This window comes from Nocardioides sp. InS609-2 (assembly GCF_023208195.1).
Classification (GTDB): Bacteria; Actinomycetota; Actinomycetes; order Propionibacteriales; family Nocardioidaceae; genus Nocardioides.
Genome location: NZ_CP060034.1, coordinates 340,011 through 394,662, shown reverse-complemented (window position 1 = coordinate 394,662; position 54,652 = coordinate 340,011). Strand labels below are relative to the sequence as shown.

Here is a 54,652-nt window from a genome sequence, read left to right as displayed (position 1 = left end):
GTCTCGAGCTGGAGCCTGCACTTGGCACCTAACGCCCAGCTCGGCCCTCGTCGCTTCCGCGCACGAGCCAGTTCTCGCCGGGCGCGCCCGGCTCACGGCCATGGGGTCCCGGCACGGGACACCCGGCGTTCGGTGATGAGTGGCCCCCGCCCTTGATGCCCGATCGGACGGGGCGATCTTGTGAACTGCTGGTTCGGCCGCCCATCTACTCTTGGCCGACCTGATCCACCTCAAGGTCGGACTTGACCTGGACGGCGAAGACCTGATCAACCAGGCTTTCGGGGGCAAGACCCCGAAAGTCCGCCTCAGTTCTGACACCAGGACCGGAATCAACCTGCACCACGGCTACACCGACTTGATGCGCGGCCTCGCGCGCATGCGCAACGCCCAGTCCCACCGCGGCCGTCCCGCGGTCACCGACCTTCATGTCGCAGCAACGATCATGGCCCTGGGGGAGTGCTTCGACTTTGTGTCCAAAAGCAATTACTGGACACGCTGCGTATCAAGTCCGGACGTATTCCCGCCCCGACCACCCGCGAGAGAAGGCGCACGACCCCAGAACGCTGGGGGATGATGTCGTCGTGCTTGTGGAGCAGATTCGGCAATGGGGTGAAGCGTCGTTCAGCCCTCCAGCGACCGCCGACGACGTTCGGATGTGCGAAGCACGCCTGGGCCACGACCTCCCGGATGAGCTCAGGCGGCTGTTGGCTGAGACCAATGGCATCCAGGGGGAGTACGGCCTCTGCCTCTTGTGGAGCGCTCACCGCATCGCGGAAGACAATGCGCGTTTCAGAGAGAGTGGTGACTTCCAACAGCTCTACATGCCGTTTCAGGGGCTTGTCTTCTTCGCTGACGCCGGCAACGGCGACCAGTTCGCGGTGGCCCTGAGCGGCAACCGCGAGGTGTTCGTGTGGGACCACGAAGACGACAGCCGAAGGTGGGTCGCACCTACCGTGTTGCGGTTCCTCGAAGACTGGATGACCGGGGCGTTGTCGATCTGAGGCTCGGGCCGGTCGGCTGGACTACAGGCCAGCAGCCGGCGGCGACGGCCGTAGATGAAGAGGCCGATCCTTCTCGGGCCGTCGGCGCGTCCTGGTGAGTGGCCGCACCCGTCCCTCGAAGTAGCTGATCGCAGCGAACGCGCACACGTGGTTGTGCGTGATCCGCTGGCCCGTCAGTGGCAGTGGGTAGTCCGGCTCCTCATAGCTGGCAGCAATCGCCTGGATGTCGGCGAGCTCGCCTGGAGACATGACCAGAGCCCGTTCAGCGACCCTGTCTTCGCCATAGTCCCAGAGACTTGCTGCGACCTGGCTTTCGCTGAAGCGCACGTGGAAGTTCGGCCGCCCCTTCAATAGGCGGGCGAGCTCAGCCTTCGCCTTTCGGTCCGCCCACAGGTTCACGAACGCGACGGTACCGGGCTTTGCCGGGCGCTAGTGGTCCGGATTTGAAGTCTTCATCCGGTTGGCTTTGGTGAGGATCTCGTCGGCGGTCTTGGTCCAGACGAAGGGGTGGGAGCGTTCGTTCCAGCAGTCGATGTAGGTGCGGATCTTGGTGTTGAGGTCCTTGACCGAGGTGAACACGCCGCGGCGGATGGCTTGGCGTTCGATGAGGGAGAACCAGACCTCGACGAGGTTCATCCAGGAGGCGTGGGTCGGGGTGAAGTGGATCTTGAAGCGCGGGTTCTCGATGAGCCAGTTCTTCACGTTGGTGTGTTTGTGGGCGGCGTAGTTGTCCATCACCAGGTGCAGATCGACGGGCTGGCCGGTCTCGTCGACGACGTCGCGGTAGGCGCGTTCGACCTGCTTGAGGAACGCGAGGAACTCTTGGTTGCGGTGCCGCGGCTTGAGAGCGGCGGTGACCTTCCCGGTGGCGATCTCCAGCGCGGCGAACAAGGTGGTGGTGCCGTGGCGGACGTAGTCGTGAGAGCGGCGTTCGACGAGCCCGGGTTGCATCGGAAGGACCGGCATGGTGCGGTCCAGTGCCTGGATCTGGGACTTCTCGTCCACGCACAGCACGATCGCGTTCTCTGGCGGGTTCAGGTACAGCCCGACGATGTCGATGACCTTGGCCTCGAGTTCGGGATCGGTGGAGAACCGGAACGACTCCGAGCGCCACGGCTTGACCCCGTAGGAACGCCAAGCCTCCGCGACGGTGTAGGCGCTGACCTTCAACCGAGCCGCCAACAGCCGCGTGGACCAGTGCGTCACGCCGAGCTTCTTCGGCGGGGGCTTCAGTGTCTCGGCCACGATTTTGCGATGGTCGATCGTGCGCGGACGGCCCGGACGCTGCCGGTCGAGGAGCCCGGCCATGCCCTTGCCCTGGTAGCGGCCCCGCCACTGCAGCACCTTCTGACGGCCGCACCCGACGAGCTCGCAGATCTGGTCGTTCGGCACCCCGTCGGCTGCCAGCAACACGATCCGAGCCCGTTGAGCCGCACCAGCCGAGACCGTCGAGGAGCGAGTCAGTCGCTCGAGCTTGTCCCGGTCACCATCACGCAGCACCAGGGCCGGAGCAGGTCGATTCGCCATGCGCCCATGATTTCACTTCATCAACCCGATGACTATTTCCCACGCGGACCACTAGTCTCCGTGCGTGGCGAGAGAGGTCGACATCCGGGGTGATCGTTCCGTCGACTTCCCGAGACTCGACGATCCGCTGACGATCACGCACGCGCGCATGTTCGCCTGCCGGTACGAGCGCTGGGATGCAATCGGAGCACTGACCAACCTCGTGTCTCTCGAGGTGTTCGATTGGCTCGCACCCACCTTCGACGCGCTACGGCCGCTTCAGCGGCTTGAGCAACTCCGGGTCCAGCACTTGCCGCACGTGACCAGCCTCGATGCCCTGGGGAGCCTGAGCTCCCTGCGCCGCCTGATCCTTGAGACGCGCCCGAGCTGGGACGGCAGCAAGGTCACGCAGGTCGACACCCTTGAACCGCTTCGGGGCCTGCCACTTGAGGAGGTGAACATGTTCGGCGTCCGACCCGCATCAAAGTCAGTTGATGATCTACTGGCTATTCCGACGCTCAAGAAGGCACGGCTGCCGAAGTTCGCCGCCAAAGAGATCAGGCGCATCAACCCAGTGATCCCGAACGAGTTCGTCGAGTGGCAGGAGCCATCGTGGGGCTCGGCGGCGGAGGTCGAGAAGACCAAGGAAGCATTGCCGACTGGTGTCAGCTTCCGAACGCCCTGACCGATCAAGGCGCCGTGATTGACCGCCCGGCGTACCGCGCCCAGGGCTCGGCCGGACGAGCCGGCCTGGCAGGTCCCTGGAAGACGCCGTTCTGCAGAAGCGTTTCCGCAGGTCAGCAGCACGGTCGTCGCTGCCGCCGGGGTAGTGGGACTCGGCCCGCGTGGTTGATTCATCTGATGCAATACGCAGACTACAGACTTACATAATGTCAGTTATCGGCGTTCATGTAGGACGAGTCGCACAAATGAGAACTCGTCGTGACCCACGATTCTGTTTCTGCTGATCAACGGGCCCTTTCGGGCCGACCGACCGAGGCAGACGTACCGGGTCGACCATGTGACGAAAGTTCCTCGGGAGGTTTCTTCCGTAGCCTCACACGGGGGCTCCTCAACGTTCGTCCTGAGTCTCAGCGCGATCACCGCTCTTCAAGCGAAGCGGCGGCGAGCGCCAGTGCCCCAGCTCACCTCCGACGACCACGAGATCGGGGGCAAGGACGTTGCACACGTCGGCAAAGATCGGTGTCAACGGTCCTGAGCGCCTATTTGGCGACGCCGCGGACCCGCCCGTCCCAGCCCCCATCGCTCGTCATCTCACGTGAGATTGGCGGACAACTCTCGACGAGAGTGCCAGTTCGCAGACCCGCTCGAAGGCGAAGCGCTCGTCCTCAGGAACAGCACCATCAAGCCGCCTCCGGCGAATCACCCAGCAAAGCGCTCGCACCTGACATGGCTCTGCGACGGGCGGAAGATGGCCGAGCACATGGGCATCTCCCGCCGCCACGAGTTCTTGTCAGAGTGACTCCCCCAGGGCTCAGTGCCAGTTGCTGATCTTGACGTCATGCGGCTCGGGGGCGCCCGTTCCGGTCTCGACGAGGGTCTTCAGGCTCATCAGGAAGGTCGCCCACTTCGTGCTGCAGTGGTACATGAACTCGACCGGCTCCCGCCATCCTTCGTGCTTGAAGAGAACGATCGTGAAGTCGTCCTCCTGCTTGAGGTCCCAGCTGACCCTGGTGCCGATCCACTCCTCGGGCCCGTCGACCACCTCCCACAGCACGTGCTTGGCGGGATGGAGTTCCAGGATCTTCATGTCGAAGCCGCCGGGCAGGAATCGGAACTGGAGCACTCCGCCTACCTCGGTCTCGCCTCGCATGTCGGTCGCCCACCAGCCGGAGAGCCCTTCGACGGTGGTCAGTGCGTCGTAGACGTCGTCCAAGGACGCCGACTTGACTCCGATTCTGTGAAGAATGTCTGCCATCTTGTGTTCCTCTTTCTCAGATTGATTGGATCACTGCTCTTTGGTGCGCTGAATCGCTTCCGCGATCTGCTTGATGCGCCCCAGTCGGGCGTCCCAGGTGGCCCCGACGAGAGCGAGCTGCGCCACCGCACGGGCGAATTGGGCGTCGTCGACCCGGTAGCGCATCTCCCGCCCGATCGGCGTCACCTGGACCAAGCCGACCCGGTGAAGCACCCCCAGATGTTTCGCGACGGCCTGACGCGTCACCGGCAGCTGCTCACTGAGACTGGTTGCCGTTCCGTCGCCGTCCGCGAGGAGCAGGTCGAACATTCGACGCCGCGTCGGGTCCCCGATCGCCGACCACAAGTCGTCGTCGACGACGACGCTCACGGCGTGGACACCAGCCGCGCGACGTACTCGCCGATGCTCGGAACGAAACGGTCCCAGCCTTCGACGTGCTCCTGGTACTGCTCCTCCAGAACCGCTGCCTCCCAGCCCTTCTCGCGGAACCCGGACTCGGTCAGCCGAAGAACGGTCCCCTTGCCCAACGGGACCAGCTCGAAGTTCACCAGCAACGAGTTGCCGGGTCCCGCGACCTCACCCTCGTCATGCACCCAGCGGAAGGAGAACAACCGGGGCGGATCTGCGACCAGGACAGTGATCGGTACGACGTGCACCCGGGCGCCGGTCTCGTCACGCCAGGCAAGCTCCCCAACCGATTCGGCGGCCGCATCGAGGTCGGCCTCCGCGCCACCCCACCACTGCTTGATGTGCCCGGGACTGCTGATGACCTCGTAGACCACCTCCGGCGAGGCGTCGATGCGGAGTTCGCGCTCGATGGTTTCGAATTCCATGGGTCTCCAACTTCCTGCAACATTTGGTTGCGCATAACGGTACGGCACGAAACCCGGCGTACGCAACCATTGGTTGCTCTTGATGTTGTAGCCACTCGCCTGCGTAAGGTTGCCCGTCACCAACGAGGGAGCCCGACGTGCGATCGATGCTGTCCCGTTCGAGCAGGCGTTGATGTCGGCCGAGGCCAGCCGAAGCGATATGCGGGGCTCCGTACGGGGAGCGGTCCTCGGAGCGGACCAACTCCCACAATGGCTACCGGACCCGGGCCCGTAAGGTGAGTCGCGATGAAACTCGGACTCACCAAGCTGATAGACCCGCGCCTATTGCCTCTCATTGACGAGTCCCGCGCCTTCTATGCGAGACGCTTAGCGGGCAGGGGCCCAAGTAGCTGGGAGGAGCTTCGCGCTGTCCGAGCCCAAAGCGCCGCACCCGCCCCGTCGAATCCGCCACCTGTCGAAGTGCTTGTCGACGCCGGCGGCCACCTGGTTCCGCTGCGGATTCACGCTCCTGTGGGCACGTCGGCGAGTGGCGTGGTCATGGATATCCACGGCGGCGGCTTCTACATGGGGTCGGCCGCCGCCAGCGACGTCCGCAACCGCCAACTTTCTGACGCTCTCGGTGTTCTGGATCCATGACCCACCGCCTGCGCTTGGCTATCGTTCGCTGGCTGTAGGCGCCGGGCGTTTGGCACGGGCAGATGGTAGGTCAGCGCAGTGCCGTCGAGCTCGGCTGCAGTCCCGGTGCGTGTGCCCTCACCATCGCGGTAACTACCCGGTTGTCGGCGGCGGTGGTGACCTGGATCCATTCCGCCCGCATCGCGACCGCCTCGTCGCGTAGTGCGTACAGGAGCGCTGAGCCGATTCCGCGTCCTCGCTGGTCGTCTCGCACCAGCAGCGCGATCTCTACGGCCGGCCGCCCTTGCCACGACTTCGCGTGGGCACACATGCCGTGGCCCACCACAGCCTCGCCGGCCAGTGCGAGCACCGATCGTGATGACGCGTCACGGGCGAGCAGGCGGTCGACCAGGGCGGTTAGTGGCGGTCCACCGAAGCCGACGAGAAAGCGCTGGTGGAGGGCGTCCGCGGACGATCCAGCCAGCAGCTGTACTACTCCCTCACGGTCTTCGGGCCCCGCCGGCCGGACGGACAGCGCACTCAGGAGCCGGGCCGCCGGCCATAACTGAGCGGCCGCCTCGGCGACGCTAGTCATCTGCGCGGCCCTCCCGGCCGATGAAGTTGACCACCGCCTGGACCACCGACGGGGAGTCGAGGATGCGGCTGTGCCCTAGCCCCGCCGTCTCGACGTACGTCGCCCGCCGGCCGTAGGTCCGGGTGATCACCCTCGCCTGTGCGGGGCTCACCACCGCGTCGTCGGAGTCGTGGACCACTAACAGGTCGCAGTCGGCGGGGCTGTCCACGGAGAAACGGCGCCAGATCTCGGCGTCACCGTCGAAGAGTGAGCGTTCGATCGAGCGTCGCAGCCCAGTGGCCACCACGCGGCTCAACCTCAAGCCGTCGCAGAATGCGTCGACGAGGTAGCCGAACTCGCCCATTCCGCTGACCGCCACCACCCGGGCTGGCGACAGGCCCCCTTGGCGCACGGCATAGAGGGTGAACAACGCCCCGAGTGAGTGTCCGACCACCGCATCGAAAGGACCGTGACGCTCGGCCAGCCCGCGCATGATCGCCTCGTGGTCGAGGATCGTCACCGCGCGACCCGCGGAGCCACCGTGGCCAGGCGCGTCGTAGGAGACCGGGCTGTAGCCGGCCTCCACTAGTGCGGTGACAAGGAGCGCATAGCGCGAGGCCCGAGCTCGCCAGCCGTGCACCAGCAGGACGGGGCGTCGGCCGTCGCCCCACGTGTAGGTCACCACAGTCCGGCCACGGTGTACCAGCTCACCCACGTCGGCCGACTCGTGAACAAGCCGCTCCGCGGGACGCACCGGCCCGCGGGCCAGCGGCCGGCGCCACAGTTCGAACGTCATCCGTCCGGCGAGGCTTGGCGAGACCCGCGCTGTGGTGTTGATGGCGTGGCGGACCGTGCGGCTGGTCATGCTCGTGGGCCCGGCCGGGATCGGAGGGACTGGAGCAGTCTCGAGTTGAGTCATAAGAGAACGAACGATCGTACTGTTAGTTAGAGATGTCAAGTCTTCTTCTTGCTAGTGTCGAGTCCATGGACGAGACCGCGCTCGACGAGACGGACGGCCGCCTGCGGCGGGGCAGTGAAACCCGGCGCGCGGTGCTGGCCCGGGCTGTGCAGGTTGCCTCGTTGCACGGCCTGGACGGCATCTCAATCGGACAGCTGGCCACCGACCTGTCGATCAGCAAGAGCGGCCTGTTTGCTCGCTTCGGCGCCAAGGAGGAACTCCAGCTCGCCACCATCAGGGCCGCTCGGGCGATCTACGCCGACGCTGTTGTGGCGCCAGCCATGCGGGTGCCTCCAGGGCTGGCACGCGTGTGGGCCCTCAGTGAGTCGTGGATCGCCTACTCCCAGGCACGCATATTCCGCGGCGGCTGCTTCTTTGCGCGGGCGAGCCTGGAGTTCGGCGGGCGACCAGGAGCCGTCCGCGATGCGCTCGTGGCGGCCCATCGCGAGTGGATGTCCCTGCTTGGGCAGACCCTCGACGACGCAAGGTTGCTCGGCGAACTGCTTCCCGCCCTCGACGTTCAACAACTCGCCTTCGAGCTCCAGGCCGTCCTGGACGCGGCGAACGTCGGATCCCTGCTCGACGACGAGCAGTGCTACGCGCACGCCCGCGCTGCTGCCCAGCAACGACTCCAGCAGGCGGTAGCGCCCGACATCGCCCTGCCCTGGGACGCCGGCTGACCCTTGTCGGCAGCCGGTGGTGGAGGCTTGACCCCTCGACCTGTTGCGCCGAGGCTCACCGCTCCCCTGGCGCACCCACCGCACCTTCGAGCCGAGAGTCAACTATTACGGCACGCCAGTGATTCTCATCAGCACACTGAACGAAGACGGGACGCCCAATCTGGCGCCGATGTCTTCGGCGTGGTGGCTCGGCAAAAGCTGCATGCTCGGACTGGACACCACCTCGCGGACCACCCTCAATCTTCACACACCGGAACCCCGGTCGTTCAGCCTCACAAGGCCGCCAAGGGATATGTGTTCGCGAGAGACAAGTTCGACGTGGCCGGCCTCACCGCAATCGAGTCACATGTTGTGAGCCCGCCGCGCGATCGCGAGTTCCAGATTCATCTAGAGGGACGAGTTGAGGCAATCCACGACGTCGGTGACGCCGACTCCGGCGTGGCAGCTGTTGAGATCGGCATCCTGCGCTCCCACATCGACCCTGACTTACTGATCCCCGGATCCGATCGATACATCATGCCGACCAAGGAGTCTTCGTCAATCGAGTCGCCCCGTACGTCGTCAGGCGGCCGGAACTCGCCGCCGGGCCGGGCAGCTTTGTGCTCCTCCCCTTCGGCCCGCCGCGCACCTTCCTCGTTGGCCCCGAGGAGCCGTTGCACATCCTGCAGATTACGACGCCGTCGGGCTTCGAGGAGTTCTCTACGGCCGCCGGGAACTAGCGTCCAACCACGGACAATAGGGGTGTCGTGGTCCCCCGAGTCGCATTCGCGGCATCTACGCTCCGGGCATGGAACAAGGGACGATCGATGAGGCGATTCAGGCCTACTACGGCAGCCAGTTCGACGAATCCGCACGACTCACAAGTCGCTCCGCCCAGGGAGCACTCGAGTTCATCGCGCGCAGGAAATCATCACTGACCGCATCGCCCCGCATTCGAGGATTCTCGACATCGGTGGTGCCACTGGTGTCCACGCCGCGGCTCTTGCGGATGCGGGGCATCACGTCACTCTGATCGACCCGGTGGGGACGCAGGTCATCAGGGCCGAACGGCACGGCACATTTACCGCTCAGGTCGGCGACGCTCGCCAGTTGGAGTTCGAAGCTGACACCTTCGATGCGGCACTGCTCTTCGGGCCGCTCTACCACCTGCACTCACAGGAGGAACGCCGCGCTTGCTTGCGGGAGGCTGTGCGCGTCGTCAACCCTGACGGGCTGATCTTCGCTGCCGTGATCCCCCGATTCATCCGCCACGCAGTCGTGACCCTGGCCGAGGGCATCCCCCATCCCTACCCCAAGGAATGGATCGCGCTTCTCGAGCACGGCACACCCACACCGGGAGGACGCTTCCCCGCAGGTCACTTTCATACCGCCGAGGAGCTTGAAGCCGACCTTCTTGATGTCGGCTTGGAAGACGTCGAGCTCTGTGCCATCGAAGGCGTCGCCGGGCTCGCCTTGGAGCACATCCACGGCGAGGACCCGGAGCTTCTGAGCGCCGCCCTGACCCTGGCTCGAAAGACCGGGCATCTTCCGGGGATTCGGGACATGAGCAACCACCTCATGGCAATCGGACGTGTTCCCTAGATCCCGTCATCTCCGCGCGGCAGCGCGTGATTGATCCGCGCCGCTTGTCGGGTGAGGTGGTCACGTTCGGCGAGATTGTGGGCGGACCGCGCGGCGTCGGCGTACAACCGCGCCGCAGTCGGCAGGTCACCAGCCTTCTCGTGCAGGTACGCCGCGGCGGCGGTGTGCCGCGGTAGGTCGGGGTTCACGGTGGCCAGGGCTGCGAGGCCCGCCCGGGCGCCATCGGCCTGACCGATCGCGACGGCCCGGTTGAGCTGCACGACGGGGCTGCCGGTGAGCCGGAGCAGCTCGTCGTACCAGCCGACGATCTGCACCCAGTCGGTCTCCTCGGCGCGCGGCGCGTCGGCATGCAAGGCGGCGATGGCGGCCTGGGCCTGGAACTCACCGAGTCGGTCACGACCCAGCGCTGTCTGCAGGACGTCGACACCCTCGGCGATGAGCCCCGTGTCCCAGCGGGATCGGTCCTGCTCCCCCAGGGTGACCAGGCTCCCGTCGGGCCGCGTCCGCGCCGGTCGTCGAGCGTGGTGGAGCAGCATCAACGCCAGCAGCCCCGCGCCCTCCGCGTCATAGGTCATCGACGCCAACTGCCGGGTGAGCTGGATCGCCTCGGCCGCCAGGTCTACGTCACCGGTGTAGCCCTCGTTGAAGACCAGGTAGAGCACCCGCAGCACCGTCGCCAGGTCGCCGGGCTCCTCGAACCGCACTCCCCCGACCGTGCGTTTGGCCCGGCTGATCCGCTGCGCCATCGTCGCCTCCGGCACGAGGTAGGCCTGAGCGATCTGTCGGGTCGTCAAGCCACCGACGGCGCGCAGTGTGAGGGCCACCGCGGAGGCAGGGGTCAGCGACGGATGGGCGCACAGGAAGAAGAGCTGCAACGTGTCATCCGCGGACTCGGTCGGTCCGGGCGGCGGCTCGACCTCGACCCTCTGCTCCCGGTCGCGACGGGAGGCCTCGGCGCGATGGGCGTCCAGGAACTTGCGCCAGGCAACCGTGATCAGCCAGCCCTTCGGGTCGGTCGGCGGCCGGTCCTGCCAGGTCAGGGCGGCCTGGATGAGTGCTTCCTGCGCGGCGTCCTCGGCCGTCGCGAAGTCGACTCCGCGACGCACGAGGACGCCGATCACCGAGGGAGTCAGCTCCCGCAGCAGCAGTTCGTCGATCACCGGGTCCGTCCTATCCGTGATCTGCCGGTCAGGTCACTCGGTGATCGTCGGCGGTGCGGTCAGGAACGGGCGCACCTCGAGCCACTCGTGGATCGGCTTGCCGCCGGCTCCGGGGGCGGCCGACAGCTCGCCGGCGAGCGCGAGCGCGCGGTCGTACGTGTCGACGTCGATCACCATCCAACCGGCGATCAGGTCCTTGGTCTCCGCGAAAGGCCCGTCGGTGACTGGCGGTCGGCCCTCCCCGTCGTACCGGACGAACGTGCCCTCGGGCGAGAGCGCCTGGCCGTCGACGTACTCACCGGTGCCCTCGAGCCGGGTGGCGAAGTCGTTCATGTACTGGATGTGGTCCTCGACCTCCCCCGGTGTCCACCTGTCCATCGGGACGTCGTTGACGCCCTCGGGGGCGCCGCGGTAGTGCTTGAGAAGCAGGTACTTCGTCATGCTGGTCTCCTTGGTGTGGTGCGGCCATGGTTGCCGCGTCTGCCCCTGGGACGGAGCCGCCAGGCCGGTCTCGACATCGTCGGCCACATCCTCTTCGAGGACTTTCCCCAGCCCGGTCAGGAGATGTCGTCCGTGCGCAGCGCGAATGCGTTGATGATCGCCGCCGTGAGTTCGCGTTCCTGGCGCTCGAAGAGGAATCCGATGTGGCGTCCCAGCGCAGCCTTGTCGATCGTGATGACGTTGTCGCAGCTCACGACGGACGGCTGGTCCAGCCCGTTGGCGGCTCCGACCGGCACCTCAGTGCTCAGGCCCTTCACGGTCGAGGTGATCGGAGCGACGGTCACGCGGCGCATTGCGGGTCGCACCGGATCGCGCGTCAGCACCAGGACTGGGCGAGGCTTGTCCAGGTGCGCAATGTGTATGTCGCGCATCAGTCGTCGATCGACGAGTGGCCAACCAGTTCGTCGAAGTCGTGGTAGTCGCCCGACTCCTCAAGGATCCGCGCATCCCGTTCGCCTCGCAGCTGCTGCTGGTAGAGATTCAGCGCCCGCGCCACGACAGCGGCACGCGACCCGGCTCCGTCACGCACCAGACTGTCGACGTACTCGACAAGCTCATCCTGCAGGCGGACCGCTATCTGGGTGGACATACCGAGATGATACCACTTTGGGATTCGCAGCCGATGGTCGCCCGCCGACAACGACTCGTCATCGGGATGAGCGAACACCGCGAGCAGGCTCGGCACGGTCGGGACCTTTCACCTGGATCTACAGGACGTGGGACGAGGCCAGGCTCGCCGAGCCGTGACTGCGACCCGGCGCATGACACGCTCCCCCGCTCCTCCGACCGGGCACACTGAAGGCCGTGGAAGCCCTTGGCAGCAAACAGATGTACGCCAACCCGTGGATGTCGGTCCGGGAAGACGCGATCCGTCGCCCGGACGGATCCACCGGCATCTACGGCGTGGTGGACACCCCGGACATCGCGCTGATCATCCCGTCCGACGGCGACCGGTTGCATCTCGTCGAGCAGTACCGGTACCCGGTCGGCGGCCGACGCTGGGAGTTTCCCTCCGGAACCGCTGACCAGAGCCTCGACGTCGACGCGGCGGCGCTGGCCGCACGCGAGCTGCGCGAGGAAACCGGGCTCTCGGCCAGCACGCTGACCCCGCTCGGCACGCTCGACGTCATGCCCAGCATGTTGAGCCAACGGTGCCGGGTCTTCCTCGCGACGGGCCTGACGCAGGGCACCCCTCAGCGAGATCTCGAGGAGCAGGACATGCGGTCGGCCTGGTTCACCCGCGCCGAGCTCGAGCGCATGATCACTGACGACACCATCACCGACACGAGTCCATCGCGGCGTACACGCTGCTGCTCCTCAGTCCGCTTCAGCCAGGCCGGCACGCTCCTCGCGGAGCTGGCACTTGAGGCTCTTGCCCGACGGGGCGCTTGAAGCTGGAAAGTACGCCGCGGCTATGGGTCAGCGTCACCCCGCGCCACGTCGCTCACTGGCCGCCGGTCTCGCTACCGGGGGGTCAAGACACAGAACTCATTGCCATCGGGATCGGCCATCGCCACCCGGCTGGCCTCGCTCCGACCGGTGTCGATGCGAGTCGCCCCGAGAGAGACGAGCCGGTCGACCTCTGCCTGCTGGTCACCGTCGGCAGGTGGAGCGAGATCGAAGTGCAGCCGGTTCCTACCGGTCTTCGGCCTCACCGGCGGGCCGCCCCACGTGATCTTCGAACCACCGCCCGGCGCCTGGATCGCAGTCTCCTCGTCCTGGTCCCAGACCAGCGGCCAACCCAGCGCCTCGCTCCAGAAGTAACCGACCTCCTGCGAGCCGTCGGACGACAGCGCTCCGATGAGTCCGGTGTCAGCAAGGAAGTTGTTGCCCGGCTCGATGACGCAGAACTCGTTGCCCTCGGGGTCGGCGAGCACGACATGGCCCTCCTCGGGGAGCTGACCGATGTCGATGTGCCGGCCGCCAAGTTCGAGCGCCTTCGTCACCGTTTGTTCCTGGTGCTCGAGGGACGTGCTCGTCAGATCGAAGTGCATCTGGTTCGGGCCGTCCTTCTGTTCCTGGGTCGGAAGGAAGTGGATCCGGAACTCGGTGTCGTCACTCGGCAGCAGCGTCACGCCGTCGTCGGCCGTCTCCCGGCCCAGGACGCCGGCCCAGAAGTGCGCGAGTCGGCGTGGATCGTGTGCGTCGAAGGAGAGCGCGAAGAGGTGAGGGGTCATCGCTTGCAACGCTAGGTGCTCGGGTCCGGTCCCGCACGCGAACAGTTCAGCGCACGAGGCCGCTCCCGACCCCTACGAGTAGCGGTGGCTCTTGGCCGCGTGACCGTGCTCGCGGGTGCAGGTGCGCCCGCTGATGGCCCGATGACCGCACAGGAGCGAGTCGGTCGACTCCGGGGTGGCAGCGGGACGCTTGGCCTCGACACCTTTGGGAGCCGGCTTCTTCGTCGCCTTGGCGACTGCTGACGGCTTGGCTGCCTTCGCGGCTTCCGCGTAGCGGGCCTCGCGCATGGCGCGCAGTCCATCCATCTTGCTCATCGTCGGATCACCCGACCACCCTAGGGCCGACGTCGGACAGTTCCGAACAGGCGCCTACAGCTTGACGAGCATCTTGCCGGTGTTGGCTCCCCCGAGGAGGTCGATGAAGGCCTGCGCAGCCTGGTCGAGACCCTCACGCACCGTCTCGTCCCGCGTGACCGAGCCGTCGGCGAGCCAGCCGGCCATCTGCTCAGCGAACTCGGCCGACTTGTCGGCGTACTCCCCCACCAGGAAACCGCGCACGTTGAGTCGCTTGCCGATGAGGAGCGCCAGGTTGCGGGGGGCAGGACTCGGCTCGGTGGAGTTGTACTGCGAGATGGCTCCGCACATGGCCACCCGGCCGTACAGGTTCAGCGAGGAGAGGGCCGCCTCGAGGTGCTCGCCACCCACGTTGTCGAAGTAGACGTCGATGCCGTCGGGCGCGGCCTTCTTGAGGCTGGCCGAGACGGGACCGTCGTGATAGTCGAAGGCGGCATCGAAACCGAGCTCCTTCAGCCGGGCGACCTTCTCGGGCGAGCCGGCACTGCCGATCACGCGAGAGGCACCGGAGGCCTTGGCGATCTGACCGACCACGGCTCCGACGGCGCCGGCCGCGCCGGACACGAAGACGGCGTCACCGGGCTTGAACCGGGCCGCGTGCAGCAGCCCGCCCCAGGCGGTCAGCCCGGTCATGCCGAGCGCGCCGAGGTAGGCCGACTCCGGCGCGAGGGAGGTGTCGACGACCGTGACCTTGCCGGCGTCGAGCACGGCGTGCTCGCGCCATCCGAGGCCGTGCAGCACGGTCGCGCCGACTGCCACGTCGTTGCTGGCGGAGGCGATGACCTCACCCACGGCGCCACCGTCGAGCGGCGTGTCGATCTGGAACGGCGCGACGTACGACTTCACGTCGTTCATGCGCCCGCGCATGTAGGGGTCGACCGACATGTAGCGGTTGGCCACGAGCACCTGACCGTCGTCGAGCACGGGTAGGTCGACCTCAGCGAGCTTGAAATTGTCGGGCGTCGGCCAGCCGTCGGGCCGGGACTCGAGGTGGATCTCACGGGTGCGGAGGGGCACGGAGAGCATCTGGTCAGTCCTCCACAACGTCGAGGGTGACCGCGATGTTGCCGCGCGTGGCGTTGCTGTAGGGGCACACCTGGTGCGCCATCTCGGCCAGCCGCTGGGCCGCCTCGAGGTCCAGGCCGGGGATGACCACCTCGAGGGTGACCTCGAGCGCGAAGCCGCCGTTCCCGTTGGGGCCGATGCCTACGAGGGCTCCCACGGAGGACTCCCCCAGGTCGGCCTTCTCACGCCGGGCGACGGTCTGGAGTGCCGAGTGGAAGCACGCCGCGTAGCCGGCCGCGAAGAGCAGCTCTGGGTTCGCGGCGCCACCTTCGCCACCGAGCTCCTTCGGGATCGCCAGGTCGGTGTCGACGATGCCGTCGGAGGTGCGCACGTGGCCGGCTCGGCCGGCTCCCGTGGCGAGGGCTTCTGCGGTGTACAGGGAACTCATGAGACTCCTTGGTTGTGTGCTTGTTCGTCTGGATGCTCGGCAACTTCGGAGAGTCGACGCGCAAGGGTGCGCAGCGTCGTGACCTCCTCGGCGGTGAGACCGACCTTCGCGGCGATCTCGCGCTGGACGCGCGTCACGGGCTTGCGCATCGCCTTACCCTCTGCGGTCAGGTGGATGCGCACCCGTCGTTCGTCATCCGCCGAACGCCGCCGCTCGACGAGCCCGAGTGCCTCGAGCCGCTTGAGCAGCGGCGATAACGTGCCGCTGTCGAGGTACAGCCGCTGTCCCAGCTCACCCACGCCGACGCCGTCCTCTTCCCACAGTGCCAACAGGGCGACGTACTGCGGATAGGTCAGGCCCAGCTCACCGAGCGCGCTGCGGTAGGCGCCGGTCGCCGCGCGGGCGGCGGAGTACAGCGCGAAGCAGAGCTGGTCGTCGAGACGGGTGGTGTTGCCCATGCACGAAGAATGGCACGCAATTCAATTGTGCACAATTCAACGCGCGCGACGCGCGCCCTCGTCGAGCCTCTCGAGCCCCTGCCGCGCCCCTGAGCTCTTCTCCTCGTCAAGAGGGATCGAGAGCACACCCTGGACCATCGCGGCGGGCAGGGCTTCAGCGAGCCCTTCGGTATCGCCGTACGCCGCCATCGTGCGGTTCCAGTCGGCCGGCCGGACCGACGAGACGAGGTCGTCCAGCGGTTCCCGGCCGCTCGCGTCGGCGAGCCCGAACGACCCGGCCCGCCTGATCGGCTGGCTCGTCAGTGACGAGGGCCGGTGGGTAGTCGGCCAGGTGCGCGCCTCCCCCACGTCATAGGTTGGCCTGGTGATCTCCGTCGTCGACTACGACCCTTCGTGGCCACACCGGTTCGACGCCCTGCGCGATGAGTACGCCGAGGCCTTGACGGCGGCCGCCACCCAGATCGTGTCGATCGAGCATGTCGGGAGTACGGCGGTGCCCGGGCTCGCCGCGAAGCCGGTCATCGACTGAGACATCGTCGTCCGTGAAGCGCACGTCGCGGCGGCTTCCGACGTACTCGTGTCGCTGGGCTTCGCGCCGCTCGGCGAGCTCGGCATCCCGCAACGCTTGGCGTTCAAGGAGCCGGCCCGGCTGGCCGGCACCAACACCTACGTCGTGGTCGACGGCTCGCTGTCGTTGCGCAACCACGTGATGGTGCGCGACGCACTCCGGAGCGACGCCCGGTTGAGGGACGAGTACGCCGCGGTGAAGCGCGAGGTCGGGGCGTCGGCGGCCGACATCGACGAGTCCGGCCGGGGCAAGAACGCCATGGTCCAGAAGATCCTCGCCGCCGCGGGGCTCACCGACGACGAGCGCGCGTCGATCGGCGCCAACGCCGTGCCGTCCCACGACGAAGTCCCCCGCTAGATCGGAGCAGCAGATGCACGACGTACTCCTTGGTGTCGCCCTGGTGGGAGCCACCATCACCACCGGGCTCACGGCCGGAGTCTTCGCGCTCTACGCGCACACGATCATGCCGGGGCTGAGGAAGGTCGACGACCGCACGTTCATCCGGAGCTTCCAGGCGATCGACCGGGCGATCATCAACCCGTGGTTCATGGCCGGCGGGTTCGTCGGTGCGCTGGTGCTCACGCTGGCTGCAACCGTGCTCAGCCTCCGAGAGGATCCGCTCCCCTGGCTGGGCGTCGCGCTCGTGCTCTACGCCTTCACGTTCGTGGCCACGATCGCCGTCAACGTCCCCCTCAACGACGCCCTCAAGGCGGTCGACCCCGATGGCGACGTCGACCTTGCCGCCGTACGCAGGGAGTTCGGCGAGGCCCGCTGGGCCGCGTGGAACCTCGCCCGCACCGTCGCCAGCACCGGGGCCTTCGCCTGCCTGGCCTGGGCGCTCGTGGTGTTCGGTGGCGCCACCGGCTGAGCCGGGCGGGAACCCCTGCGGCAGTTCGCGCGTTGGACTCCTGCCAACCCACGCCGTCCCGGAGGTCTGTACTTGCCCACCACGCTCGCGCCACTGCCCGCCCTCACCGCACAGGCCGATCGACTCATCGAGCTCGGCCTTCACCAACAGGCCGGACTCACCACCACTCAGTTGTACGACGCGGCAGCGGCCGGCCAGCCGGGCGACCTCCTCGTGCTGCACCACGATCGGGTGGCGGCTTCGGTGCTCGCGCCACTCCTTCAGCGGATGGACAAGCCGGGCTTCGTGGTCGAGGACATGACCGACGTCGACCTGTTCGTGCCGATCGACGGCGTGATCGTGCCGCCGTCCGCCCTCTACCTGTTGCGCGACGTCAGCCGCGGTGACGAGATGGCGAACTGGAGCCCGGACGAAGCCCTGCCCGCGATCGAGGCTGACGGACGCACGCCGCTGACGTTGACCGAGGGCATCCACTGGGCGCTCCAGCAACCCGACGTGATCGAGCGCAACCACTGCTACATGACCATCGGCTCCCGGCTCCCGGCTGCGGAAGCCGAACGGCGCACTCGACGCGCGCACGCCCGCACTCTGGATCAGCAACGGCACCGGGCGTGACGGCACGGACCGGCGTCAGGCCCCGAAGGTGGGTTGGTGCTGGGCCGGCAATCGGCACACCTGGCTCGGCTTCGCGAGCGCGGCGTCGAGATCTCAGCTCACGTCCTGACCTCTCCCCCTGCGAGCAGGGCCAGCACATCAGCCGTCGGCCGCACGTCGGCGAACGAGCGGTAGAGCGTGTGCAGCGCCGCATTGTGCGACCTGTCGTCGCCGGCCGCGCAGCCGTCTGCGACCACGATGGTCCGGTAGCCCAGGGTGGCGGCGTCGCGGGCGGACGACTCGACGCACACGTTGGTGACGGTGCCGGTGATGACGACGGTGTCGACTCCCCGGGTCTCGAGCTGGGCGGGCAGATTCGACCGCCCGGGGAAGAACGCGCTCCACGCTGACTTCTCCGCCACGATGTCGGCCTCGTCGGTCACGAGTCCCGGCACCATCCGGTCGGCCAGCGCGCCGGCGCCGCCGGAGCCGGCGTACAGCTGTGCCACCTGCTCGCCGTAGAACTCCAGCGCCCAGGGACTGGGTTCGACCGCCACCTCGGGCAGCACCCAGGCCACGACACCGCCGGTCTGACGCGTTGCGGAGGCGAGGCTGTTGAGCTGCGGCACGATGCCGCGCACGAACTCGTTGTCCTGCGCGAACAGGCCCACCATGTCGACCACGACGAGTGCCGTGGTGCGCGGGTTCCAGCTCTCGTAGGCGAAGCGGCGGCCGCGGCGCTGCTCGTGCCGTGCATACTCGCGTTCGGCGATCTCCCAGGCATGCCCCTCGGTCGACACCGGCGTCAGGGTGCGCAGGGATCGACGCCCGGGCGGCCCGGCCGCTCGATCTTGCGCGCCTCGAGGATGCGCTCGAGCAGCTTCGGCTTCGCCGCCATCACGCCGTCGACACACGCGTCGAGCACCCTGTTGTACGTCGCCCAGTCGTCGGGTGCGCTGCAGCTGAACCAGACGTGCACGGCGTACCCGTCACTGTGCGCCCGCTCGACGAACTCGCGCGTGACGATCGGGATGCCGGAGTAGCTCACCGGGACCTGGAGCGCGGCCGTGCCCTCGGCCGGTCGGACGCCGCCCAGGAAGTAGCCGAACAAGCTCGACTGGCCCGGCGCCAGCGCGATCTGCGGCGCTTGGGCGTGGAAGCGGGCGATTGCCTCGTCCTTGAACGACACCACGATCACGTCGGTGCGGCCGCTGCGGTTGATGAGCTGGGCAAGCAGGTCGGCGTTGTGCAGGTACGACGCGAGGTCGTCGTCGCTGGCGCCCTTGATCTCGATGTTGATCGGCGTGTCCGGGAAGGCCTCGAGCACCTGCGCAAGGCTCGGGATGCCGAAGTCGATCTGGCGGTAGCCGCGCACCTTCACGTCGCCGTACCTCGCACCGCGCAGCTTGTAGCGCTTGTCGGCGAGACCGTGCTCGGCGCTCTTGCCGCGGACGAACCAGTACGCGGCGTCGAGCTTGCGGACCTTCCGCCAGGGCAGCTTCGAGACCAGTCCATGACCGTCGGTGGTCTCGTCGACGTCGGCGTTGTGGATGACGACCAGCTTGCCGTCGCGGGTCGACTGCACGTCGAGCTCCAGCATGTCGCCGCCAGCCTTCACCGAGCGCTCGAACGCGTAGAGCGTGTTCATCGGCGCCTCGAGCTCGCCACCGGAGTGCGGCATGCTCATCACCCGCGACTCGAGCCACGGGTGAGGCTCGACCTGTGCCTGCGCGGGCGGGTTCAGCAGCGACGAAGCGACCAGGGCCGACGCGATGGCGAGGGCAGCCGCGCGACGCCCGGCGCGGCGCAGAGCACTCATGGCCACAGCCTGCCATGCCGGACCGAGGCTCCTCGCCTACTATCGCGGCCATGCGCGTGCGAATCCTTGCCCCCCTGGTCTCCGTGGTGGTCCTCCCGTTCCTACTCGTTGCCTGCGGTGGGGACGACGATGACGACGGCGGAGCCGGCGTCGCGTGTGACTACCCCGAGGACTCCGTGGCAGCGTCGAAGGACGTCGACCCGCCTCCGGACAAGGCCACGGTGAAGGGCGACGTGGCCGTGACGTTCGAGACCTCCATCGGCGCTCTCGAGATGACGATGGATGCCGACGCCGCGCCGTGCACGGTGGGCAGCATCGTGTCCCTCGCCGAGCAGGGCTACTTCGACTCCACGTCGTGCCACCGGCTGACGACGTCCAACATCTTCGTGCTCCAGTGCGGCGACCCGACGGCCACCGGTGGCGGTGGCCCGGGCTACACGATCCCCGACGAGTTCACGGGCGAGGAGACCTACCCGGCCGGGACGCTGGCGATGGCCAACAAGAAAGACCAGCCGAACTCCGGCGGGTCACAGTTCTTCATCGTCTACGACAAGACGCAACTGCCATCTCAATACACCGTCTTCGGCACCATCGACGAAACGAGCCTCGACGCGATCCGCCGCCTTGCTGCTAACGGCACTACCACCGGTAGCCCCGATGGCCCTCCAAAGACACCGGTTGAGATCCGCACGGTCACCATCTCCTAATTGCGCGGTCGTCGACGAAGTATATGGACTCGGCGGCACGCGAGACCGTGGCCGTAGGTGTGTTGTCGTCGAGCACCCCCTGGTCGCGCGATGCGCACTCCGAGGGCGCTATGGTGGCGCGAGGTGATCACCCAGGTGGCCATCGTCACTATCGGCATCGGGCCGATATTGTGTCTACGGGAGGATAGGTATGCTTCGCAAGTTTCTCTTGCTCGCTACATCCATGGTCTTTCTCACAGGGGGAGCGGCGATTGGTGTCGTATCGCCTGCTTCGGCTGCAGGGGTATGTGCCGGGAAGGCCCACAAGTTCATTGAGCTGAGATTCAATGCATTCGCTGGGCATGCGATTGTGGCGAACAACAAGTTCTGTTTCAAAGCGCCGGTTGGAACCGTTGGGCCACTTTACGGAATCTCTGGCACCACCCCGCCGACGATCAGTTTGCCGTCGCGGCTTCCTATGGGGGGAGGAGAGTCGGTCGAACTCATCTCTGGTCCAGACATCATTAGCACGTCTGCCGACCAGCACATCTACCGCATTACAATCAAGCAAGGCGCCGTCATGATCCCGCCGAATCAGTCATTCAGTTTCGACATTCACTACTACGGCAATGGAACCGGGAAGATCTGTTTCGTTGGAGGCTCCTGTGGGCCGACCGGCTACTAGCGTCTCGAGGTCACGACTGATGTCAAGTTCCCGAGGCGAATGGAAGCCACTGATCGTGCTTTTCGGCGCGCTCTTGGTCGTCGGATCGGGGATCCTTGCCGTAATGCTTGTGGCAATGGCCATTCGCGGATCCTAATCGCCTTGCTCTGATCCAAGATGGGTCGTCGGCGGAGAGGGCAAACTTGTCAGCTCCGCCGACGATGCATGTAGCCCAACCCGGGGCGCGTCACCCGTACGTCGAGCCTTCGACGTACTCGATGGGCTCGCCGAGGGCGACGGTGCGGCCGACCGAGCAGAGCCGGTCGCGGGTCTGCGCGATGGCGCGGGGCAAGGCGGCGCGCGCCGCGTCGCCGGCCTCCCCCTCGGGGAAGACGACGTCGAAGCTGACCCGCAGGCCGACCAGGTGGTTGCCCTGCTCGTCGCGGATCTTGTGACCCGAGGCCGTGAGGTCGAACTGCGTGGCCCCGGCACGCTTGCCGGTGATGCCGTCGACGTCGATGGCGCTGCAGCCGGCGATGGCGGCCAGGAGGAGCTCGACCGGGGTGAAGTCGGGATCGTCTCCCCCGCTGCCGATGAAGGTCTCACCACCGCGGGCGTTGGTGGCCTTGTAGCGACCCTCGCCGATGCGAGTGAGGGCGATCGAGCGGAAGGTCTCGTCGGTGAGTTCGGGCGTCTGGTGTGCAGGATCGGTCATGAGCCAGAGCCTGCCAGACGCGCCGGCGTCGGTCAGCGACCGAAGATGCGCAGCGCCAGGATCAGCCGGCGGTCCTGCGTGCGAGCCAGCTCGACCGTGCGCAGCAGCGCGTGGTCGTCTCGCGAGTTGGCGCGTGCCCGGACGATTCCGTAGGCCTCGTGCAGCTGCGTGCTCATGGTGCGTCATCCCTTCGGTCCGCGTTGGACCAGCCATAGTCAAGTGCCGTTATTGTCACAATGTCGTGTAATGGACGGCATCGCTTTTGCGACTATTACAGTCTACGATGACAATTAATGACCTGTGACCGTTTCAAGGGTGATGTGCCCCACGAGATGGGGGTCACAGAACGGCTATGGCATCCTTCGGCAGGTCGAACCAGCGCAGGTGCTCGAAGTCGGCGCTGACGTTGGCCGGGTGCTCGTCGAGGGGCGGCGGAGTGGCCGCGTCGAGGATGCGTACGGCGTCGAGCAGGTGCTGGGCCAGTAGCTCCACTCCCCCGACGTCACGGGCACACGGCATCGAGAAGCTGCCGTCGTCGGCGTACCGGATGCGGTGCAGCGACAGCGGCGGCTCGACCAGGCCCTCGCGGTGTCGCCAGCGTCCGGTCGCGGGGTCGAAGAGATAGTCACCGAGCAGCCGCCAGCCGTCGCGCGCGACGAGCCGCACCGCCTCGATGAGGTAGTCGCTGACCGGCTCGGAGACGAAGTAGTTGAAGTTCATCCGCACCCAGCCGGGCTTGATGCCTTCGCAGCCGCCGGTGATCTCCCGCTCGAAGGCGTGCGAGCGCTCGATGTCGATGCCCAGGAGCCGATGGCCGTAGGGGCCCGCGCACGAGCAGCCGCCGCGCGACTGGATGCCGAAGAGGTCGTTGAGCAGGGCCACGACGTAGTTGTGGTGCAGGTAGCGACCGCTGGGCGAGCGCACCATGAAGGACACGATCGAGAGGCGCTCGGCGTCGAGGTTGCCGAGCAGCTCGACCCCGGGCTCGTCGCGCCAGGTCTCTACCGCCCGGCGCAGTAGCCGTTCCTCACTCGCCCGGATCGTCTCGACGCCGACGGCGTCCTTGAGCTGGAACACCAGCCCGGCCCGCACCGCCTCGATGATCGCCGGGGTGCCGCCCTCCTCGCGGTGGGCGGGATCGGTCAGATAGCTGTGCTCGTCGGCGTTGACGTAGGCGACGGTGCCTCCCCCGGGCACGTCGGGCACCCGGTTGGCGAAGAGCTCGCGCCGCGCCACCAGCACGCCCGGTGTCGAGGGCCCGCCGATGAACTTGTGCGGGCTGAGGAAGATCGCGTCCTTGAAGGCGCCCGGTCGGTCGGCGGGCGCGTTCATCTCGATCTGGACGTACGGCGCGGCGGCCGCGAAGTCCCAGAAGCTCAGCGCGTCGTACTCGTGGAGCAGCTCGGAGATGCCGGCGGTGTCGGACACGATGCCGGTGACGTTCGAAGCCGCCGAGAAGCTGCCGATGCGCAGCGGCCGGTCGGCGTACTTCTCGAGCTGGTCACGCAGGTCGGCCTGGTCGACGTGACCGTCGGCGTCCTGCCGGATCGTCACGACGTCGGCGACCGTCTCGCGCCACGGCACCTCGTTGGAGTGGTGCTCGAAGGGCCCGATGAACACCACCGGGCGATCGCCCGGCGCGATGTGATCGCTCAGGCCGTGCAGGTCGTCGAGGGTCGACGGGATCCGGAGGCCGAGGATGCCGATCAGCTTGGCGATCGCGGCCGTGCAGCCGGAGCCGGTGAACACGACGACGGTTTCGTGGTCACCACCGACCGCCGTACGAATGATGTCCCTGGCCTCTTCGCGCAACCGCGTGGTCTGCAGGCCGGTGCCGCTCGACTCGGTGTGCGTGTTGGCGTACGACGGCAGCACCTGGTCACGGATGAAGTCCTCGATGAAGGTCAGCGCCCGGCCTGACGCCGTGTAGTCGGCATAGGTGACCCGACGGCGCCCGTACGGCGTCGCCATCACGTGGTCCTCGCCGATCACCGCCTCGCGGATCGTCGCCAGCAGCGGGTGGTCGGCATCGTCGTGCGCACCCATGACGACACCGTAGACCGCCTGTCGACCCGGCGGCATCGCGTTGGTCATGCGCCGCGATCCGACGCTCGGAACCACCTCCTAGAGTGAGCCTGTGACCTCTCCCACACAGTCTCTCCAGCACACCGAGGCGCAGGCGCGCCGCGCCCTCCTCGACATCGAGTCGTACGACGTCCGCCTCGACCTCGCGGCCGACGACGCGACGTTCTCGTCGGTGACCACGATCCGCTTCAGCTCTCGCGGTGGGCCGACCTTCGTCGACCTCAAGCCGGTCAGCGTCAGGACCATCACGTACGACGGCGCGTCCGTCGACCCCGACACCCTCGACCGCGGCCGGCTGCCGATCGAGACGACGGCGGGCACCCACGAGCTCGTCGTCGACGCGGTGATGCCGTTCCGCAACGACGGCGAGGGCCTGCACCGTTCCGTCGACCCGGCCGACGGCAGGCACTACATCTACGGGATGAGCTTCATGGACGCCGCCCCGACGATCTTCGCGTGCTTCGACCAGCCCGACCTCAAGGCGCCGTACACGTTCCACGTGGTGGCGCCGAGCGACTGGGTCGTCATCGGCAACGCACCGGGCGAGCAGGTCGAGCCGGGCGTCTGGGAGTTCGAGCAGACACAGCCGCTGTCGACCTACTTCGTCACCCTCGTCGCCGGGCCGTACCACCTGGTCACCGACGAGCACGACGGGATCCCGCTCGGCCTGAGCTCCCGGGCGTCGATCGCCGCCGACCTCGACAAGGACGCCGACGAGCTGTTCACGATGACGCGACAGTGCTTCGACGAGTTCCACCGGCTGTTCGGCATCCGCTACCCGTTCGGCAACTACCACCAGGCGTTCGTGCCGGAGTTCAACGCCGGCGCCATGGAGAACCCTGGCTGCGTGACCTTCCGCGACCCGCTGATCTTCAGCTCGCGCGTCACCCGCGGCCTGCGCATCCAGCGCGCCACCACACTGGCGCACGAGATGGCCCACCAGTGGTTCGGCAACATCACGACGCCGGCGTGGTGGGACGACCTCTGGCTCAACGAGTCTTTCGCCGAGTACATGGGCAACCGCGTGACGGCCGACGTCACCGAGTACGACGACGCGTGGACCCACAACGCCTACGCCCGCCGCCAGTGGGGACTCGTCGCCGACCAGCGACCGTCGACCCACCCGGTCGCCGGCAACGGTGCCTTCGACGCCACGGTCGCGTTGCAGGACTTCGACGGCATCTCCTATGCCAAGGGCTCCTCGATCCTGAAGCAGCTGAACGCCCGGATCGGTGACGACGTCTTCTTCAAGGGCGCCATCGACCACTTCGAAACCCACCGGTTCGGCAACGCCACCATGCACGACCTCTTCGCGTCCTGGGAGAAGTCCGGGGCGGGTGACCTGTCGGAGTTCACGTCGTCATGGCTGCGCACCGCCGGCCCGGACGCGATCGTGCTCGACCGCGAGGCCTCGGTGATCCGCCGCACCGCGCCGGCCGGGCATCCGGCCGATCGGTCGCATGCACTGAGGGTCGCGACCGCGAGACCGGGTGAGGCATGGAAGGTCGAGCCGTTCACGGTCGCCGGTGACAGCACTCCCTTCAGTGCGCCTGCTGGGGCGGCCGTCGTACTCGATCCGTTCGAGGACAGCTGGGCGCTCGTGCAGCCCGACCCCGAGACGGTGTCGCTGCTCAAGGCTGCGCTGCCGACCACCGACGACGCCCGGTTGCGCTCGGGCATCTGGAACAACGTGCGCAGCGCCTTCCACAACGCCGCCATCGACCCGGCCGACGTCATCGACCTGGTCGAGGCGGGCATGCCGGTCGAGGACAGTGACGACGCCGTGTCGTTCACGATGCCGTGGGCGATCGGCAAGGCCGCCGCGCTGTCCAACGAGCCGCTCGCGTCGCTCGCCCGCATCCACCAGGTGATGGTGACCAAGACGTCGTCGAGCGAGCCGGGCTCGACGCTGCAGCTGTCGGCGTTCCAGTCGGCGATCAGCAGCGCGACCGACGCCCGCACCCTGCGCGGCTGGCTCGCGGAGGACGTGCCCGACGGGATCGAGGTCGACCTCGACGTGCGCTGGAAGATCCTCGTCGCGCTGGCGTCGATGGGCGAGGCGACCCGCGACGAGCTCGACGACGCGCTTGCTGCCGAGCCGACGGCCAAGTCGAGCGTCGAACACTCCCGTGCGGTGGCGTCGATGCCGGACGCCGAGGCCAAGGCGTGGGCGTGGCAGCGATTCACGGGCGAGGCGGGCGTGCCCAACTACGAGCTCGAGTCGGCCGGCCTCGGCATGTGGCGGGTCGGTCAGGAGCACCTCACCGACGAGTACGCGCAGCGCTATCTCGACGCCCTCGTCGGCCTCGAACAGGTGCACGCGGGGTGGGTTCTGGGCGACGCGGTGCGCTCGTTCTTCCCGATCACCGCGCTCTCGGACGACGTCGTGGCGCACGCCGAGCTGCTCATCGCCGGCGGAGTGCTCGACCTCACCGTGCGTCGTGGCCTCGTCGACATGACCGACGAGCTCACGCGCCGGATCGCGGTGACGAAGGCGTACGGCGGCCCCTCATGACCGATCTCGCCCGCCGTCCCGGGCCCACGACCCGCACGAAGGTCGAGGTGTACGACGGCGACGCGGTCTCGCGGCGCGAGGACCGTCTCGCCACCGAGGAACCGCTCGAGATCAGGCTCGAGTGGCCGGGTATGCCGGCGCACCGGGTGTGGGTCACCATGCGCACCCCCGGTCACGACTTCGAGCTCGCGGCGGGGTGGGCCACGCACGAGGGGCTCCTGCGCGGCGGCGGGCTGGGTTCGGAACATCTGGCCAGCGTGGCCTACTGCACCGACACCGCCCTGGCGCGCGAGCAGGAGTTCAACGTCGTCACGCTCTCCCTGCGTGAGCCGCCGGCGCGCGACCCCGGCCTGCGCCACGACACGTCGGCCACGGGGTCGTCGGCCTGCGGTGTCTGCGGCAAGGACAGCATCGATGCGGCGCTCGACGTGCCGCCCGGGGCTGTCCGGTGGGCGGGTGAGGTGCCAGGCCCCGACGTCGTACGACGGCTGCCGGAGGCCCTGCGCGAGCATCAGTTGGTGTTCTCACGCACAGGTGGCGTGCACGCTGCCGCGCTCTGCGAACCCGACGGCACGCTCCTCGTCGTCCGTGAAGACGTCGGCCGGCACAACGCCGTCGACAAGGTCGCAGGCGCGCGGGTGCTGGCGGACGAGTCCGCGGCGGCGTCGTGCCTGCTGGTGAGCGGCCGCGCCGGCTTCGAGCTCGTCCACAAGGCGGTCTCGGCCGGGGTCGGATCCTTGGTCGCGGTCGGCGCTCCCACCAGTCTGTCGGCGCAGCTCGCACGCGACTCCGGTCTGGTCCTCTACGGCTTCACCCGCGGCGAACGCTGCGTGCGCTACACCTGACGGCGTGGGTACGCCGCGGTGTCGGTGACCGCGTCTAGGTTCGTCACATGCGCCTGCTCCACACCTCCGACTGGCATCTCGGCCGGTCCTTCCACCGGGAGGGCATGCTGGCGCACCAGGCTGCCTTCGTCGACCACCTGCTCCAGGTCGTCGAGCGCGAACGGGTCGACGTCGTGCTGGTCGCAGGTGACGTCTACGACCGAGCACTCCCCCATGTCGACGCCGTTCGGCTGGCCGACGACGCGTTCGCCCGCCTCGCTGCGTCGCGGGCGCGGCTGGTCGTCACGAGCGGCAACCACGACTCCGCGCTGCGGCTGGGTTTCGGCTCCCGGCTGATCGACGCCGCCGGCGTCCACATCCGCACCGACCCGGCCACCGTCGGCACGCCCGTGCTGCTCGACGACGAGCACGGCCAGGTGGCCATCCACGCGCTGCCCTACCTCGACCCCGACGCGCTGCGTGAGCCCTGGCAGCTGCCTGCTCGCTCGCACGAGGCCGCCCTGGGTGAGGCAATGCGGCGCGTGCGCGCAGACCTGGCCGGCCGCGACGCCCGATCGGTGGTGCTGGCCCATGCGTTCGTGGCCGGCGCCGAGCCGTCCGAGTCGGAGCGTGACATCAGTGTCGGTGGTGTCTCGCTGGTGCCAACCTCGACTTTCGACGGCATCGACTACGTCGCCCTCGGCCACCTCCACGGCCGGCACACGTTGACCGACCACGTCCGCTACAGCGGCTCCCCGCTGGCCTACTCCTTCTCCGAGCAGGCTCACGTCAAGGGCTCCTGGCTGGTCGACCTCGACGCAGCCGGCATCGCGGGCGCCCGGTTCGTCGAAGCCCCCGTCCCGCGGCGGCTGGCTCGCCTGCACGGCGAGATCGACGCTCTCCTGAACGATCCGTCCCTGGCCGCGCACACCGACGACTGGGTTCAGGTCACACTGACCGACCTGCCCCGTCCGTTGCGCGCCATGGAACGACTGCGGACTCGCTTCCCGCACACGCTGGTCATCGCGTTCGAGCCGCTGGGTGAGTCGGGCGACGACACCCCGCAGTCGCGCGTGCACGGCCGCTCCGACCACGACATCGCCCTCGACTTCGTGGCCGATCTGCGCGGCGCGCCCGCCAGCGCCACCGAGGCGGCGCTGCTCCTCGCCGCCCATGACGCCTGTCGCGACGACCCCGACGCCGATGCGCTGCACGCCACCCAACCTGTGGCTGAGGCCGGCTGATGCGCCTGCACACCCTCGAGGTCACCGCCTTCGGCCCGTTCGCCGACGAGGTCACCGTCGACTTCGACGCCCTCTCCGAGGCCGGGCTCTTCCTGCTCTCCGGTGCCACCGGGGCCGGCAAGACCAGCGTGCTCGACGCGGTCTGCTTCGCGTTGTACGGCGACGTACCCGGCGACCGCGGCGCGGCCAAGCGCCTGCGGTCCGACCATGCCGAGCCCGGGCTCGCGCCGCGCGTCTGTCTCGAGGCGACGTTGGCCGGGCGCCGCTTCCGCATCGCGCGGGCGCCGGCGTGGGAGCGGCCCAAGCGACGCGGCACCGGCACTACCGTCCAACAGGCCTCGGTGACGCTCATTGAGCGGGTCGACGGCGAGTGGGTGCCGCTGACGTCCCGCATGGACGAGGCCGGGCACCTGGTCACCGGGCTCCTCGGCATGACCCTCACCCAGTTCTGCCAGGTGGCGATGCTGCCGCAGGGCCGCTTCCAGGCGTTCCTGCGGGCCCGTTCCGAGGAGCGGCACGCCTTGCTGCAGCGGCTCTTCCGCACCGGTCGCTTCGAACAGATGGAGCGCTGGCTGCGCGACCACCGGCTCGCCCTTCGTCATCAGTCGCGCGAGCAGCACGACCGCATCGCCCATCTGCTCCAGCGGTTCGGCGAGGCCGCCGATGTCGCGTTCCCCGCCGAGTGGGACCTGCACGACCTCCAAGGCGTCGCTCCGGCCATCAGTCCCTGGCTCGACACCGTCGCCGGTGACGCCGATGCCTCCCAACTCGAGGCGACGGCCCGCGCCGAGCGAGCCGCTGCCACCGAGGCCGCCATCGCCGAAGCTCTGGCCGCCGGTCGGGCGCTCGCGCGGAGCCAGGCCCGGCGGCTCGCTGCGGTCCGCGATCTCGAAGCTCTCGAGGCTGAGGCAGAGACCCAGGCCGAGCGGCGCGAGCGACTCGAGGCGGCCAGCCGCGCCGCCACGCTCGCGCCACTGTTCGACCTGTCCGACCGGGCGACCGAGGAGGCGGCGGTCGCGGCGCGCGATGCCGCCGCTGTCAGCGGACATCTCGCCACCTGCCTCGACTGCGAGCCCAGCACCATCGACATCGCCGAGGCCGAGCGCCACCGTCGGCAGGCGCTCGAGACGGGGGCCCGCGGCCGGGCGTTGCTTCCGCGTCGCGACCGCTGCCACGCCGTGCGCCGCGAGGTCGAGGCCCTCGACGACCGACGCGAAACCCTCGTCGCGCGCCTGGATGCTGCGCGCTGCGACCTGGCCGGGCTGCCCGGTCGCATCAGCGACCTGCGTGCCGCGCACGCCACGGCGCAGGTGGCCTGCGAGACCCTGCCCGCCACCGAGCTCGAACTGACGACGATCGAGCGAAGGCGCTCTGCCCGGGCCGAGGTCCAGCGACTGACCTCGGTGCTCGCCGAGGTGGGTGCGGCCCATCGCCAGGCCGTCGACACACTCCACTCGCACACCGCCAGCTGGCTCGACCTGCGCGAGCAGCGCCTCACCGGCATGGCCGCCGAGATCGCCGGCCAGCTCGCCGTGGGGGCGTGCTGTCCGGTCTGCGGCTCGGCCGAGCACCCGCACAAGGCGGCAGCAGGTCCTGGTGCCACCGACGCCGTGGCCGAGCGCGCTGCACACAAGGAAGTCGAGACGGCCAAGGCCGTCGAGCACGCCCATGCCAACCGGGTCCGCGAGGTCTCCAGCCAGCTCGCTGTCTACCGTGAGGTCGCCGGCTCGACCGACGACGATCTCGCCGCCGCCGCAGCGGCCGTCGCGGCCCGGGTCGCCGCCTTGCGCGCCGACGCGGCGGCCCTCGACGCCCGAGCAGCAGCGGTCGCGGCAGCAGAGGCCGAGCGCGAGCACGCGGACGCGTCACTGCGCAAGCTCGACGCCGATCTCCTCGCCCTCGACCACACACGATCCGGCTTCCTGCAGGAGGAGGCCGATGCGCTGGCCGCTATCGACGCCGAGCTCGCGGGGACCGGTCACGACGACCTCGACGAGCTGCTGCGCCAGTCCGACCGGGTTGCCCTCCTCGCGGCGGCAGCAGCCGACGCCCAACGGGCCGACACACGCGCCCGCGAAACCCTCGACGGTCATCGGAGCATGCTCCGCGACGCGCTCGCCGCACACGGGCTGGCCGATCCCGGCGAGGCTCGCGCCTGCCTGCTCGACGACGAAGAGCTCGCTGACCTCACCGGCCACATCGAGCGCCACGTCGAGGCGCTGGCCACCGCGCGAGGAGTGGTGGGTGATGCCGAGTCTCTGGCCGCGGCCGAGCAGCCGGCCCCCGACGTCGACCGGCTGGCCGAGGCCTGGCATCTCGCCTCGGCCGACGCCGGCCGCGCCAAGAGCCGCCACGATCGTGACCGCCGCCGGGTCGAACGTCTCGCCAGCCTCGGTGCCGACCTCGCGACCGCCCTCACGGGCTGGTCCCCGATGCGCGACCAGCTCGAGGTCGCTACCACTCTGTCCTCGTTCGTCGACGGCAAGTCAGCCGACAACCGGCTGCAGATGAGGCTGTCCGCCTACGTCTTGTCCTACCGGCTCTCCCAGGTCGTCGCGGCGGCCAACGACCGGCTGCGCCGGATGAGCGACCAGCGTTACTCCCTCGAGCACACCGGCCAGCGCGGAGCCGGCGAGACCCGAGGTGGCCTGAGCCTGCTCGTTCGCGACGACTGGTCCGGCGACACCCGAGACCCGGCGACCCTCTCGGGCGGCGAGACGTTCGTCGTCTCCCTCGCCCTGGCCCTCGGCCTGGCCGACGTCATCGCCCATGAGGCCGGCGGCGCCGATCTCGACACCTTGTTCGTCGACGAGGGCTTCGGCTCGCTCGACGCCGACACCCTCGACGACGTCATGGACACCCTCGACGCCCTACGAGATGGTGGCCGGGTCGTCGGCGTCGTCAGCCATGTCGCCGAGATGCGCGACCGCATCCCCACCCAGCTGCGCGTCATCAAGGCGCGCTCCGGCTCACGGGTCGAGGCGGGCCGGGGCTGACAAAGGGGCTGACAATGCGGCTGACCCGGGCCCGACCTACGTCGCCGTCGGCCAGCCACCCAGGTCGAGCCCCCAGTCGCGCTCGAGCCGGGCCACCTGCGGGCGATAGAGCACACCCAACGACTCGACCAGGCCCTCGGGCGGGGTCCACGACGCCTGGCTGCTCGAGCGGGACGGCCGGTCGATGTCCGTCAACGACACGGCCGAGAGGCCCAGCCGCGACCAGAGCGCGTCGACCGCGGCCTGCGGCTCGCGGCGTACCTGCTCGTAGACCATCACGACCATCCGCTCGCGCCCCACCGCGTTGGCCCACATCGCCAGCTGGTCGGCATAGAAGCCACTGAAGGTCTGCACCGTGATCGGCACCGGGTAAGGCCACGGCGAAGTGGCGCGCGTGGCGGCCAGCCGCATCGCGGACAGGAAGCGCTCGACGGGGTCGCGCAGCATCACGAGCACCGGCGCATCGGCGGGCAGCACCCGGGAGGCCGTGAAGGGCGCAGAGGAGTGCCGCAGGTACTGCGGGGTCCACTCGCCCCGACGGATCTCGTCGTCAGGGAAGAGATCGAGGTACGCCGACAGCGGCTCGACACCGTCACCGACCTTGTGCAGCAGGTGCTGTTCCTTCTTGCCGTTCGCTCCCAGCCCGACCGACGGATGCTGGCAGATCAGGTCGGTGAACCACGTCGTACCCGAACGCTGGGCGCCGATGCCGAGCCAGGCCGGAGAGGTCATGGGCGCGACCCTATCTGTCGGATAGGTTCGGCCCATGAGCCATCAGGGCATCGATCCCACCTTCGCCGCGCTCCCCTACCGCGCCCTGTCCGAGGTCGCGCTCGGACACGCGCGCGACCTCGGTGTGACGCACGCAGACTTCCGCTTCGAGCGGGTCCGCTACCAGTACCTCGGCGTGCGCGACGGCAACCTCCAGGGAGCGACCGACGCCGAGGACCTCGGCTTCGCCGTCCGGGTGATCCACCGTGGCGCGTGGGGTTTCGCGAGCGGGGTGATCCTCACCGCCGACGAGGCGCGTCGGGTCGCGGAGGCCGCGGTGGCGGTGGCCGAGGTCGCCTCGGCGATGACCACGGCACCGGTCGAGCTCGCCCCCGAGCCGGTCTACGACGACGTGACCTGGGTGTCGGCGTACGACGTCGACCCGCTCGAGGTGCCGACTGCCGAGAAGGCCGGCGTGCTGATCGACTGGACCAACACGCTGACCGCGCACGGCGCCGTGGAGCACGCGTCGGCGTCGCTCTTCCAGGTGCACGAGAACAAGTTCTACGCCGACCTCGCCGGCAGCCGGACCACCCAGCAGCGGGTCCGGCTGCAACCGACGTTCGAGGCCATGGGCAGCGATGAGGCGACCGGCGTCTTCGACTCCATGTCGAGTGTCGCACCGCCGGTCGGCCGTGGTTGGGAGTACCTCAGCGACGGTGGCTGGGACTGGGCTGCCGAGCTGGCCGAGGTGCCCGAGCTGCTCGCCCAGAAGCTGGCCGCACCCAGCGTCGAGGCCGGCAGCTACGACCTGGTCATCCACCCCTCCAACCTGTGGCTGACGATCCACGAGTCGATCGGGCACGCCACCGAGCTCGACCGCGCGCTCGGCTACGAGGCCAACTACGCCGGCACGTCGTTCGCGACCTACGACAAGCTCGGCTCGCTGGTCTACGGCTCGCCGGTCATGAACGTCACCGGTGACCGCACCGTCGAGCACGGCCTGTCGACGATCGGCTACGACGACGAGGGCGTCGAGACCCAGGCGTGGGACATCGTCAAGGACGGCATCCTGGTGGGCTACCAGCTCGACCGCTCGATGGGGCAGATGAAGCCCGAGCTCAACGGCGGCCGATCCAACGGCTGCGCCTACGCCGACTCGTCGGGCCACATCCCGATCCAGCGGATGGCCAACGTCTCACTCCAGGCGGCGCCCGACGGACCCACGACCGAGGAGCTGATCGGCGAGGTCGACCGTGGTCTCTACGTCGTGGGCGACAAGTCGTGGTCGATCGACATGCAGCGTTTCAACTTCCAGTTCACGGGTCAGCGCTTCTACCGGATCGAGGACGGCCGGCTCGCCGGCCAGGTCCGCGACGCGGCGTACCAGGCAACCACGACCGAGTTCTGGGGCTCGATGGAAGCCGTCGGCGGCCCGCAGACGTGGGAGCTCCACGGCGCCTTCAACTGCGGCAAGGCCCAACCCGGGCAGACCGCGGCGGTCAGCCACGGCTGTCCGACCGCGCTGTTCCGCGGCGTACGCATCCTCAACACCAGCGACGAGGCAGGCAACTGATGACCAGCACCCCGCAAGAGCTCGTCGAGCACGCGCTGGCGACCTCGCGTGCCGACCACTGCATCGCGATCGTCCGCAACGAGACCAGCGCCAACCTGCGCTGGGCCAACAACACCCTGACCACCAACGGCGTCATGCATGCCGTGTCGGTCACGGTGATCTCGTTCGTCGGTGCCGGATCGGGCTCGATGAGCGGCTCGGCCAGCAGTCCCGAGCAGGTCACCGCGCTGGTCGAGTCGGCCGATGCCGCGGCGCGCGCAGCCTCGCCGGCCGAGGACGCCGCCGACCTCGTCACGGGCGATGCCGCCGCCGACTGGGACGACGCACCCGTCACCACCGACATCCACGTGTACGACGCGTTCGCGCCAGCCCTCGGCGAGGCGTTCGGGCGCGCCGGCGACGGCCACCGGGTGCTCTACGGCTTCGTCAACCACGAGCTCACCACCACCTACCTCGGCTCGAGCACCGGCCTGCGGCTGCGCCACGTCCAGCCGACCGGCCACTACGCGTGCACCGGCAAGACGGCCGATCTCGGGCAGAGCGCCTGGGTCGGCGGCGCCACCCGCGACTTCGCCAACGTGGACGCGCTCGCCATGGAGGCCGAGGTCGCCACCCGCCTGGGCTGGGGTGCCCACCAGGTCGACCTGCCTGCCGGTCGCTACGACACGATCCTGCCTCCCACCGCGGTCGCCGACATGATGGTCGACGCCTACTGGAGCGCCGGCGCCCGGGTCGCCCACGAGGGTCAGTCGGTGTTCAGCCGCCGCGGCGGTGGCACCCGCATCGGCGAGCTGCTGGTGCGCCCCGAGGTCACGTTGTTCTCCGACCCGGCCTACCCCGGTCTCGAGTGCGCACCCTTCAACGTCGCCGGCTCCTCCGACAACACCGAGTCCGTCTTCGACAACGGCCTGCCACTCGCACGCACTGAGTGGGTCTCCGGCGGCAACCTCGGCGCCCTCCTCCAGACCCGTCACAGCGCGGCGATGACCGGGCAGCCGGTCACGCCGATGGTCGACAACCTCGTGCTCGAGGTCGACGGAGCGACGGGCAGCATCGACGACCTGGTCGCCGGCACCCAGAAGGGGCTCCTGCTCACCTGCCTCTGGTACATCCGCGAGGTGGATCCACAGACCCTCCTGCTGACCGGCCTGACGCGCGACGGCGTCTACCTCGTCGAGAACGGCGAGATCACCGGCGCGGTCAACAACTTTCGCTTCAACGAGAGCCCGGTCGACCTGCTCACCAGGTTCAGCCACGCATCGGCGACCGTCCCGAGCTTCAGCCGTGAATGGGGCGACGACTACTTCAGCCGTACGGCGACGCCGGCGCTGCGTGTGCCCGACTTCAACATGAGCTCGGTCAGCCAGGCGCGCTGATCTCCGCGGGATCAGGTGCGGGGTCGGGCTCGATCGCCTCGGTCACGGTCTGGAACTTCTGCCGCGGCACGAGCACGTCGAGCGCTTCGTCGTCGCTCGCCTTCAACGAGTAGAACCGGATCACGGCGCCCCCACCATCTCCATGGTCACCGTGACCCGAGCACCGGATCTCTCCGAACATTGTGCTCCGGACTGCATGCCACTCACCCTCTCCCCGGTCCGTGGCGGGACCCTCGGGCTCCCCCGAGCCCTTCGGGCAGGCTAGAACCGGGGATGTGCAGTGACAATCCCTCGTTCCAGAGGTCTAGACAACCTGACCCGGAAGCGCCGGTCACTCCGCGAAGGCCTCCGGCGGCGGGCACGCGCAGACCAGGTTGCGGTCACCGTACGCCTGGTCGATGCGCCCGACCGGCGGCCAGTACTTGTCGGGGTCGATGCCGCTGGGGAACACGGCGAGCTCGCGGGAGTACGGGCGCTCCCACTCGCCGACCAAGGCCCGCGAGGTGTGGGGTGCATGCCGCAACGGTGAGTCGTCGGCGCTCCACTCGCCCGCACCCACGCGGTCGATCTCGCCCTTGATGGCGATCATCGCGTCGCAGAAGCGGTCGATCTCGCCGAGGTCCTCGGACTCCGTGGGCTCGACCATCAGCGTCCCGGCCACCGGGAACGACATCGTCGGTGCATGGAAGCCGTAGTCGACCAGCCGCTTGGCGACGTCGTCGACACTCACGCCGGTGTCCTTGGTGAGGCCACGCACGTCGAGGATGCACTCGTGGGCGACCAGTCCGCCGTGGCCGCGGTACAGCACCGGGAAGTGCTCGCCGAGGCGGGCTGCGACGTAGTTGGCCGACAGCACAGCCGAGGCGGTGGCGCGGGTCAGACCGGCGGCACCCATCAGGCGAATGTAGGCCCAGGTGATGGGCAGGATGCCTGCCGAGCCGTACGGCGCGGCGCTGATCGGACCGATGCCCTCACGCTTGGCGGCTTCGGGGTGCTGCGCGTGCGACGGGAGGTACGGCGCGAGGTGCGCGCGCACGGCCACCGGACCGACGCCCGGACCACCGCCGCCGTGCGGGATGCAGAACGTCTTGTGCAGGTTGAGGTGAGAGACGTCGCCGCCGAACTCACCCGGCCGGGCGAAGCCGAGCAGCGCGTTGAGGTTGGCGCCGTCGACGTAGACCTGCCCGCCGTGGCCGTGCACGATCTCGCACAGCTCACCGATGGTGTCCTCGTAGGCACCGTGCGTCGACGGGTAGGTCACCATGATCGCGGCCAGGTCGCCTGCGTGCTCGTCGCACTGCGAGCGCAGGTCGTCGAGATCGATGGATCCGTCGTCGGTCGCCTTGACGACGACCACCTTCATGCCGGCCATCACCGCGGACGCGGCGTTGGTGCCGTGCGCCGACGACGGGATCAGGCAGACGTTGCGGGCCTCCTGGCCATTGGCGCGGTGGTAGCCACGGATCGCGAGCAGCCCCGCGAACTCACCCTGCGAGCCGGCGTTGGGCTGGATCGACACCTGGTCGTAGCCGGTTACCTCAGCCAGCCAGCCCTCCAGGTCGGCGACGAGCCGGAGGTAGCCCTCGGCGTCCTCGGCCGGAGCGAACGGGTGGAGGTCGGCGAAGCCCGGCAGGCTCACCGGCTCCATCTCGGTGGTGGCGTTGAGCTTCATCGTGCAGGAGCCGAGCGGGATCATGCCGCGGTCGAGCGCGTAGTCGCGTGCCGACAGCCGGCGCAGGTAGCGCAGCATCTGCGTCTCGCTGTGGTGGGCCGAGAAGACCTCGTGCGTGAGGTACGGCGTCGCCCGGCGCAGCTGCGACGGCAACGCGTCGTCGCCCTCGGCGTCGAGTGCGTCGAAGTCGGCAGTCACCCCGAACGCCTCGAACACGCTGGTCACCGTGGACCGCGTGGTGGTCTCGGACGTGGAGAGACCGACATGGTCGGCGTCCACGAAGCGAAGGTGCAGCCCGAGCGCGCGCCCGGCCGCCATCACGTCGGCAGCCCGCCCGGGCACGGCCACGGTCAGCGTGTCGAAGAAGCTCTCGTTGACGACATCGAGACCGGCCGCACGCAGGCCACTGTCGATCAGGGCCGCGTAGCGGTGGGTGCGGGTCGCGATCGCGGCCAGGCCCACGGGGCCGTGGTAGACGGCGTACATCGAGGCGACGACGGCCAGCAGCACCTGCGCGGTGCAGATGTTGGAGGTCGCCTTGTCGCGACGGATGTGCTGCTCGCGGGTCTGGAGGGCGAGCCGGTAGGCGCGTCGACCCTCGGCGTCGACCGAGACTCCGACGAGCCGGCCGGGCAGGTGTCGCTCGAGGCCCGCCGAGACAGCCATGTAGCCGGCGTGCGGACCGCCGTAGAACAACGGCACTCCGAAGCGCTGCGAGGAGCCGACGACGACATCGGCGCCCAGCTCTCCGGGCGACTCCAGCACGGTGAGCGCCAGGAGGTCGGCAGCCACGACGACCAGGGCGTTGCGGGCGTGGGTCTCCTCGATCACCGCGCGGGGGTCGAGGATCCGGCCGGACGCACCGGGGTACTGCACGAGCACTCCGCACAGCTCGCCCTCGGGCAGGCCTTCGCTGAGGTCGGCCACGACCACGTCGATGCCCATCGCCTCGGCGCGCGTGCGCACGACGTCGATGGTCTGAGGCAGGGCGTCGGAGTCGATCACGAACGGCCCGCTGGCCTTGCGGTTGGCGCGTCGGACGAGCGTCATCGCCTCGGCCGCCGCGGTGGACTCGTCGAGCAAGGACGCGTTCGCCGTCGGCAGACCGGCCAGGTCACCGATGACGGTCTGGAAGTTGAGCAGCGCCTCGAGGCGGCCCTGGGAGATCTCCGGCTGGTACGGCGTGTACGCGGTGTACCAGGACGGGTCCTCGAGCACGTTGCGCCGAATCACCGGCGGGGTGATCGTGCCGTGGTAGCCGAGCCCGATCATCGCCTCGGCGGGCCGGTTGCTCGCGGCCAGCGCACGCAGCTCGCGCGCGGCGGTTTCCTCGGTGAGGGGCGCCGGCAGGTCGAGTGAGGCGCTCTGCCGGATCCCACCGGGTACGGCGGCCGCCATCAGGTCGTCGAGCGAGTCGAACCCGACCACCTTGAGCATGGTCGTGACCGCATCGTCGTCGAGGCCGATGTGCCGGTCGACGAACGGTAGTGCCGCGTCGAGCTCAGCGAGAGTGAGGCGTTCGGGCGGGGTCTCAGAACTGGTCAAGGGGGGTCTCCAGAGTCGGGTGACTGGTCCCCTCCCCCTCTGTCACGCCGGCCCGTCGGGCGGCCGGTGCTTCACAGTTGCCTGCTCCGCGCGGTCCGGGTGCCTGAGAGGTTCCGGGGAGGAATTGCCCCTTCGGCGCACGCCCCCGCCCCCGGTGAGAGGGCGGTGCTGTGACTCTCCCGCGCGGGATGGTCAGCAGGGACGAATCTACCAGCGAGGTCAGCCGGCGCTGCGGGCGGCGCGGCGAGCGGCCAGTTCGTCGCTGGCCGAGATGGCCGAGATGGCCTCGGGGTCGGCGATCTCGGCGGTGCGCTCGCTGGGCAGATCCGCGAGCGTGCCCTCGATCTCGCGCCAGACACCACCGATGGCGATGCCGAAGACACCCTGGCCACCCTGGAGCAGGTCGATGACCTCGTCATTGCTGGTGCACTCGTAGACCGAGGCGCCGTCGCTCATCAGGGTGACGCGGGTCAGGTCGTCGGTGCCACGCTCACGCAGGTGCGCGACGGCGACGCGGATCTGCTGCAGCGAGATGCCCGCGTCGAGCAGCCGCTTGACGACCTTGAGGATCAAGATGTCGCGGAAGGAGTAGAGGCGCTGAGAGCCGGAGCCCTTGGCTCCGCGCACGGTGGGCTCGACCAGGCCGGTGCGGGCCCAGTAGTCGAGCTGGCGGTAGGTGATGCCGGCCGCGCTGCAGGCCGTCGGGCCGCGGTAGCCGGTGTCGCTGGGCAGCGTCGAGACATCGTCGGTGAACAGCAGGCCCTGCTCGTCGGCCAGGCCGACCGCCTCGGCGGCCTTGGCAGCAGCCGCCTTGTCCTGTTCGTTCTCGTTGACGCCCACGGCGATCCTCCAACGGTCTACTTCGCTGTGCGTAACTTCAGAGGAACGTCGGTTGCGGGGAAGGTGCAACAACAACGGTGGAGTTACATCGAAGACAGTTCAAGGTAAGCCTCTACCGGAGGGTGGTCAACGCACGCGACGGCGTGTCGCAACCCTCAACCTCAGGTGGAGGGTGAGCGTTGCCCACACTCACTGCGTCTCGAAGTCCTCGGGCGTGACCTGGTCGAGGAACTCCCGGAACCGCTCGACCTCGTCCTCCTGCTCCGCGGGAACGGCCAGACCGGCCTCGTCGAGGACCTCCTCGGCACACACGATCCGGGCGCCGGTGCGCAACGCCAGCGCGATGGAGTCGGAGGGCCGGGCACTGACCTCGGTGCCCTCCTGCGTGCTGCCGCCGAGCACCAGAGCGGCGTAGAAGACGCCGTCCTTGACCTCGGTGATACGGACCTCGGTGAGCTCGGTGCCGGTGGCCTCGAGCAGGTCCTTCATCAGGTCGTGCGTCAGCGGCCGGGGCGGCGTCACACCCTGCTGGGCGAAGGCGATCGCAGTCGCCTCGACCGCGCCGATCCAGATCGGGAGGTATCGCTCCCCCGTCACCTCGCGCAACAGCACGATCGGCTGGTTGGAGGGCATCTCGACCCGTACTCCGATGACATCGAGTTCGCGCACGTCCAGAACCCTACTCCGGCCCGGTTGGCGCGAGGTGGGCAGATCAGATGCGCTCGAGGCCCTGTTTGACCAACGTCGCGTGCAACCGCACGGACAGGGCCGCGATCTCGCTGGTGACGTCGTCGGCGCGGCCCTTGGCCGCGGCGTCGCGGCCGCGCTTGAGCGGTGCCACGACCTGCTCGACGAGGCCGACCTCGCGGTCTGCGGCGGTCTTGAAGGCGCGCAGGTGGCGGGGCTCGAAGCCGAACTCCGCGAGCTCGCGCGCGGTCTCCGCGATCACCAGGGCGTCGGTGTCGTAGTGGCCGGTGCCCGTACGTGCGGAGACCAGGCCGAACTGCTCGAGCTGGGTGAGCAGCTCGTCGCTGACCTCGGCGATCTTCAGCAGTTCACGCCGCGAGAGTCGTACGTCGGAGCGCCGGGCGAACGACTCGGGCGAGGGCAGCCCATCGCTGGTGAGCGACACCTTCGGGACCGTGGGCACCACGGAGTCGATGGGCGGGGGCTCGAGCCCCCGGTCGATGGCGTCGAGGTGCTGACCGATCACCTTGAGCGGCAGGTAGTGGTCACGCTGCATGCGCAGGATGTAGCGCAGCCGGTCGATGTCGTCACCGGCGAACTTGCGGTAGCCCGACGGGGTGCGCTCGGGCTTGATCAGCCCCTTGTCCTCGAGGAACCGGATCTTGGGGATGGTGATGCCCGGGTAGTCGGGCCGGAGCTGGTCGAGCACCTGCCCGATCGTCATCCGGGCGCGACCGGCGGTCGAGCCAGCGGCTCCGGGCGACGAGCCGGCCGACGGAGAGGGAGCCACGGGTCAGCCGCTGACGTGCCCGGAGAAGAAGACGAGGCGGTACTTGCCGATCTGCACCTCGTCGCCGTCGGTGAGGTCGACGGAGTCGATCCGGTCGCGGTTGACGTAGGTCCCGTTGAGACTGCCGACGTCGGAGACGCTGAACGACGAGCCCGTACGACGGAAGTCGGCGTGCCGACGCGACACCGTCACGTCGTCGAGGAAGATCTCGGACTCGGGGTGGCGACCAGCGGTCACCAGGTCGGTGTCGAGGAGGAAGCGGTTGCCCGCACCGGGGCCGCGCTGCACGACGAGCAAGGCATGTCCGGTGGGCAGCGCGTCGACCGCGGCGGCGTCGACGGCGCTGAGCTGCCGGTCGGTGGCCTCTGCGGGCCGCTCCCCTGGACGCTCCGGCGGGTTGCCGAACGTGATGGTGGCGGTCTGCTCCCCCGGTGCCTCGGCGGGTGCCGCGTCGGCAGCGGCGGCGATGGGCGTGCCGCACTGCGCGCAGAAGCGCGCGTCGTCGGGGTTCTGCTTGCCGCAGGCCGTACAGAACGGCATGTCTTCCTCCGCTTCAGGATCGTGATGTCACCGCAAACCCTCAATCAAGGGCTGAGGGTGAAGGTTGTCTCGAACCTATCAGCCGCGACAACCCCGTCGGTACGGGAAGGGACGCGTCAGGAGAGGAGCTGCTGGTAGCTCGCGGCGTCGAGAAGACCGTCGACCGCGGCGGCGTCGTCGGGGACCACCTCGAATAGCCAGCCTCCGGCGTACGGATCGTTGTTGACGAGCTCGGGAGTCGCGTCGAGCGCCTCGTTGCGGCCCACGACCTGGCCGCTCACCGGTGCGTAGATGTCGCTGACCGACTTGGTCGACTCGAGCTCACCGCAGGTGTCGCCGGCGGTGACGACCTCGCCGACCTCGGGCAGGGAGACGTAGACGATGTCGCCCAGCGCGTCCTGCGCGAAGTGGGTGATGCCGACACGCACGGCACCCTCGTGGTCGCCGGGGCTGCGCACCCACTCGTGCTCGGCGGTGTACTTCAGGTCCTCGGGGTACATGCCTGCTCCTGAGAATGAGGTCATCTGGACACGTGCAAACGAGTGCTGCTGCCGGTGAGGCTACTGCCCGTCACCGGGCTGTGCGAACTCCGGTCGGTCGGTCGTGCGGATGCTCTCGATGTCGACTGAGGTGAGCTCCTCGACATCGACCCTGGAGCCGTCCTGTGTCTCCAGCGAGGAGATCGGACCGCTCGGAAACGTGAGTCCGCTGTGCAGGGTGTGCGGCTCCCCGATCACCTCGAGGACGTACGGCGCCTCGAGCGTTTGGCCGTCGACCTCGAGGTTGCCGTCGATGTCGTTGAACGAGCTCTCGGCGGCGAGCCGGACCTCGTCGTTGAACTCCATCGCCTCTGCCCCCGCGGTGCGCAGCTCCTGCACCGTGTCGAGCAGCGAGTCGATGCTGACCCGGCCGGTCTCCTCGGTGATGGTGATGCGCAGACCGGGCCCGGTGACGGGCACCAGTCCGGCCAGGATGTTGAGGGTCTCGACCCGTGCCTCGGCCTGCTCGATGGCGGCACTGCGGGCACTGGTGTCGGACTGCAGCTGGTTGCGGGTGTCCTCGAGGCGCGAGATCTCGCGGCGGGCCCGGTCCGACGTGCCGGTCAGGCCACCGAGGATCTCGATGAGGTCCTGCTCGCGGCGACCGCTGTAGGTGTCGTCGAGCTGGTTGGTGCGCACCTGCACGATCGCGGCGAACCCGAGGGCCGCCAGGAGCACACCCACGACGGCCTGCGACCGCGACGGCTTCATGAGGGCGCGAACGAGCCGGTCGCGCCCGGTGTCGGGGCGCTCCTGCTCGGGGACGTCGGGAGTCTCGTCACGCATGGAACAGGTGCCTTCGGATAGCGGCGACGTTGGAGAAGATCCGGATTCCGAGCACGACGATGACACCGGTCGAGAGCTGGGCGCCGACACCGAGCTGGTCACCGAGGTAGACGATCGCGGCGGCGATCACGACGTTGCTCAGGAACGACACGACGAACACCTTGTCGTCGAAGATCCCGTCGAGGAGCGCACGCAGACCGCCGAACACGGCGTCGAGCGCGGCCACCACCGCGATCGGCAGGTAGGGCACGAGACCGAGCGGCACGTCGGGCTGGAGAAGGAGCCCGGCGACGATGCCGAAGAGCAGTCCGAGCGCGGCGATCACGGGAGTGCCTCCTTCTGCGTGCCCGCGAGGTCCGCGGCCGATCCGGTCTGGGCCTGCCGCAGCGGCAGCAGCCGTGCTGCCGGCAGGGTCAGTTTGTCATCATTGTCCATCGAGAAACGGAAGGCCAAGCTCCGGGCCAGCGCGTACCACGCGGCGCCATGAGCGGTGTTCAGCAGTCTCGCCGGCAGGGTGTCCTGGTTGCCGATCACCTCCACGACGTACGGCGGAGCGAGGGGCCGCGTGTTGACGTGGATGGCTCGACCGGAGTTCTGGATCGAGGTGAGCACCGTGAGCCGCTGCCCGTTGATGGCGATCGCCTCGGCGCCGGCGGCCCACAGCCCGTCGACCAGGATGGCGAGGTCGTCGTCACGCACCACCTGGGTCTCGTCGCCGTTCTCGGCATCGTTGACGGTGACCACCACACCCTTGCCGGTGACCGGTCCGAAACCCGTGCGGGTCTCGAGGCGGCGTACGCGGGAGGCCAGGTCTGCCTGGCGTGTGCGCATGCTCCGCAGTGACTTGTCGGACGTCGCGTTGTCGGCCACGAGCTCACCGACCCGGTCCTGGATGGTGGTGAGCTGGGTCTTCTCGTCCTGGATCCGCGAGATCAGCGCCGAGCGCCCCACCGCGTCGGTGTCGGCGTTGCGGGCGGTCTGCACTCCGGCGATCGCGACGAGCGTGCCGAAGACGGCGACGACGATCGCGCTGAAGGCCCGTGTGGTCGTTGACTCGGGCGGCTCGGCACCGGCGGCTCGGGCCCGGGCCACGTGCTGGTAGTCCTCGTCCATCGACTGCTGGGTGATCTTGGCCAGCAGCGGAAGAGTGACGTGCTCGGGCAGCTGCTGGCTCATCGGGGCTCGGCCAGCAGCTTGCGGACCTGCCAGGCGTAGAGCACTCCCGCCCACCAGTAGAGACCGATCCCCCAGAAGGCGAAGGCCCAGCCGAAGACCTGGGCCAGCGTCGCGACGGTGCCCTCGCCGTCACCGAGGAGCAGCAGCGGGAACGCGTACAGCAGGTTGAACGTGGCGGCCTTGCCCAGGAAGTGCACCGGTAGCGAGCTGTAGCCACGCGTGCGCAGGAACGGCACCAGCCCCCACAGCAGCGCATCGCGCAGCGGCAGGATGATCGCCACCCACCACGGGATGATGTCGCGCAGCGCAAGGCCGATGACGACCGCGAGGATGTAGAGCCGGTCGGCGACCGGGTCGAGGATCTCGCCCACGCTGGAGAACTGGTTCAGTTTGCGGGCGAGGTAGCCGTCGAGATAGTCGGTGACGCCGGAGACCATCAGCAGCGCCAGCGCCCAGCCGTCGGCCTCTGGGCCCAGCACCAACCATAGGAACAGCGGCACCCCGGCGAGCCGGAGCATGCTCAGCATGTTGGGCACGGTCCAGACCCGATGGCTGCGCTCGACCGGTTCATGAGCCGGTTCGGGAGTCACGTCGGGGGCCGCCTCAGGCGGCTGCTCGGGCGACGGCTCGGGCACGGCGTGCATCCTCAGACTGCTTCTGTGAACTGATCCGGACGGGGGCGAGCCCACCCTATATAGCGACGGGGCGTGCACGGCGTACCGCCGCCGCAGGGCGGGGTCAGACGTTCTCGTCCTGGTGGGAGGCGTCGCGGATCTCGCCGACCAGCTCCTCGAGCACGTCCTCGAGCGTGGCGATGCCCAGGGACTCGCCCTCACGCGACACGACTCGCGCCATGTGCGCACCGCGGCGCTGAAGGCTCTCGAGCACGTCGTGCAGGAGCTCGTCGGACGCCACCGTCGCGAACGGCCGGATCCACTTGTCGTCGACGGCGCTGCCACGGCGCGACTCGTCGGTCTCGAGGACATCCTTGATGTGGAGGTAGCCCATCAGGCTGCCGTCGTCGTCGACCACCGGGAAGCGGCTGAAGCCAGTGGCCGCGCAGACCTCTTCGACGTCGGCGACCGTGGCACCGCGCAAGACCGTGGTCAGGCCGTCGACCGGCATGAGCACCGACGAGACCGTCTTCTCGATGAACCCGAGCGCACCGGCGAGCCGGCCGTACTCGTCGTCCTCGAGCATGCCCTCGCCGCGGGACTCCTCGACCAGCGCCGCGACCTCCTCGCGGGTGAAGGTCGAGCTGATCTCGTCCCTGGGCTCGACGTTGAGCAGCCGCAAGGTCGCGTTGGCGATCGCGTTGAGTACGACGATCAGTGGGCGCAGCAGGGTCACGACCAGCACCATCGGTGGGCCGAGCACCAGTGCCGACCGGTCGGGGCCGGCGAGCGCGATGTTCTTGGGCACCATCTCCCCCAGCACGACGTGGAGGTAGACCACGATCGTCAGGGCGACGACGAACGACACCGGGTGCAACCACGACTCGGGCACGTTGACGGCCTGGAAGACGGGCTCCAGCAGGTGGGCGACCGCCGGCTCGCCGACGGCACCGAGACCCAGCGAGCAGATGGTGATGCCGAGCTGGGCGCCGGCCATCATCAGCGTGACGTTCTCCATCGCCATCAGGGTCGTGCGGGCGACCCGCGAGCCCTGCTGGGCGCGCGGCTCGATCTGGCTGCGCCGGGCACTGATCAGCGCGAACTCCGCGCCGACGAAGAACGCGTTGAAGGCCAGCAGCACGACTGCCAGCAGAACGCCACCGAAGTCACTCATCGGCGCCCACCTCCTTGACGCGCATCGTGATCCGGTCGACGCGCAGGCCATCCATCCGCTCGACGGTCAGCTCGACCTGGTGCTCGCGGCGGTCGCCGGAGTCGTCGAGGTCGGAGAGTGACAGCTCGGCCACCTCGCCGTTGTCGGGCACTCGCCCGAGACGCTGGAGCACCAGGCCGGCGATCGTGTCGTAGGCCTCGTCCTCGGGGAGCTGGATGCCGGTCAGGTCCTCGACCTCGTCGGGGCGCAGCAGACCGGAGAGGGTCCAGGTGCCGTCGCGTCGCAGCCGGGCGCGGGTGCCGTGACGGTCGTGCTCGTCGGCGATGTCACCGACGATCTCCTCCACCACGTCCTCGAGGGTCACGATGCCGGCCTGGCCGCCATACTCGTCGAGGACGACGGCCATCTGGAACCCGTCTTCGCGCAGCAGGGCTAGCAACGGGTCTAGCCGGAGTGAGTCGGGTACGACGATCGGCTTGAGCATGATGTGTTTCACTCGCGTGGTCGCGCGTTCGTGCACCGGCAGCGCGACGGCGTGCTTGACGTGGACGGTGCCGACGACGACGTCCTCGTGGTCGAGCACCGGGAAGCGGGAGTGCCCGGTGCGGCGGGCGAGCTCGATCACGGCGGCGGCGCGGTCTCCCTCTTCGAGCGAGGTGGTGCGCACGCGCGGGGTCATGATCTCGCCGGCGGTGCGGTGGCCGAACTCGACCGACCGTTCCATCAGCTCGGCGGTCTCGGCGTCGAGGGTGCCGTGGTCGGCCGATCGCTGGACGAGCGAGGCGAGCTCCTGCGCGCTGCGCGCTGAGCGCAGCTCCTCCTGCGGCTCGAGGCCGAGGCGACGGACGATGGCGTTGGCGGAGCCGTTGAGTACGGCGATCGGCCCGGCCATCCCGCGGGTGAACACGCGCTGGAAGCCCTGGGTCGTGCGCGCTGTGGCCAACGGGGCCGAGATGGCGAGGTTCTTGGGCACCAGCTCGCCGAAGATCATGGTGAGGAAGGTGCCGGTCAGCAGGCCGAGCGCGATGGAGATGCCGGGCACGAAGCGCTCGGACACGCCGGCCGCCCCGAGCGGGCCGTCGACAAGCTGCGCGATGGCCGGCTCCGCGAGGAAACCGATCGCCAGGTTGGTGACGGTGATGCCCACCTGGGCCCCCGAGAGCTGGGTCGACAAGGACTTCAGTGCGCGCTGGACGCCGATGGCCTTCGCGTCGCCGGTCTCGGCCGCCCGGTCGACCGAACCGCGGTCGACGGTCACCAGTGCGAACTCGGCCGCGACGAACAGCCCGCACGCGAGGACCAGGAGAAGGGAGACGCCGAGCAGGATCAGCGGGGTCAGCACGCGGCACCTGCCGGGGCGGTCAGAGGGGGGTGCTGGGGCTGGCTACTTTGAGGCCCGTCCATGTGAAGAGATCATGTCTTCCGTTGTCGGCGATGATGCCCGAACTGTATCGGCCCTGCCTTACTCTTGGCCCATCGCGCACCCCTGGCCGGGTGCCGTCGACGACCATCTGACGCATCGACCACGGGGACCGATCCATTGAGCGGCTGGAGAAGCAGCGCTGCTGCTGTCCTAGCAGGTCTGTGCGTCGTGGGCTTCGTGGGCGCGGCGGCAACCAGTGGTGCCGACTCCGGCTCGTCCGACCGGTCCGGCGACAGCGGGCTGGCGCTGATGACGGGCGAGCCACCCGATCCGGATGCCGCGTTCCCCGGCTCCGTGCCCGCGCCCCGCCGGGGCACCGCAGTCGGCGCCGACCGCCCCGACAAGACGGCACAGTCGTCGCGGCCCAACGTGGTCGTCGTACTCACCGACGACCAGGCCGACTACGACCTGCGCTGGATGCCGCAGACCCGCGAGGCGCTCGGCGACGGCGGCATGGAGTTCACCGACGCGATCTCCCCGCACCCGCTGTGCTGCCCGGCACGGGCCGAGCTGATCACCGGTCAGTACGCCCAGAACAGTGGCGTCCGGCACAACAACGGCCCGCACGGCGGCTACGCGGCGCTCGACCCGGTGGAGACGATCGGGAAGTGGTTCCAGGACGCCGGCTACCAGACCGGCTTCGTCGGCAAGTATCTCAACGGCTACCACGCCAACGACGGCCGCAACTCCGGCTGGACGCTGTGGGACCCGCTCGTGCAGGGCGTCTACGAGTACTTCGACTTCGCGTTCTTCAACGACGGCCAGGGGGTGGCGGCGTACAAGAACTACTACGTCACCAACGCCGTCGAGGAACGCACCAATGCAGCGGTGCGCACCTTCTCCCGTGACGACGAGCCGTTCTTCCTCTACTCCTTCCACCTCGCGCCGCACTACCGCTTCACGAAGCAGGGCCACCCGGTGCCGCCGCCTGCCGAGGGCCGCGACCGGGAGGCGTACGCCGACGCCGAGCCCCCGTCGATGAGCAAGCCGAGCTTCAACATGGCCACGCAAGGCAGCCGACCCGCGTACCTGCGCGGCCGTGCCCAGCGTGAGGTGGGCGAGGTGCGCGGGACGTTCCTGGCGCGGATCCGCTCGCTGCGCGCTGTCGACCGGTCCGTGGCGTCCCTGGTGGCCACGCTCAAGGAGACCGGCGAGTGGGACAACACCTGGCTGTTCTTCACCAGCGACAACGGTTACTCCCTCGGCGAGCACCGCTTCGTCGGCAAGAACGTCATCTCCGAGGAGGCCTTCCAGGTGCCGCTCCTCGTGCACGGCCCGGGAGTCGTGCCCGGCTCCATGTCCACGTTGCCGGTGAGCACCGTCGACCTGCCGGCCACCTTTGCCGACATTGCCGGCGTCACTCCCCTGCGCGACATCGACGGCTCGTCGCTCGCGCCGGCGCTGGTCGGGCAGGCCAGCCCGTTCCGCGACACGACGCTGGTGCAGACCGGCAAGTCCTACGGCGACGGCTGGGCCTACCGCGGTGTCCGCACGTCTCGTTACACCTATGCCGTGCAGGGCTCGGGTGGCGACGTGCTGCTCTACGACCGGGCGCTCGACCCCTACGAGATGGTCAACCGCGCCGAGGACCCGACGTACGCCGCGATCCGGACCCGGCTCGAGGCGCGTCGTCAGCAGCTCATCGGTTGCGCGTCCTGGACGTGCAACCCGGTCTTCGGGCTGCTGCCCGAGCCGACGGCGCCCGTCGCGCCCTGACCACCTGGGCCATGCCCGGATGGTCGATCGGCCATTTGAGGGCCGAACCCGACGCACCACGTTCGCGGCGTACCTAGTTTTAGGTATGTGACCTGTTCAGTCGGCCCGACCATGCTCGAGACGCCCGTGGCCTCCAGGCGGGCGGTGCTGACGCGGGTCGCGGCCACCGCCGGGCTGGTCGCCGCGGGGCCGGGCATCGACCTGGTCACGCCCGTGCCGGCCCTCGCCGCACCTGGCCGGACGAAGCAGCGCAAGAAGGGCAAGCAGGAGAAGAGGAGCAAGAAGGCGCGCAAGAAGGCCCGCTCCACGGCGTATCGGAGGAAGACGGTCGTGCTGTCGACAGCCGACCGGCACCTGGTGGGCCGCTTCTCCTACGGCATCAACGCCGGCCTCGCCAAGCAGGTCGCTAGGGCCGGCGGCGCGAAGGCGTGGTTCGAGGGCCAGCTGGACCCGGCCTCGATCTCCGACGCGTACACCGACGGGCTCAAGTCGTGGTGGCCCGGACTCGCCAACTCGCCGCAGGTGCTCTGGGCCAACACCCAGAGCGGCGTCGAGCCGAGCTGGCAGGTGATGGCCGACTACCAGCGCTGGGCGCTGGCGCGGCGCATCCACTCCGGGCGGCAGCTGCTCGAGGTGATGACGGAGTTCTGGGAGAACCACCTGCACGTGCCGGTCAACGGCGACGGCGCGTTCACCTACAGGGTGGCGTACGGCGAGCTGATCAGGCGGCACGCGCTCGGCTCGTTCGTCGACATGCTGACCGACGCGATCACCCATCCGGCCATGGGGATCTTCCTCAACAATGCTGTGTCCACCCGCCGGGCGCCCAACGAGAACCTGGGTCGCGAGTTGCTCGAGCTGCACACCGTGGGGCGCGGCAACTACGACGAGGGCGACGTCAAGGACTCCGCACGCATCCTCACCGGGTGGCGCGTCGACGCCTACAGGACGTGGAACGCCGGCTACGTCCCGGGTGACCACGCGACCGGCGCGGTGTCGGTCATGGGCTTCAACGACCCCAATGCGTCGACCGACGGTCAGGACCTGACCCGCCGCTACCTGCGCTACCTGGCCCTGCACCCGGCGACCGCGCAGCGGATCGGGCGCAAGCTGGCCGTGAAGTTCGTGCGCGACGACCCGCCGCAGACCTTGGTCGACGAGCTGGCGTCCGTGTACCTCGCCAACGACGGCCGGGTCATTCCGGTGTTGCGGGCACTCGTCGGGTCATCGGCGTTTGCCGGCTCCGTCGGCGCCAAGGTGCGCGACCCCGGCGAGGACGTCGTGGCGACGTACCGCGTGCTGGGTGTGAGCCCCACCAGGCCCACGACCGATGACGACGCCGCCAACGCGATGCTGTGGCAGGTCGCCAGCCTGGGCGCGGTGCCGTTCGGCTGGGCGCGTCCCGACGGCGCCCCGATCGACAACGCGTCGTGGGCGACCACGTCGCGGATGCTGGCCGCGTTCGACGTCCACTACTCGCTCAGCGGCCAGTGGTGGCCGTCGAAGGGCGCAACCTTCGCCAAGCACGTCTCGTGGCTGCCGCAGAAGCAGATCCGCTTCGACCGGTTCGTCGACCACCTGTCGCGGCAGCTGCTCCAGCGGCCTGCGTCACCGACCATGCTCAAGGCGTGCGGCGAGGCGACCGGCATCGGCCGCAAGACAGTGATCACCCGCAAGCACGACCTCGTCAAGTGGGGCATGCCGCGGCTGCTCACGACCCTCCTCGACTCCCCCACCCACATGAGCCGGTGACCGCCATGACCGCACAGACCTGCTGCCCCGAGTACGCCGGCGTCTCACGCCGCGGCTTGATGCTCGGCACCGCCGGGGTGGCTGGCACCGCGATGATGTTCGGCGCCTCCCAGGTCGCCACCAGTGCGTACGCCGCGGCGCCGGCCCCGTCGGTCCTCGTCGTGTTGTCCCTGCGCGGTGCAGCCGACGGTCTCTCGCTCGTGGTGCCGCACGCGGACCCGGTCTACTACCAGGCGCGGCCGCGCATCGGCGTACCCGCCGAACGCCTGCTGGCAAAGGACGGCATGTTCGGGCTCCACCCGGCGCTCGAGCCGCTCCTGCCAATGTGGAACGCCGGCACCCTTGCCGCCGTACACGCGACCGGACTGCCGGCACCCAACCGCTCGCACTTCGCTGCCATGGAGGAGGTCGAGGACGCCGCGGCCGGCTCGACCACCCGCAACGGCTGGCTGAACCGGATGATCGGCCTGGACGCGACGAACTCTCCGCTGCAGGGGCTGAACCTGGGAGAGGCCGTGCCGCCGACGTCGATCTCAGGGCCGCAGCCCTACATGTCGGCCACCGACCTCGACGGCATCAAGATCGCCGGCGCCGACAAGTGGGACATCGGCCAGGGACGCCGCCGTTCCCTGAACACCCTGTGGGGCCAGGACACCTCCGCCCTCGGCGCGACGGCCCGCGCGACGTTCCAGGCGGTCGACGAGTTCGCGCCGGTCGCAGCGCAGCCCGAGAGCTCCGCGTCGTACCCCGACGGCGACCTCGGGGACGCCCTCAGGCACGCCGCCCGGGTGATCCGAGCCGACGTCGGCGTGCAGGTGATCACCGTCGACCAGGGCGACTGGGACATGCACACCGACCTAGGCAACCTCGACCGGGGACAGATGCGCCTCAACGCGGCGAACCTCGCCACGGCGATGGCCGTGTTCTTCGCCGACCTCGGCACGATGGCCGGCAAGGTCACGCTGGTGACGATGAGCGAGTTCGGCCGGCGGGTCACCGAGAACAGCAACTGGGGTCTCGACCACGGCTACGGCAACGTCATGTTCGTCGCCGGCGCCGGGGTTGTCGGCGGCCGCTACTACTCGCGCTGGCCCGGTCTGACCACCGGTGCTGACGCCGACCTGCTCGTCACCACCGACTACCGCAGCGTGCTGGCGGAGGTCGTGAGCACCCGTTTCAACGCGGACGTCTCCCGGGTGTTCCCGGGCTTCACCCGCGAGCCCGTGGGCGTCATGCGCGCCTGAGCCAACAGTCCTCGGCAGACGGCTCGGAGATCGCACGCACAGGGGTCGTGCGATCTTCGAGAACCCAGCCCCTGCGGCGGGTCAGGGCGAGGTGGCCGGCGCCGGGTACCGCTGGACCCAGGGCTGCGCCTCCTCCAGCTGCGCCGCCAGCCGCAGGAGATCGCCGTCCGCGCCGAGACGGCCGACGAACTGGACCCCGAGAGGCAGTCCGGCATCGGTCCAGTGCAGCGGCACGCTGATCGCGGGTCGTCCGGTCAGGTTCGCGAGCTGCGTGTACGGCACCCAGCCCAGGTTGTCGGAGATGATCTCGTCCATCACCCCGGACGCGGCGAGCAGCTTGCCCGCGCGCAGCTTCCTGACCACGCGTGCGGCCTTCTGCAGGCGGTCGGGCGTCCTGGTCGACAACACCGGGAGCGGCGGCTTCGCCAGCGTCGGCGTGAGGAAGTAGTCGTAGGTCTGGTGGAACCCGGCCAGCGAGTGGATGTAGTCGTTCACACCCTGGAGGGCGCGCAGCAGCGGGAGCATCCCGGTCGCCCGGCCGAGCTCGGCGCTCGCGAGGGTGTCGGCCTCGAAGTGGCTGTCCGGTGAGCCGAGGCGCATCTTCACGTCGGCGACCTGCCCGTACAGCTGGGCGAACCAGATCGTCAGGAAGTCGCGCGCCAGGGCCTCGTCGTCGTACGGCGGGGAGACCTCCTCGACCTGGTGGCCCAGCTCGGTGAGCAGCTTGGCGGCGCCTTCCACGGCCGCGATCGCCTCCGGGTCGGGGTTGGCGTTGATCGCCGAGGACGCTGAGTAGCCGATGCGCAAGGTGCCCGGACGCTCACCGAACTGATCGGCGAACGACACCTCGTGCCGCGCACCTGCGTAGCCGGCGCGCGGGTCGGGTCCGATGATCGTGTCGAGCAGGGCGGCGGTGTCGCGGACTGTCCGCGAGAGCACGCCCTGGGTGACCATCCCGAACATGACCTCGCCGGTCTGCGGACCGTAGGGCCCCAGGCCGCGGCTGGTCTTCAGGCCGACGAGCCCGTTGCAGGCTGCCGGGATCCGAATCGAGCCGCCGCCGTCGTTGGCCCCCGCCGCCGGGACGATCCCGGCCGCCACGGCCGCACCGGAGCCGCCCGACGATCCGCCGGGCGTGTGGCCGGTGTTCCACGGGTTGCGCGCCGGCCCCCAGTACTCGGACTCGGTCACGCCCTTGGCCCCGAACTCGGGGGTGTTGGTCTTGCCGAAGATGACCAACCCGGCGTCGAGGAAGCGCTCGGTGACCAGCGCGTGGCGCTCGGCCACGTCGTCGGCCAGTGCTCGACAACCGTTCGACGTCGGGAACCCGGCGTACTCCTGGCCGAGGTCCTTGACGAGGAACGGCACTCCGGCGAACGGTCCCCGGAGCGAAGCGTCGGCGGCGCGCTCGTCGGCAACCTGCCCGAGATCGGCGACGACTGCGTTCAGCGTCGGGTTCACCTCGCCGCATCGCTGGCGGGCGAGCGACAACAGCTCGGTGGGCGTCACGTCACTGCTGGCCACCAGCCCGGCGAGGCCGGTGGCGTCCTGAGTCAGGTACTCGTCCAGCTCCATGGCCGGACAGTACCCGGCGGAATAGGCCGTCGCGCCGCATCGTTGCGGACACACACATCGACGAAGGGTGACTCATGAGCACGGTTGTGGTGGCGGCGGCGTACGGCGGTCCTGAGCACCTCGAGGTCCGCGAGGTCGACGTGGCCGCACCCGGTCCCGGCGAGGTTACGCTGGAGGTGCGCGCGGCCGGGATCAACCCGATCGACGTGAAGTCCTACAGCGGGATGATGAGCACCGATGAGTCTGAGCTGCCCAAGAGGCTGGGTCTTGAAGTGGCCGGGGTCGTCACAGCCGTCGGCGACGACGCAGTAGGCCCCAGCGGGCCGATCGCCGTGGGCGACGAGGTGGTCGGCTACCGGGTCACCGGGGGCTACGCAGCTACGCTGAACGCGCCCGCGTCGTCGGTCTTCCCGAAGCCACCGAGCCTGTCCTGGGAGCAGGCCGCGGGCATGTCGCTGACCGGCGTGACGGCCTACCACCTGCTCGAGGCGACCGGAGTCAGCGAGGGCGACGTCGTCTTGGTGCACGGGGTCGCCGGCGGCGTCGGCCTATCCGCCGCCCAGCTCGCGCTCGGCCGGGGAGCCACCGTGATCGGCACCGCGGCCGAGCACCGGCACGAGACCCTGCGCGGTTACGGCATCGTGCCCGTCGTGTACGGCGCCGGGCTGGCCGATCGCGTCCGCACAGCGGCTCCCGACGGGGTCGACGTCGCCCTGGACACGATCGGCACAGACGAGGCGGTCGACGTGTCAATCGAGCTGGCGCCGCTCGACCGGATCGCCACCGTCGCCGCGTTCGGCCGTGGGGACACCGGCATCAAGCTGCTGGGCGGCGGACCGGGCGCCGACCCCGGCACCGAGATCCGTGAGGGCGCACGCCTGGTGATCGCCGAGCTCGCCGGCCGCGGCGAGCTCGACGTGGTCGTCTCCCGGACCTTCCCGCTTGCCGAGGCTGCCGACGCGCACCGGTTCGTCATCGAGGGCCACGCGGGCGGCAAGGTCGTGCTGCTGCCCTGAGTGGTCGTTTGCAGATCCTGGATGCGGGTACCGCATGGCATCCCCTCACCACGTCCCACGCACAGGAGCAAGCAGATGAGCTCGTCGTCCTACAGCACCGTGCCCGACATCGGAGCCGACACCGAGCCTGATCTCCGGGTCGACCTCGAGAACGACGAGGATTCGGACCCCGCCCGCCACGCAGATGAGTCCGAGGGCTGGACCGACGAAGGCGGCGCGACCCCAACCGGACCGGCGACCGCCGACGACTGAGTCGGTCGCATCGTGACCTCCCTCTGGCTCGACAACTCCGTTCCGCTCCCCGACGACGTCCTGCCCGACCCGGACGAGCCGCTCGACGCCGTCGTCGTCGGCGCGGGGCTGACCGGTCTCACCACCGCGTTGCTCCTCGCCCGCGCCGGCCAGCGGGTCGCGGTGGTGGAGGCGCGCCACGTCGGCGCCGTCACGACCGGCAACACGACGGCAAAGCTCTCGCTGCTGCAGGGCACCCATCTTTCCCGGATCCGTGATCACCAGTCGCAGAAGGTCGCCT

General features: G+C 69.0%; 59 protein-coding genes, 2 pseudogenes and 1 riboswitch (1 of these 62 running past the window's edge). Of the genes and pseudogenes, 24 read left to right on the top strand and 37 right to left on the bottom strand.

Annotation, left to right across the window (positions count from 1 at the left end; genetic code table 11):
• Positions 1–205: 205 nt before the first annotated feature.
• Positions 206–574, top strand: a pseudogene (locus H4Q84_RS02135) (TIGR02391 family protein); the annotation flags it as partial.
• Between the two features lie 7 nt (positions 575–581).
• Positions 582–1,001, top strand: a complete 420-nt coding sequence (locus tag H4Q84_RS02130; protein WP_248581760.1) for an SMI1/KNR4 family protein — start codon at positions 582–584, stop codon at positions 999–1,001.
• A gap of 21 nt (positions 1,002–1,022) precedes the next feature.
• Here H4Q84_RS02130 and H4Q84_RS02125 read toward each other — a convergent pair whose 3' ends face one another.
• Entirely contained in the window at positions 1,023–1,400 is a 378-nt protein-coding gene (locus tag H4Q84_RS02125; RefSeq protein WP_248581759.1) for a hypothetical protein, read from the bottom strand.
• A gap of 30 nt (positions 1,401–1,430) precedes the next feature.
• Positions 1,431–2,528 carry an IS630 family transposase gene (locus H4Q84_RS02120; protein ID WP_248580133.1) on the bottom strand — a complete coding sequence of 366 codons (1,098 nt, stop codon included), beginning with the start codon at positions 2,526–2,528 and terminating at the stop codon, positions 1,431–1,433.
• Positions 2,529–2,592: 64 nt separating this feature from the next.
• Between H4Q84_RS02120 and H4Q84_RS02115 the strand changes: the two genes are divergently transcribed.
• Entirely contained in the window at positions 2,593–3,192 is a 600-nt protein-coding gene (locus H4Q84_RS02115; protein ID WP_248581758.1) for a hypothetical protein, read from the top strand.
• Between the two features lie 810 nt (positions 3,193–4,002).
• Here H4Q84_RS02115 and H4Q84_RS02110 read toward each other — a convergent pair.
• The 5 genes from H4Q84_RS02110 to H4Q84_RS02085 all read right to left on the bottom strand — a co-directional run bounded on the left by H4Q84_RS02110 (position 4,003) and on the right by H4Q84_RS02085 (position 7,264).
• Complete coding sequence (locus H4Q84_RS02110; protein ID WP_248581757.1) at positions 4,003–4,446, bottom strand: SRPBCC domain-containing protein; 444 nt, start codon at positions 4,444–4,446, stop codon at positions 4,003–4,005.
• A 30-nt stretch (positions 4,447–4,476) separates the two neighbouring features.
• Positions 4,477–4,815, bottom strand: coding sequence for a metalloregulator ArsR/SmtB family transcription factor (locus H4Q84_RS02105; RefSeq protein WP_248581756.1), 339 nt, complete (start codon positions 4,813–4,815; stop codon positions 4,477–4,479).
• Positions 4,812–5,279 (bottom strand): SRPBCC domain-containing protein, encoded by a 468-nt coding sequence (locus H4Q84_RS02100; RefSeq protein ID WP_248581755.1) that lies wholly within the window; start codon positions 5,277–5,279, stop codon positions 4,812–4,814. Before H4Q84_RS02100 ends, H4Q84_RS02105 begins: the two co-directional genes overlap by 4 nt.
• A 706-nt stretch (positions 5,280–5,985) precedes the next feature.
• The gene (locus H4Q84_RS02090; RefSeq protein ID WP_248581754.1) at positions 5,986–6,489 is read right to left on the bottom strand and encodes a GNAT family N-acetyltransferase; all 504 of its coding nucleotides are present in this window, start codon (positions 6,487–6,489) and stop codon (positions 5,986–5,988) included.
• On the bottom strand, positions 6,482–7,264 hold the full coding sequence (locus H4Q84_RS02085) for an alpha/beta hydrolase (protein ID WP_248581753.1): 783 nt from the start codon (positions 7,262–7,264) through the stop codon (positions 6,482–6,484). Before H4Q84_RS02085 ends, H4Q84_RS02090 begins: the two co-directional genes overlap by 8 nt.
• A 188-nt stretch (positions 7,265–7,452) precedes the next feature.
• Here H4Q84_RS02085 and H4Q84_RS02080 point away from each other — a divergent pair, with 188 nt between their 5' ends.
• From H4Q84_RS02080 to H4Q84_RS02070, 3 genes are all read left to right on the top strand, one after another.
• A complete protein-coding gene (locus H4Q84_RS02080; protein WP_248581752.1) occupies positions 7,453–8,106 on the top strand; it encodes a TetR/AcrR family transcriptional regulator in 654 nt (217 codons plus the stop codon).
• Between the two features lie 787 nt (positions 8,107–8,893).
• Positions 8,894–9,118 (top strand): hypothetical protein, encoded by a 225-nt coding sequence (locus H4Q84_RS02075; RefSeq protein ID WP_248581751.1) that lies wholly within the window; start codon positions 8,894–8,896, stop codon positions 9,116–9,118.
• The gene (locus H4Q84_RS02070) at positions 9,013–9,687 is read left to right on the top strand and encodes a class I SAM-dependent methyltransferase (protein ID WP_349238417.1); all 675 of its coding nucleotides are present in this window, start codon (positions 9,013–9,015) and stop codon (positions 9,685–9,687) included. The genes H4Q84_RS02075 and H4Q84_RS02070 overlap by 106 nt, the downstream gene beginning before the upstream one ends.
• Here the strand turns inward: H4Q84_RS02070 and H4Q84_RS02065 are convergent.
• The 4 genes from H4Q84_RS02065 to H4Q84_RS02050 all read right to left on the bottom strand — a co-directional run bounded on the left by H4Q84_RS02065 (position 9,684) and on the right by H4Q84_RS02050 (position 12,033).
• The gene (locus tag H4Q84_RS02065; protein WP_248581750.1) at positions 9,684–10,847 is read right to left on the bottom strand and encodes a DUF6596 domain-containing protein; all 1,164 of its coding nucleotides are present in this window, start codon (positions 10,845–10,847) and stop codon (positions 9,684–9,686) included. The two genes, H4Q84_RS02070 and H4Q84_RS02065, sit on opposite strands and share 4 nt — an antisense overlap.
• Before the next feature lie 33 nt (positions 10,848–10,880).
• Entirely contained in the window at positions 10,881–11,288 is a 408-nt protein-coding gene (locus H4Q84_RS02060) for a YciI family protein (RefSeq protein WP_248581749.1), read from the bottom strand.
• A gap of 116 nt (positions 11,289–11,404) precedes the next feature.
• Positions 11,405–11,719 carry a type II toxin-antitoxin system PemK/MazF family toxin gene (locus H4Q84_RS02055; protein ID WP_248581748.1) on the bottom strand — a complete coding sequence of 105 codons (315 nt, stop codon included), beginning with the start codon at positions 11,717–11,719 and terminating at the stop codon, positions 11,405–11,407.
• Positions 11,719–12,033: a hypothetical protein gene (locus tag H4Q84_RS02050; RefSeq protein WP_248581747.1), complete on the bottom strand. Its 315-nt coding sequence runs from the start codon at positions 12,031–12,033 to the stop codon at positions 11,719–11,721. The genes H4Q84_RS02055 and H4Q84_RS02050 overlap by 1 nt, the downstream gene beginning before the upstream one ends.
• 119 nt (positions 12,034–12,152) lie before the next feature.
• Here H4Q84_RS02050 and H4Q84_RS02045 point away from each other — a divergent pair, with 119 nt between their 5' ends.
• A complete protein-coding gene (locus tag H4Q84_RS02045; protein ID WP_248581746.1) occupies positions 12,153–12,740 on the top strand; it encodes an NUDIX hydrolase in 588 nt (195 codons plus the stop codon).
• Positions 12,741–12,811: 71 nt separating this feature from the next.
• On the opposite strand, the gene H4Q84_RS02040 is transcribed toward H4Q84_RS02045, so the two are convergent.
• The 6 genes from H4Q84_RS02040 to H4Q84_RS02015 form a co-directional block, all read right to left on the bottom strand.
• Complete coding sequence (locus H4Q84_RS02040) at positions 12,812–13,525, bottom strand: VOC family protein (protein ID WP_248581745.1); 714 nt, start codon at positions 13,523–13,525, stop codon at positions 12,812–12,814.
• Between the two features lie 72 nt (positions 13,526–13,597).
• Complete coding sequence (locus H4Q84_RS02035) at positions 13,598–13,840, bottom strand: hypothetical protein (RefSeq protein WP_248581744.1); 243 nt, start codon at positions 13,838–13,840, stop codon at positions 13,598–13,600.
• 54 nt (positions 13,841–13,894) lie between these two features.
• Positions 13,895–14,905, bottom strand: coding sequence for an NADP-dependent oxidoreductase (locus H4Q84_RS02030; RefSeq protein WP_248581743.1), 1,011 nt, complete (start codon positions 14,903–14,905; stop codon positions 13,895–13,897).
• Positions 14,906–14,909: 4 nt separating this feature from the next.
• Positions 14,910–15,332: an organic hydroperoxide resistance protein gene (locus tag H4Q84_RS02025; protein WP_248581742.1), complete on the bottom strand. Its 423-nt coding sequence runs from the start codon at positions 15,330–15,332 to the stop codon at positions 14,910–14,912.
• Positions 15,329–15,790 carry a MarR family transcriptional regulator gene (locus H4Q84_RS02020; protein WP_248581741.1) on the bottom strand — a complete coding sequence of 154 codons (462 nt, stop codon included), beginning with the start codon at positions 15,788–15,790 and terminating at the stop codon, positions 15,329–15,331. The genes H4Q84_RS02025 and H4Q84_RS02020 overlap by 4 nt, the downstream gene beginning before the upstream one ends.
• 36 nt (positions 15,791–15,826) lie before the next feature.
• Complete coding sequence (locus H4Q84_RS02015; protein WP_248581740.1) at positions 15,827–16,138, bottom strand: hypothetical protein; 312 nt, start codon at positions 16,136–16,138, stop codon at positions 15,827–15,829.
• 16 nt (positions 16,139–16,154) lie between these two features.
• Between H4Q84_RS02015 and H4Q84_RS02010 the strand changes: the two are divergent.
• The 3 genes and pseudogenes from H4Q84_RS02010 to H4Q84_RS02000 all read left to right on the top strand — a co-directional run bounded on the left by H4Q84_RS02010 (position 16,155) and on the right by H4Q84_RS02000 (position 17,841).
• Positions 16,155–16,715 (top strand): annotated as a pseudogene (locus tag H4Q84_RS02010) (GrpB family protein).
• Between the two features lie 13 nt (positions 16,716–16,728).
• Positions 16,729–17,226, top strand: coding sequence for an anthrone oxygenase family protein (locus H4Q84_RS02005; protein ID WP_248581739.1), 498 nt, complete (start codon positions 16,729–16,731; stop codon positions 17,224–17,226).
• Positions 17,227–17,298: 72 nt separating this feature from the next.
• The gene (locus H4Q84_RS02000) at positions 17,299–17,841 is read left to right on the top strand and encodes a DUF5701 family protein (protein WP_248581738.1); all 543 of its coding nucleotides are present in this window, start codon (positions 17,299–17,301) and stop codon (positions 17,839–17,841) included.
• A gap of 98 nt (positions 17,842–17,939) precedes the next feature.
• Here H4Q84_RS02000 and H4Q84_RS01995 read toward each other — a convergent pair whose 3' ends face one another.
• Positions 17,940–18,620 carry an isochorismatase family cysteine hydrolase gene (locus H4Q84_RS01995; RefSeq protein ID WP_248581737.1) on the bottom strand — a complete coding sequence of 227 codons (681 nt, stop codon included), beginning with the start codon at positions 18,618–18,620 and terminating at the stop codon, positions 17,940–17,942.
• 5 nt (positions 18,621–18,625) lie between these two features.
• Positions 18,626–19,639: a glycerophosphodiester phosphodiesterase gene (locus H4Q84_RS01990; RefSeq protein WP_248581736.1), complete on the bottom strand. Its 1,014-nt coding sequence runs from the start codon at positions 19,637–19,639 to the stop codon at positions 18,626–18,628.
• A gap of 50 nt (positions 19,640–19,689) precedes the next feature.
• On the opposite strand from H4Q84_RS01990, the gene H4Q84_RS01985 reads away from it, so the two are divergent.
• Both H4Q84_RS01985 and H4Q84_RS01980 read left to right on the top strand, forming a co-directional pair.
• Positions 19,690–20,346: a peptidylprolyl isomerase gene (locus tag H4Q84_RS01985; RefSeq protein ID WP_248581735.1), complete on the top strand. Its 657-nt coding sequence runs from the start codon at positions 19,690–19,692 to the stop codon at positions 20,344–20,346.
• Between the two features lie 190 nt (positions 20,347–20,536).
• Positions 20,537–21,010 carry a hypothetical protein gene (locus H4Q84_RS01980; RefSeq protein WP_248581734.1) on the top strand — a complete coding sequence of 158 codons (474 nt, stop codon included), beginning with the start codon at positions 20,537–20,539 and terminating at the stop codon, positions 21,008–21,010.
• Positions 21,011–21,236: 226 nt separating this feature from the next.
• Here H4Q84_RS01980 and H4Q84_RS01975 read toward each other — a convergent pair whose 3' ends face one another.
• The 3 genes from H4Q84_RS01975 to H4Q84_RS01965 all read right to left on the bottom strand — a co-directional run bounded on the left by H4Q84_RS01975 (position 21,237) and on the right by H4Q84_RS01965 (position 23,798).
• Complete coding sequence (locus H4Q84_RS01975; RefSeq protein WP_248581733.1) at positions 21,237–21,704, bottom strand: OsmC family protein; 468 nt, start codon at positions 21,702–21,704, stop codon at positions 21,237–21,239.
• A 32-nt stretch (positions 21,705–21,736) separates the two neighbouring features.
• A complete protein-coding gene (locus H4Q84_RS01970; RefSeq protein WP_248581732.1) occupies positions 21,737–21,880 on the bottom strand; it encodes a hypothetical protein in 144 nt (47 codons plus the stop codon).
• 163 nt (positions 21,881–22,043) lie between these two features.
• Positions 22,044–23,798, bottom strand: a complete 1,755-nt coding sequence (locus tag H4Q84_RS01965; protein WP_248581731.1) for an aminotransferase class V-fold PLP-dependent enzyme — start codon at positions 23,796–23,798, stop codon at positions 22,044–22,046.
• Positions 23,799–23,841: 43 nt separating this feature from the next.
• Between H4Q84_RS01965 and pepN the strand changes: the two genes are divergently transcribed.
• The 4 genes from pepN to H4Q84_RS01945 are packed head-to-tail and all read left to right on the top strand — an operon-like array spanning position 23,842 to position 31,368.
• Positions 23,842–26,304: an aminopeptidase N gene (gene pepN, locus H4Q84_RS01960; RefSeq protein WP_248581730.1), complete on the top strand. Its 2,463-nt coding sequence runs from the start codon at positions 23,842–23,844 to the stop codon at positions 26,302–26,304.
• Positions 26,301–27,149, top strand: coding sequence for a formate dehydrogenase accessory sulfurtransferase FdhD (locus tag H4Q84_RS01955; RefSeq protein WP_248581729.1), 849 nt, complete (start codon positions 26,301–26,303; stop codon positions 27,147–27,149). The genes pepN and H4Q84_RS01955 overlap by 4 nt, the downstream gene beginning before the upstream one ends.
• A gap of 47 nt (positions 27,150–27,196) precedes the next feature.
• Entirely contained in the window at positions 27,197–28,372 is a 1,176-nt protein-coding gene (locus tag H4Q84_RS01950) for an exonuclease SbcCD subunit D (RefSeq protein WP_248581728.1), read from the top strand.
• Complete coding sequence (locus tag H4Q84_RS01945) at positions 28,372–31,368, top strand: SMC family ATPase (RefSeq protein WP_248581727.1); 2,997 nt, start codon at positions 28,372–28,374, stop codon at positions 31,366–31,368. Before H4Q84_RS01950 ends, H4Q84_RS01945 begins: the two co-directional genes overlap by 1 nt.
• A gap of 36 nt (positions 31,369–31,404) precedes the next feature.
• Here the strand turns inward: H4Q84_RS01945 and H4Q84_RS01940 are convergent, their stop codons facing one another.
• Positions 31,405–32,100: a sulfotransferase gene (locus H4Q84_RS01940; RefSeq protein WP_248581726.1), complete on the bottom strand. Its 696-nt coding sequence runs from the start codon at positions 32,098–32,100 to the stop codon at positions 31,405–31,407.
• Positions 32,101–32,134: 34 nt separating this feature from the next.
• Here H4Q84_RS01940 and H4Q84_RS01935 point away from each other — a divergent pair, with 34 nt between their 5' ends.
• Both H4Q84_RS01935 and H4Q84_RS01930 read left to right on the top strand, forming a co-directional pair.
• Positions 32,135–33,655: a TldD/PmbA family protein gene (locus H4Q84_RS01935; protein ID WP_248581725.1), complete on the top strand. Its 1,521-nt coding sequence runs from the start codon at positions 32,135–32,137 to the stop codon at positions 33,653–33,655.
• The gene (locus tag H4Q84_RS01930) at positions 33,655–35,031 is read left to right on the top strand and encodes a metallopeptidase TldD-related protein (protein WP_248581724.1); all 1,377 of its coding nucleotides are present in this window, start codon (positions 33,655–33,657) and stop codon (positions 35,029–35,031) included. The genes H4Q84_RS01935 and H4Q84_RS01930 overlap by 1 nt, the downstream gene beginning before the upstream one ends.
• On the opposite strand, the gene H4Q84_RS01925 is transcribed toward H4Q84_RS01930, so the two are convergent.
• The 13 genes from H4Q84_RS01925 to H4Q84_RS01865 form a co-directional block, all read right to left on the bottom strand.
• On the bottom strand, positions 35,015–35,155 hold the full coding sequence (locus H4Q84_RS01925; RefSeq protein WP_248581723.1) for a hypothetical protein: 141 nt from the start codon (positions 35,153–35,155) through the stop codon (positions 35,015–35,017). The two genes, H4Q84_RS01930 and H4Q84_RS01925, sit on opposite strands and share 17 nt — an antisense overlap.
• 207 nt (positions 35,156–35,362) lie before the next feature.
• Positions 35,363–38,170, bottom strand: coding sequence for an aminomethyl-transferring glycine dehydrogenase (gene gcvP, locus H4Q84_RS01920; RefSeq protein ID WP_282580338.1), 2,808 nt, complete (start codon positions 38,168–38,170; stop codon positions 35,363–35,365).
• Positions 38,171–38,329: 159 nt separating this feature from the next.
• Positions 38,330–38,440, bottom strand: a riboswitch (glycine riboswitch).
• A gap of 27 nt (positions 38,441–38,467) precedes the next feature.
• Positions 38,468–39,025 (bottom strand): MerR family transcriptional regulator, encoded by a 558-nt coding sequence (locus H4Q84_RS01915; RefSeq protein WP_248583589.1) that lies wholly within the window; start codon positions 39,023–39,025, stop codon positions 38,468–38,470.
• 252 nt (positions 39,026–39,277) lie between these two features.
• On the bottom strand, positions 39,278–39,757 hold the full coding sequence (locus H4Q84_RS01910) for a bifunctional nuclease family protein (protein WP_248581722.1): 480 nt from the start codon (positions 39,755–39,757) through the stop codon (positions 39,278–39,280).
• A gap of 43 nt (positions 39,758–39,800) precedes the next feature.
• The gene (locus tag H4Q84_RS01905) at positions 39,801–40,565 is read right to left on the bottom strand and encodes a MerR family transcriptional regulator (RefSeq protein ID WP_349238398.1); all 765 of its coding nucleotides are present in this window, start codon (positions 40,563–40,565) and stop codon (positions 39,801–39,803) included.
• Between the two features lie 3 nt (positions 40,566–40,568).
• A complete protein-coding gene (locus H4Q84_RS01900) occupies positions 40,569–41,105 on the bottom strand; it encodes an FHA domain-containing protein (protein WP_248581721.1) in 537 nt (178 codons plus the stop codon).
• Between the two features lie 116 nt (positions 41,106–41,221).
• Positions 41,222–41,605 (bottom strand): glycine cleavage system protein GcvH, encoded by a 384-nt coding sequence (gene gcvH, locus H4Q84_RS01895; RefSeq protein ID WP_248581720.1) that lies wholly within the window; start codon positions 41,603–41,605, stop codon positions 41,222–41,224.
• Between the two features lie 60 nt (positions 41,606–41,665).
• Complete coding sequence (locus H4Q84_RS01890) at positions 41,666–42,430, bottom strand: DUF881 domain-containing protein (protein WP_248581719.1); 765 nt, start codon at positions 42,428–42,430, stop codon at positions 41,666–41,668.
• Entirely contained in the window at positions 42,423–42,755 is a 333-nt protein-coding gene (locus tag H4Q84_RS01885; RefSeq protein WP_248581718.1) for a small basic family protein, read from the bottom strand. The genes H4Q84_RS01890 and H4Q84_RS01885 overlap by 8 nt, the downstream gene beginning before the upstream one ends.
• A complete protein-coding gene (locus H4Q84_RS01880) occupies positions 42,752–43,606 on the bottom strand; it encodes a DUF881 domain-containing protein (RefSeq protein ID WP_248581717.1) in 855 nt (284 codons plus the stop codon). Before H4Q84_RS01880 ends, H4Q84_RS01885 begins: the two co-directional genes overlap by 4 nt.
• Positions 43,603–44,196 (bottom strand): CDP-alcohol phosphatidyltransferase family protein, encoded by a 594-nt coding sequence (locus tag H4Q84_RS01875; protein WP_349238416.1) that lies wholly within the window; start codon positions 44,194–44,196, stop codon positions 43,603–43,605. The genes H4Q84_RS01880 and H4Q84_RS01875 overlap by 4 nt, the downstream gene beginning before the upstream one ends.
• A 148-nt stretch (positions 44,197–44,344) precedes the next feature.
• Positions 44,345–45,394 (bottom strand): hemolysin family protein, encoded by a 1,050-nt coding sequence (locus H4Q84_RS01870; protein WP_248581716.1) that lies wholly within the window; start codon positions 45,392–45,394, stop codon positions 44,345–44,347.
• The gene (locus H4Q84_RS01865) at positions 45,387–46,736 is read right to left on the bottom strand and encodes a hemolysin family protein (protein WP_248581715.1); all 1,350 of its coding nucleotides are present in this window, start codon (positions 46,734–46,736) and stop codon (positions 45,387–45,389) included. The genes H4Q84_RS01870 and H4Q84_RS01865 overlap by 8 nt, the downstream gene beginning before the upstream one ends.
• Positions 46,737–46,985: 249 nt before the next feature.
• Here H4Q84_RS01865 and H4Q84_RS01860 point away from each other — a divergent pair, with 249 nt between their 5' ends.
• The 3 genes from H4Q84_RS01860 (at position 46,986) to H4Q84_RS01850 (ending at position 51,529) form a co-directional block, all read left to right on the top strand.
• Positions 46,986–48,533: a sulfatase gene (locus tag H4Q84_RS01860; RefSeq protein ID WP_248581714.1), complete on the top strand. Its 1,548-nt coding sequence runs from the start codon at positions 46,986–46,988 to the stop codon at positions 48,531–48,533.
• Positions 48,534–48,644: 111 nt separating this feature from the next.
• Positions 48,645–50,285 carry a DUF1800 domain-containing protein gene (locus tag H4Q84_RS01855; RefSeq protein ID WP_248581713.1) on the top strand — a complete coding sequence of 547 codons (1,641 nt, stop codon included), beginning with the start codon at positions 48,645–48,647 and terminating at the stop codon, positions 50,283–50,285.
• A 5-nt stretch (positions 50,286–50,290) separates the two neighbouring features.
• Positions 50,291–51,529 carry a DUF1501 domain-containing protein gene (locus H4Q84_RS01850; protein WP_248581712.1) on the top strand — a complete coding sequence of 413 codons (1,239 nt, stop codon included), beginning with the start codon at positions 50,291–50,293 and terminating at the stop codon, positions 51,527–51,529.
• Positions 51,530–51,610: 81 nt separating this feature from the next.
• Here the strand turns inward: H4Q84_RS01850 and H4Q84_RS01845 are convergent, their stop codons facing one another.
• Positions 51,611–53,104 carry an amidase gene (locus tag H4Q84_RS01845; protein ID WP_248581711.1) on the bottom strand — a complete coding sequence of 498 codons (1,494 nt, stop codon included), beginning with the start codon at positions 53,102–53,104 and terminating at the stop codon, positions 51,611–51,613.
• A gap of 74 nt (positions 53,105–53,178) precedes the next feature.
• On the opposite strand from H4Q84_RS01845, the gene H4Q84_RS01840 reads away from it, so the two are divergent.
• The 3 genes from H4Q84_RS01840 to H4Q84_RS01830 form a co-directional block, all read left to right on the top strand.
• The gene (locus H4Q84_RS01840) at positions 53,179–54,120 is read left to right on the top strand and encodes an NADP-dependent oxidoreductase (RefSeq protein WP_248581710.1); all 942 of its coding nucleotides are present in this window, start codon (positions 53,179–53,181) and stop codon (positions 54,118–54,120) included.
• Between the two features lie 75 nt (positions 54,121–54,195).
• The gene (locus tag H4Q84_RS01835; protein ID WP_248581709.1) at positions 54,196–54,372 is read left to right on the top strand and encodes a hypothetical protein; all 177 of its coding nucleotides are present in this window, start codon (positions 54,196–54,198) and stop codon (positions 54,370–54,372) included.
• 12 nt (positions 54,373–54,384) lie between these two features.
• Positions 54,385–54,652, top strand: the beginning of a protein-coding gene (locus H4Q84_RS01830; protein ID WP_248581708.1) for an FAD-dependent oxidoreductase. 1,163 nt of this gene lie beyond the right edge of the window; only the first 268 of its 1,431 coding nucleotides appear in the window; it begins with the start codon at positions 54,385–54,387; the stop codon falls past the right edge of the window.

What these genes read in the sequence shown, in the direction of transcription:
- H4Q84_RS02120 (WP_248580133.1), bottom strand. Translation starts at nt 2,528, where the DNA reads ATGGCGAATCGACCTGCTCCGGCCCTGGTGCTGCGTGATGGTGACCGG.
- H4Q84_RS02110 (WP_248581757.1), bottom strand. Translation starts at nt 4,446, where the DNA reads ATGGCAGACATTCTTCACAGAATCGGAGTCAAGTCGGCGTCCTTGGAC.
- H4Q84_RS02100 (WP_248581755.1), bottom strand. Translation starts at nt 5,279, where the DNA reads ATGGAATTCGAAACCATCGAGCGCGAACTCCGCATCGACGCCTCGCCG.
- H4Q84_RS02090 (WP_248581754.1), bottom strand. Translation starts at nt 6,489, where the DNA reads ATGACTAGCGTCGCCGAGGCGGCCGCTCAGTTATGGCCGGCGGCCCGG.
- H4Q84_RS02085 (WP_248581753.1), bottom strand. Translation starts at nt 7,264, where the DNA reads ATGACGTTCGAACTGTGGCGCCGGCCGCTGGCCCGCGGGCCGGTGCGT.
- H4Q84_RS02080 (WP_248581752.1), top strand. Translation starts at nt 7,453, where the DNA reads ATGGACGAGACCGCGCTCGACGAGACGGACGGCCGCCTGCGGCGGGGC.
- H4Q84_RS02075 (WP_248581751.1), top strand. Translation starts at nt 8,894, where the DNA reads ATGGAACAAGGGACGATCGATGAGGCGATTCAGGCCTACTACGGCAGC.
- H4Q84_RS02060 (WP_248581749.1), bottom strand. Translation starts at nt 11,288, where the DNA reads ATGACGAAGTACCTGCTTCTCAAGCACTACCGCGGCGCCCCCGAGGGC.
- H4Q84_RS02055 (WP_248581748.1), bottom strand. Translation starts at nt 11,719, where the DNA reads ATGCGCGACATACACATTGCGCACCTGGACAAGCCTCGCCCAGTCCTG.
- H4Q84_RS02040 (WP_248581745.1), bottom strand. Translation starts at nt 13,525, where the DNA reads ATGACCCCTCACCTCTTCGCGCTCTCCTTCGACGCACACGATCCACGC.
- H4Q84_RS02035 (WP_248581744.1), bottom strand. Translation starts at nt 13,840, where the DNA reads ATGAGCAAGATGGATGGACTGCGCGCCATGCGCGAGGCCCGCTACGCG.
- H4Q84_RS02030 (WP_248581743.1), bottom strand. Translation starts at nt 14,905, where the DNA reads ATGCTCTCCGTGCCCCTCCGCACCCGTGAGATCCACCTCGAGTCCCGG.
- H4Q84_RS02025 (WP_248581742.1), bottom strand. Translation starts at nt 15,332, where the DNA reads ATGAGTTCCCTGTACACCGCAGAAGCCCTCGCCACGGGAGCCGGCCGA.
- H4Q84_RS02020 (WP_248581741.1), bottom strand. Translation starts at nt 15,790, where the DNA reads ATGGGCAACACCACCCGTCTCGACGACCAGCTCTGCTTCGCGCTGTAC.
- H4Q84_RS02005 (WP_248581739.1), top strand. Translation starts at nt 16,729, where the DNA reads ATGCACGACGTACTCCTTGGTGTCGCCCTGGTGGGAGCCACCATCACC.
- H4Q84_RS01990 (WP_248581736.1), bottom strand. Translation starts at nt 19,639, where the DNA reads ATGAGTGCTCTGCGCCGCGCCGGGCGTCGCGCGGCTGCCCTCGCCATC.
- H4Q84_RS01985 (WP_248581735.1), top strand. Translation starts at nt 19,690, where the DNA reads ATGCGCGTGCGAATCCTTGCCCCCCTGGTCTCCGTGGTGGTCCTCCCG.
- H4Q84_RS01980 (WP_248581734.1), top strand. Translation starts at nt 20,537, where the DNA reads ATGCTTCGCAAGTTTCTCTTGCTCGCTACATCCATGGTCTTTCTCACA.
- H4Q84_RS01975 (WP_248581733.1), bottom strand. Translation starts at nt 21,704, where the DNA reads ATGACCGATCCTGCACACCAGACGCCCGAACTCACCGACGAGACCTTC.
- H4Q84_RS01970 (WP_248581732.1), bottom strand. Translation starts at nt 21,880, where the DNA reads ATGAGCACGCAGCTGCACGAGGCCTACGGAATCGTCCGGGCACGCGCC.
- H4Q84_RS01965 (WP_248581731.1), bottom strand. Translation starts at nt 23,798, where the DNA reads ATGACCAACGCGATGCCGCCGGGTCGACAGGCGGTCTACGGTGTCGTC.
- H4Q84_RS01955 (WP_248581729.1), top strand. Translation starts at nt 26,301, where the DNA reads ATGACCGATCTCGCCCGCCGTCCCGGGCCCACGACCCGCACGAAGGTC.
- H4Q84_RS01950 (WP_248581728.1), top strand. Translation starts at nt 27,197, where the DNA reads ATGCGCCTGCTCCACACCTCCGACTGGCATCTCGGCCGGTCCTTCCAC.
- H4Q84_RS01945 (WP_248581727.1), top strand. Translation starts at nt 28,372, where the DNA reads ATGCGCCTGCACACCCTCGAGGTCACCGCCTTCGGCCCGTTCGCCGAC.
- H4Q84_RS01940 (WP_248581726.1), bottom strand. Translation starts at nt 32,100, where the DNA reads ATGACCTCTCCGGCCTGGCTCGGCATCGGCGCCCAGCGTTCGGGTACG.
- H4Q84_RS01935 (WP_248581725.1), top strand. Translation starts at nt 32,135, where the DNA reads ATGAGCCATCAGGGCATCGATCCCACCTTCGCCGCGCTCCCCTACCGC.
- H4Q84_RS01930 (WP_248581724.1), top strand. Translation starts at nt 33,655, where the DNA reads ATGACCAGCACCCCGCAAGAGCTCGTCGAGCACGCGCTGGCGACCTCG.
- H4Q84_RS01900 (WP_248581721.1), bottom strand. Translation starts at nt 41,105, where the DNA reads ATGCCGTTCTGTACGGCCTGCGGCAAGCAGAACCCCGACGACGCGCGC.
- gcvH (WP_248581720.1), bottom strand. Translation starts at nt 41,605, where the DNA reads ATGTACCCCGAGGACCTGAAGTACACCGCCGAGCACGAGTGGGTGCGC.
- H4Q84_RS01890 (WP_248581719.1), bottom strand. Translation starts at nt 42,430, where the DNA reads ATGCGTGACGAGACTCCCGACGTCCCCGAGCAGGAGCGCCCCGACACC.
- H4Q84_RS01880 (WP_248581717.1), bottom strand. Translation starts at nt 43,606, where the DNA reads ATGAGCCAGCAGCTGCCCGAGCACGTCACTCTTCCGCTGCTGGCCAAG.
- H4Q84_RS01870 (WP_248581716.1), bottom strand. Translation starts at nt 45,394, where the DNA reads ATGAGTGACTTCGGTGGCGTTCTGCTGGCAGTCGTGCTGCTGGCCTTC.
- H4Q84_RS01855 (WP_248581713.1), top strand. Translation starts at nt 48,645, where the DNA reads ATGCTCGAGACGCCCGTGGCCTCCAGGCGGGCGGTGCTGACGCGGGTC.
- H4Q84_RS01850 (WP_248581712.1), top strand. Translation starts at nt 50,291, where the DNA reads ATGACCGCACAGACCTGCTGCCCCGAGTACGCCGGCGTCTCACGCCGC.
- H4Q84_RS01845 (WP_248581711.1), bottom strand. Translation starts at nt 53,104, where the DNA reads ATGGAGCTGGACGAGTACCTGACTCAGGACGCCACCGGCCTCGCCGGG.
- H4Q84_RS01840 (WP_248581710.1), top strand. Translation starts at nt 53,179, where the DNA reads ATGAGCACGGTTGTGGTGGCGGCGGCGTACGGCGGTCCTGAGCACCTC.
- H4Q84_RS01835 (WP_248581709.1), top strand. Translation starts at nt 54,196, where the DNA reads ATGAGCTCGTCGTCCTACAGCACCGTGCCCGACATCGGAGCCGACACC.